This window comes from Oceaniglobus ichthyenteri (assembly GCF_003057885.1).
In the GTDB taxonomy this organism is placed as follows: domain Bacteria; phylum Pseudomonadota; class Alphaproteobacteria; order Rhodobacterales; family Rhodobacteraceae; genus Oceaniglobus; species Oceaniglobus ichthyenteri.
In genome coordinates this window covers 1-57,671 of record NZ_QAGK01000013.1, presented here as the reverse complement: position 1 = coordinate 57,671, position 57,671 = coordinate 1, and the positions used below count along the sequence as shown (strand labels likewise).

The window sequence follows — 57,671 nt, the reverse complement described above, 5'->3', positions numbered from 1 at the left end:
GGATGAACCCACCGCCTCGCTCACCTCCAGCGAAACGGACCGCCTGTTCACCATCCTGCGCCGTCTGCGTGACAGCGGCACCAGTCTGGTCTTCGTCAGTCACAAACTGGAAGAGGTGCAGGAAATCTGCGACCGCGTCACCGTGTTGCGCGACGGGGCCAATGCCTGTGACAGCCAACCGATGCAAGGCGTGGGCCGACAAGATCTGGTGCGCATGATGATTGGCCGCGCCGAAGGCACCGCCAGTTGGCGCGCCAGCGATACATCCACCCACCCCGAGGTGTTGGGCCTGTCCGATGTGTCCACCACGCTGGGCCACAAGGGCATCAACCTGTCGGTGCGCAAGGGCGAGGTTGTCGGGCTGTACGGCCTTGTCGGGGCCGGGCGCACCGAACTGGCCAAGGCGATCATGGGCAAATTCGCGCTGACCGGGGGCACCGTGGCAATCAACGGTGCGCCCGTAACCATCCCCAATGTCGCCGCCGCAATCCACGATCATGGCCTTGGCTATATCAGCGAAGATCGCAAGAATGAGGGCCTGATCCTGCAACATTCGGTGCTGTCCAACGTTGGCGTACCGATCTGGCGCAAATTGGCCGGGCGGTTTGGCACCCTGTTTGATCGTGACATCCGCAAGGCCGCCCTGCCCTATCTGCAAAAGCTTGAGGTCAAAACCCCCAGCCTGTCACAAACCGTTGCCAACCTGTCGGGCGGAAACCAACAAAAAATCAGCGTTGCCAAATGGTTGGCCGCCGGTGTTCAGTTTCTGATCGTCGATGAACCCTCCGTCGGGATTGATATCAAGACCAAGGCATATCTGCACGAATTGTTGCGCGATCTGGCCGATCAGGGCACGGCAATTCTGGTCATTTCCAGCGATATGCCCGAAATGATCGCCCTGGCCGACCGGATCGCGGTGATGGATGACTACCGGATCATGGGCGAAATCGCCAATACCGGCAAATACGATGAAATTGCCCCGGCCATCATGGCCCTGATCCACGATTCCGTCGCCCCCGCCGCATGATCCGATCCGACAAAAAACGCAACATTAACCAATGATTCCTTGCCTCACCCGACGTAACACATAAACTAAATTCATAAGCGCGGCAGCCGATTAACATGACCGCGACATCCAACGGAGGACACTATGAATACCAAGACCACACTTTTCGCGACTGCCTCGGCGATTGCCGTTCTGGGCCTTTTGCCTGCCATGGCGGCGGCAGAAACCAAACTGAAATGGGCCCATGTCTATGAGTCGAGCGAACCGTATCACACCTGCGCCGTGGCCGCGAACGATCTGCTGATGGACGCCACCGAAGGGCGCTATGGCATCGAAGTGTTCCCCGCCTCGTCGCTGGGTAAAGAGGTGGATATCAACGAGGGCCTCGGGTTTGGCACCGTCGATATTATCTATACAGGTCAGTTGTTTGCAGGCCGCTCCTATGGCCCGATCGCGATTGGCGGCGCGCCGTTCATGTTCCGTGATTACGATCACTGGGATAAATTCCGCAACTCCGATCTGTTTACCGAAATGTCGCAAGCCTATACCGATGCCACCGATCACCGCATCACCGCGATGACGTATTATGGCGCGCGCCATGTGTCGTCGAACAAACCGATTCTGACGCCCGAAGATATGAAAGGCGTCAAAATCCGGGTGCCGAACGCCCCGCTTTACATGATGTTCCCCGAAGCGGTTGATGCAAACCCTGCCCCCATCGCCTTTGCCGAGGTATATCTGGCGCTGCAACAGGGCACCGTGGACGCACAGGAAAACCCCCTGCCCACGATTCAGGCGAAAAAGTTCTATGAGGTACAAAGCGATATCAACCTCACCGGGCATATCACCGATGCGTTGCTGACCATCGTTGGCGGCCCCGCCTGGAATTCCATGGACGAGGCCGATCAACAGGCCCTGACCCAGGTCACCAAAGACACCGCTGTTTGCGCCACCGATGCCATCATCAAGGCCGAAGGCGAATTGGCCGAATGGTTCCGCGGTGAAGGCGTGCAAGTCAACGAAGTTGACCGTGGCCCGTTCATCGAAGCGGTGAAAAAGCTGCACAATGGCGACATGGCAACCTGGGATCAGGAAACCTATGATCGGCTGCAAGCCATCCAATAAGCCAACCGCAGGCGGGCCATCCGCCCGCCTGCACCCCTGCCCCCAAAGGAAATGCCATGGCCAGACACGATTCGTCTGAACCCGAAGTGACGGCGCCCATCACCCTGGAAGAAGAACAAATCGACCTGTCCGACCAGACATGGGATGATGCGATCGTTCTGATCCTGTTCTGGGTGCTGGCGTTTGTCGTTTTTCTTCAGTTCTTTACCCGCTACATCCTGAATGATTCCATCGCCTGGACAGAAGAAATCGCAAGGTTTCTGTTGATCGGCGTCACCTTCATCGGCTCGATCATGGCGACCCGAAAACAAAGCCATATCGCGGTTGAATTTTTGTATCGCTGGATTCCGCGCACCGGGCGGCGCATCGCCCAGGCGGTGATCGATATCACAACCACCGGATTTTTCATCATGCTGGCGGTGTTCAGCGCGCAAATCGCCGGGCGCACCCGACAGATGATGGTGTCTCTCGATATTCCAAAATCGACGATCTATTGGATCGTGACCGCCGCGTTTGTCTGTATGGCCCTGTATTCCGCCTGGAACACATGGCGGCATCTGCGCAGTGGCACCAGCAAATTGATCGATCCTGAATTACACGCGGATCAAATCCGCGCCATCGACTAGGAGCGCCCGCTTTGGATATTATCTGGCTTTTCGTAATGCTGGCCGGCATGTTGGTTTTCGGCATTCCCGTGGCCGTCGCCCTGGCCGGGTCTTCGGCAATTTTTCTCATTTTCAATGGCACACCGCCGCCAATGGTGGTGGCGCACCGGATGATCAACGGCGTTGACAGTTTTCCGTTGCTTGCCGTGCCGTTTTTCATTCTGGCCGGCAATCTGATGAACACCGCGGGCATCACCGAACGCATCTTTAACTTTGCCTTGGCCATGGTTGGCTGGATGAAGGGCGGATTGGGCCATGTGAACGTTGGCGCCTCGGTTATTTTTGCCGGCATGTCGGGCGCGGCTGTGGCCGATGCCGGCGGGCTTGGCGCGATTGAAATCAAGGCGATGCGCGATGCCAAATACGACGCGAAATTCGCCGTCGGTATCACCGCCGCCTCCTCCACCATCGGGCCGATCATTCCGCCATCCCTGCCGATGGTGATTTACGGCGTTGTTGCCGGGGCCAGCATTGGCCAATTGTTCGTTGCCGGGTTCATTCCCGGCCTGATGATGGCGCTGTCGCTGATGATCATGATTGCAATCATGGCCCGGCGCAAAGGGTTCGGGCGCGATCAGACCTTTTATTGGTCGGTTCTGTGGTCGACGTTTCAGCGCGCGTTCCTGTCGCTGCTGACCCCGGTGATCATCGTTGGCGGCATCCTGTCGGGCGCCTTTACCCCGACCGAGGCTGCCGTGGCCGCCTGTGCCTGGGCGCTGTTTCTCGGGCTTGTGGTGTACCGCACGCTCACCCTGCCCCGGTTCCTGCGGGTCAGCTTTGACACAATCGAAACCACCGCCGTGGTGCTGTTGGTTGTGGGTGCTGCGGCGATTTTCGCCTGGATCCTCACATCAAACCGGGTGCCCGAACAGTTTGCCGCCGGCCTGTTGGCCGTGTCAGACCGGCCTTGGGTAATCCTGATCCTGATGAACCTGATCCTGCTGGCGGTTGGCTGTTTCATGGAAACCGTCGCGGCAATCACCATCATGGTGCCGGTCCTGTTGCCCATCGCCGTGACGCTGGGCATTGATCCGGTGCATTTCGGGGTGATCATGGTGCTGAACCTGATGTTGGGGCTGTTGACGCCGCCCGTTGGCATGGTTCTGTATGTTCTGGCGCGGGTTGCAAAAATTCCGTTTGAACAATGTGTTGTCGGCACCGCACCATTTCTTATTCCCTTGGTCATCGTGCTGTTGCTGGTCACCTTCATTCCCGGCATCACCATGTGGTTGCCCACCCTGATTTACCGTTAGAGGTTCCATGTCCGTATCCGTTGAAAACCTGGCCACGTTTTGCCACTCTGTCTTGCTGGCTGTGGGGGCCGATGCCGCCACGGCCCGCGATTGCACCGCCTCGATCCTGCATGGCACGACACACGGCGTTGACAGCCACGGCGTGCGCCTGCTGCCCCATTACGCCAAGGCCTTGCAGGGCGGGCGCCTGAACAAGACACCGCAGGTGTCCTTCACCCGCACCCGCGCCGGATCGGGCATGTTGGATGGCGACAACGCCCAAGGCGCGCGCGCCACCTATGCGGCGATGGATCACGCCTGCGATCTGGCGGCCGAGGCCGGTGTGGGGGCCGTTGGCATAACCAATTCTTCACATTTCGGCCCGGCGGGTGCCTATGCCATGCGCGCCGTCGAACGGGGCATGCTGGCCCTTGTCACCTGCAACTCCGACAGTTTCGTGCGTCTGCATGACGGGGCTGAACGGTTTCACGGCACCAACCCCCTGTCCATCGCCTGCCCGACGTCGGGCGATCCCTGGCTGCTTGATATGGCGACAAGCGCCGTCCCCTATAACCGGGTCGAGCTTTACCGCTCCACCGGCACCCCATTGCCGCAAGGCGTGGCATCCGATGAAAATGGTGTGGATACGATTGATCCACACCTGGTCGAAATGCTTGCCCCCCTCGGCGGCGCATTCGGGTTCAAAGGCGCAGGGTTGGGGGGCGTTGCCGAGATTTTGTCAGCCGTACTGACCGGCATGAAACTGTCACCCGATATTGCCCCGATGGGTGGCCCTGATTTTTCTACTCCGCGGGGCTTGGGGGCGTTTGTGATTGCCCTTGATCCACGCGCGTTTGCGGGGGCCGAATTGGTGCAGGCCGGGATCACCCGGTATCTTGACCTGCTGCGCAATTCCCCTGCCCGGCCTGACACTCGGGTCATGGCGCCGGGTGATCGGGAATGGGATGTCGCGCGGGAACGGCGGGCGAATGGGATTACCCTTGATCCGGTGACAGCCGCCGCATTTGCCGAGCTTTCGGAAACGTTGAACGTTCCTTTGCAAACTTGAGTTTTGTTCACAGCTGTGAACCTTGCGATTGGGTGGGGTTCACAGCTGTGAACCGTTAAACCGGCGCACGGTTTAGTAACGCTTTGATCATCGATGAACAGGTGAATGCCCCCTCTTCGGCCCGGCGGGTCAGATGGCGCAGATAGCCCCCCGGCGATTTGATCGACCCGATCCGTTCCAACATTGCTGCGATGACGATTGAGGCCTGTTCCGCGCCCATGACGCGGGTTGCGTCGGCCCAGGCGGTGGCGGACACGCCCATCATCGGATACACCCCATCCGCCGCGGCAATCAGATCATACCAACGCCGGATCGTGCGGTTTCCAAATACTGCAATCTGCGGACAGGCGCGCAGCACAAGGGCGAGAGGCAGAGCCGGGGATTCAGATTGATCCTGCTGCTGCGATTTCTTTTCCTCCAAGCAAGAGTCAGAAACAAATATATCTTTATCTGACCTCTGATGGTGCTGCTCATTCTGGATGGCTTTGGTGTCCATTTCCGATGTTTCGGGAGTCAGTACTGTGCGAATTTCGGCCAGCGTGGCGGACAGTTGCGCCGCGATCTGTTGCAAATGTTCTGAGGTCAGACGCCGCCGCATCGCGCGGGCGGTGAGGGCGGCCAGATCGGTGGCCTGATCCCACAGGGCAAGGGCGGGGCGCACGCTGTGGCCATAGGTGATCAGGGCCGACAGATCGCGGCGCATCAGGCTGATGGATTGGCGCAGGCGGGCCAGTTCCTGTTCTGCGGTGCGCGCCTGTTCGGCATGGGCGCAGATTTCATCGTGGCGGTGCAACAGTGGCGACAAATCAAACCCGAACGCCTGCGCCCCATCGCCATGGCGGCGCGCAAAGCGTTTGCCATTGGGGCTGTCGCGCCGGGTGATCAGACCGGCGCGCACAAGGCCCGTCAACCGCCGCCGCATGGTGGAACAGGGCATGCCATTCAGCCGCTCGCAAATTGATGCATTCGACGGAAACACCACGATGTCGCGGGAGGACAAGGCGCGGTGCGGATAAAACGACAGCAACACCTGCAGCACCGCAAGTTCGCGATCACTGACGCCCAGACCGGTGCGCGCGGTGGTGACATCGCGCAACAATTCCCATTTGTCGACCGAGGTTTCGGGCGGGGCAGGGCGGGCGCTGACGATGGACAAGCCGATATCGGCCACCGTTCCGCGAAACGGTGTGATTGGAATGTAAGTCATGATTTTTCATCACGCCAGACAACAAAAGTTCGGCCCGCGAATCACTAAGGACTTGCGATAGAGCGGCCCCGGCATTACCTTGAAGATGCTAGGCAACAAGGGTCTCGTGGGGCGGTCGCCTTGCGGGACCTTTTTTCTGTGTTCGGCTTGTGCCTTTCCTTGTTGGTTGCGGTTACGTCTTGTTCTGCTGTTGCCAGCGGGTGTGCAAATCGGCGATCACATCGTCGGCCTGTTGTTCTAGCCAATCGGCAAACGGCCCCGACGCCAGATCAAGCCGCAGACCGGCATCGGTTTTGCGCAATTTCCCAACAGATAGCCCGCCGGATTTAAGGCTTCGTTGTACCACCGTACGGTCGGGGTTGGATTTGCGCGGGGCAGGGGGCGTTGTGGCGGCCAGAACCGCATCGAACGCCGCGACCGAGGCATCGGTTTCGGGCGCGTCGGGATGTTCGATCACATGCATCGCCTGATCGGTGTGGGTTTCGCTGGCGATTTCGATCAGCCGCGCCATCGGGGTGGCGGCGGATTCGATCTGATTGGCCAGGGTTTCCCAGCGGGGGCGGCCGACGCCATGGGCGGGGCCGATGGCGCGCACCAATTCGGGGGTGACCCGCGCCACGATGGCAAGGGCCATGGAAACCGATGATTTGGTCACGGTCAGAACCTCGGCGATCTGGGTTTGGGTGCCGAACCCGGCATCAAGCAATTGTTGGGCAAACAACGCCTTTTCGATAAAGCTGAGATCGCGCCGAGCCATGTTTTCGGACAGTTGCGCGCGCACGGCGGCATCATCATCCATCGCGGCGACAAGGGCGCGCACCTTGGTGACGGTTTTTGACGTGCGAATCGCCTCAAGCCGCCGCCGCCCGTAAATCAACAGATAGCGGTCGGGGCTATCGGGATTGCGGCGCACCAGAATCGGCACGGTTTGCCCGTTGGCATCAATCGCATCGCGCAGATCGTCCACATCATCACGGTTCAGACGGTCGGCGATGCGGGTGTCATCAATCAGGCCTGGATCAAGTTCCCACACATGGTGGCCATCGACGGCCGTGCGCGCCGAGCGCAGGGCGCGGTTGCTGGGCATCATCGCGCCGGGTGTGGGCGCAGGCCCGGCCGAGGCCAGACCATCCAGCATCGAAAGACGTTTCTTGCGACTGTCGCTCATGTGCGCCCCCATGTTTTTTGGATCAGCGCCGCGATTTCATCATTCACGGCGTTCAGGGATTCAATTGCCCGGTCATAGGTGGTGCGGGTAAAGGCGCCGCGCTCGACCTCGTACAGGGTTTGTTTTGTCAGCCCGGCATCGGAAATCGCGGTGGATTTCAACATCGGCGCATTCAGCACCTTGTCGCCGTACATGGTGCGCAAAAACGCGGTGATCCGGTTTTGCGGCGCATCGGTGGGCTCCACCCGGGTCAGCAAATAGCGCATCCAGTCATGGGACATATCCGCGCCGGAATCGGCGATCACATCCATCAGATCGGCGGTCATGCGCAAGAACTGGCTCATCGACATCACATCGAGCATTTCGGGGTGAATCGTGACCAGAACGCCGGTGGCCGCCGACAGGGCCGACATGGTGAGAAAGCCCAGTTGCGGCGGACAATCCAGCACGACAACATCGTAATTGTCTTCGACCTGGGCAATCGCATCGCGAATCCGGAAGAAAAACAGCCCGGCCTGATTCTCGGCCAGGGCGCGGGGGGTTTCGTGTTCGAACTCCATCAATTCCAGGTTTCCGGGAATCAGATCGAGGCCGGGAATATAGGTGGGGCGGATCACATCCGCGATCGGGCAGGGCGAATCGTATCGGATGGCATCATAGAGCGTGCCGCCATCGGGCAGATCCAGTTCCGGCTGCACCCCGTGCAAGGCGGTATAGCTGGCCTGTGGATCAAGATCGATGCCCAGAACGCGATATCCTTTCAGGGCCAGACGTTGCGCCAGATGGGCGGCGGTGGTGGTTTTGCCCGACCCGCCCTTGAAATTCATCACGCCGATCACCTGAAGGCGATCACCGTCGCGCCGCCCCGGCAGATAATCGCCGGGCTTGCGCGCGGTTTTCTCTAACAATTGGCGCAACTCGTTGATATCATGCACGGAATAGGCGCGCCGATTGCCCGGCGTGGTGGCGGGCACCGGGCCGCGCCCCTCAAGATGCAGCTTGCGCAGGTAACTGTCATTCACGCCCAAAAGCGCCGCCGCCTCACCGCTGGTAAAGGTGCGCATGGCTTTTGACGCATCGGGGGGGAACAGGCTTTCGCGTTGGGCGTGCAATTGCGCGGCCAGCCATTCGGCATGTTGCCGGATCACGGCGTTCAGGTTTTCGGGGTCGCGCATTGCGTCCATGGTATCTGCCCTCTGCTCCGGCCCGTCTTTTGCAAACGTAGTCACGGTTTTACGCGTGTCCCCGCGCCTTTCCGTGACTATTGCGCCAGACGGGCGAGTCGCGCAACCGTTTATTGTATAATTTGGCGCATCGGCGGCAGATGTTGATTTTCGAAGGGCAAAGTAATACCTTGTGACAACCAATCCTTACCGAGGTGAGCCATGAGCGCAACCCTGACAACCAAAGGCCAGGTGACCATCCCCAAGGCGGTGCGTGACCTGTTGGGCCTGACACCGGGCAGCAAGGTCGACTTTGTGCGCAATGCGGCGGGCGATGTGGTGTTGAAACCGGCCGATACCACCGTGCCCCACAGCCGGTTCGCACAGTTTCGCGGCCATGCGGGCCAGGGGATGAGCACCGATGACATCATGGCCCTGACCCGGGGCGATGGGTGACGCTGGTTGATACCAATGTGTTGCTGGATGTGGTGACCGATGATCCGGTCTTTGCGCCGTGGTCATTGGCCCAGCTTGAGGCGGCGGCGCTGGTCGGGCCGCTGATCATCAATGGGGTGATCTATGCGGAACTGTCGGTGCGCTATGCCAGCAAAGAGCGGTTGGACGCGTTCATCACCGGCGCCGGGCTGAAAATCGCGCCGATCCCCGAGGCGGCGCTGTTTCTGGCGGGCAAGGTGTTTGCGCAATACCGCCGGGCAGGAGGCGCAAAAACCGGGGTGTTGCCCGATTTCTTTATCGGCGCCCATGCGGCCGTGGGGCGATATCCGATCCTGACCCGGGATACGGGGCGCTATCGCAGTTATTTTCCGACCGTTACCTTGGTCACACCGCAACCGGGGCAAATGCACCGGGATTGATCCTGATCAAGACCCTGCGCCATAATGCCCCCTAGGGTGATCGCAAATGCCCGCCAACGTTGGAGACCCCCGTGGATCGCAAGAATCAAATCAACATCTGGTATGTCCTGATTGCCATCATGGGCATCGTTTTCATCCGCGATCTGTGGATTCAAAGTCAGACGATCGAGGCGATCCCCTATAGCCAGTTTGAAACCTATCTCGATCAGGGGGTGATCGACACGGTGGTGATCGGCAGCCGCACGATCAACGGCACATTCACCACCGCGCAGGATGGCAAGACCGGGTTTGTCACCACCCCGGTGACGCCGAATCTGGCCGACCGGCTGAATGACACGGGCGTGACCTATTCGGGGGCGGTGGAAAACACATGGTTCAGCACGCTGTTGTCATGGGTTCTGCCCGCGCTGCTGTTTGTCGGCATCTGGATTTTCGCAATCCGCAAGATGGGCGGCGGTCAGGGCATGGGCGGCATGATGTCAATCGGCAAAAGCAAGGCCAAGGTCTATGTTGAAAGCGACACAAAGGTGACCTTTGCCGATGTGGCGGGCGTGGACGAAGCCAAGGAAGAATTGCAGGAGGTCATCGATTTTCTGAAAAGCCCGAAAGAATACGGCAGCCTTGGCGCGCGGATGCCCAAGGGGATTTTGCTGGTTGGCCCGCCGGGCACCGGCAAAACCCTGTTGGCGCGGGCGGTTGCGGGCGAAGCGGGGGTGCCGTTTTATTCGATATCGGGGTCGGAATTTGTTGAAATGTTCGTGGGCGTTGGTGCGGCACGGGTGCGCGATTTGTTTGAACAGGCGCGCAAGGCGGCACCGGCGATCATTTTCATTGATGAACTTGATGCCCTGGGCCGTGCCCGTGGTGCGGGAACCATGCAGGGCGGCAATGACGAACGCGAACAGACGCTGAACCAGCTTTTGTCGGAACTTGACGGGTTTGATCCCAGCGAAGGCGTTGTGCTGCTTTCGGCAACAAACCGGCCTGAAATCCTTGATCCGGCGCTGTTGCGGGCGGGGCGGTTTGACCGGCAGGTGTTGGTGGATCGCCCCGACCGGGCCGGGCGGGCGCAGATTTTGAAAGTGCACATGAAAAAGATCGTGCTGGCCGAGGGAATCGGGCTGGATGATATCGCCGCCCTGACCACCGGATTTTCCGGCGCGGATCTGGCCAATCTGGTGAACGAGGCCGCCCTGTTGGCGACGCGGCGGCGCGGCAAGGTGGTGACGATGGCCGATTTCACCCATGCCATCGAACGCATCGTCGCCGGGCTGGAAAAACGCAACCGGCTGATCAATCCGCGCGAACGCCGGATCGTGGCGTTTCACGAAATGGGCCATGCGTTGGTTTCCATGGCGTTGCCGGGGGTGAATACGGTGCACAAGGTGTCGATCATCCCGCGCGGCATCGGCGCGTTGGGATACACGATTCAGCGCCCCACCGAAGACCGGTTTTTGATGACGGAAACCGAATTGCGCGACAAGATCGCGGTGCTGATGGGCGGGCGCGCGGCGGAAACATTGATTTTTGGCCATCTGTCCACCGGGGCGGCCGACGATCTGGCGCGCGCCACTGATATCGCCCGATCAATGGTGGCGCGGTATGGAATGGATGAACATCTGGGCAGTGTCAGTTACGATTCGGGCAAATCCAGCTTTCTGGGCGATCAGCCACAGGGATATTTTGAACGCACCTATAGCGAGGCAACCGCCGAGGCGATGGATGAGGCCGTGCGCGATGTGTTGCGCGAAGTTTCGGCGCGGGCTCTGGAAATTCTGACCGACAACCGCGATATTCTGGAACACTCCGCCACCCGCCTGTTAGAGGTGGAAACGCTGGACGAGGCCGCGCTGCGCGATTTGACCAAGGGTATGCGCGGGGCTGTGACAGACCAACAAGAGGACAAGACGGATGAGTGATGATCCCTACAGCGTTCTGGGCGTGGCCAGGGACGCATCGCAGGCCGATATCAAAAAGGCCTATCGCAAACTGGCCAAATCCCTGCACCCCGATCTGAACCCCGGCGACAAGACGAAACAGGCGCAATTTCAGGCCGTCACCGCCGCCAATGACATTATCGGCGATCCTGAAACGCGCAAACGTTTTGACGCCGGTGAAATCGATGCCACCGGACAGGAACGCCCGCAGCGGCAATATTACCGCGATCATGCGGGGGCCGACCCACAGGGGCGGTATGAATCCAGCGCCGGCTATGGCGATTTTGAGGATCTGTCGGATGTGTTTTCCGATATTTTCGGCGCCCGCGCACAGGCCAGAACCGGGCGCGCCCAAGGGTTTGCGGCACGCGGCGGCGATGTGCGCTATCATCTTGAGGTGGCGTTCATGGATGCGGTGCAGGGGGCCAAGCGCGCTGTGCCTTTGCCCGACGGCAGCGCGATCGATCTAACGATTCCGGCGGGCGTGCGCGATGGGCAAACCCTGCGCCTGCGTGGCAAGGGGCAGCCGGGCATCGGCGGCGGCCCGGCGGGCGATGCCTATGTCGAAATTGGCGTCACGGCGCACAAATTGTTCACCCGCGACGGCAACGATATCGAAGTCGAAGTGCCGATTTCCTTTGACGAGGCGGTATTGGGCGGCAAAATCGAAGTGCCCACCGTATCGGGCAAGGTTTCGATGGGCGTGCCCAGGGGCGCGTCATCGGGCCAGCGGTTGCGCCTGAAGGGCAGGGGGGTAAGCCCGGCCAAGGGCACGCCGGGGGATCAATATGTGCGGCTGAAAATTGTCACGCCCGCCACGATTGACCCTGAAATGGAGGCGATTGCCCAACGCTGGCGCGACCATGTCACAGAAGATCCGCGTGCCAAACTCTGGAGGGATGCATGATGCTGAATGAACGCGATGTCGTGGCCACGGTGCACCGTGTTGAATTGCATGAATTGCGGTTGTGGGTGCGCGAAGGCTGGGTAAAACCCGCCGACCGGGGCGGTGAGCCGATGTTTGACGAACTGGATGTGGCACGGATCAGGCTGGTGTGTGATTTGCGCACCGAAATGTCGCTGCCGGATGATGCGGTGCCTGTGGTGCTGTCACTGCTGGATCAGATCCACGGGTTGCGGCGCGAATTGCGCGGCCTGACCCGCGCGGTGGACAGTCAGCCCGACGCCACCCGACAGGCGATTGCCGCCGCGTTTCGTGCAGACCTGTCAGAGCCGGGATAGGGCGTGGGGAAATCCCGTGGATTTACGGGATTTCCCTTGATCATGGTCGGGGGTGTTATTGGGCCTCTTGCGCCTCGCAATTTTGCAGGCTGCCCTCTGTCATTTCGTTTTCCAATGTGGCGGTGTCGCCCTTGCTCCACCAGATATCCGCGCCCGAAGCATAGCGCGCGCCCGAGCCTGACACGACGTTGACGAAAATCCGGGTTTCGCCGTCGATGGGCAGAATCGCCAGGGAATTGGCGCCCGAGTTGACATATTGCACCGTAAAGCTTTCGCCGCCCTCACAGGCATAGGTCTGGCCGCTTACGCTGTCGAGTGCGCCCAAAGGCAGCGACAGGGACAGATCCGCCGCAGCGGCGGTTGCGCCGCCACACAGGGCAAGCGTGAAAAGAATGGTACGCATCACATGATCTCCTTAAGTGATATGCCGTGTTAGGGGCGGGCGCGTGAATACGCCAGTGGATGATGTCATCCGCGCCCCATCAAACCGCTCAACCCTTGCTGGGCGATTTGGTTCCGCTTGACGTGGGGTTGAAGCGGTGCGCGCCCGGGCATAGGTCTGATTCACCCCATAAGGGTGGCGATGACCCTTTTCACCAGGCGCGGGGGTTAACCGCTGTTAATGACGCCGATGCGCGCAGGGTGTAAGCTGGCGCCGGATTTTGCGGTTTTTCCGGGCCGCGGATGGAACGAAGGATAAAACACCCCATGGCTCAGTCGAAAAAGAAACGTAACGTGACATCGCAAAAGGCCCAAACGCCGCGTGCGGTGTCGGGTGTGGCCCCCGTGACCAACGCGCCACAGCCCCGGATTGACCCGGCATCCGAGCCTGTTCCACCGGAACTGGGCCTGCAGTGTGGGCCGGTTCTGCCGGATCGGTTCAGTGCGCAAAACATGGATCGCGCGTTCAAGGCACAGATGGCCCGCGCGACCATGGGTGTCACGCCCTATGGGTTGGCGGCGTCGTTCTTTAACTGGTGGATACATCTGGCCGGATCGCCGGGCAAACAGATGCAACTGATGGAAAAGGCCGCGCACAAGGCCGCGCGCCTGATGGCCGTGGCCAGCCAGACGCCGGGCAACACCGATGCCGAACCCTGTATCGTGCCGCTGAAACACGACAAACGGTTCGAGGCCGAAGAATGGCAACAGTGGCCCTTCAACCTGATTTATCAGAATTTCCTGCTGTCCCAGCAATGGTGGTACAATGCCACCAACGATATTGACGGCCTGTCGCGCCGCGAGGAACAGACCGTATCGTTTATCGCGCGGCAAATGCTGGATATGGTATCGCCTGCCAATTCGCTGTTCACCAACCCCGAAGTCATTGCCAAGACCCGCGCCGAAGGCGGTGCCAATCTGGTACGGGGCCTGCAGAACATGATCGAAGACTGGAAGCGCACCGCATCGGGCGCGCCACCCGTGGGGGCGGAAAATTATCTGCCCGGGCGCGATGTTGCGGTGACGCCGGGCAAGGTGGTGCATCGCACCCATCTGTTTGAACTGATCCAGTATGCGCCGCAAACCGATACTGTCACATCCGAGCCGATCCTGATCACCCCCGCCTGGATCATGAAATATTACATTCTTGATCTGTCGCCGCATAATTCGCTGGTGCGCTATCTGGTGGAACAGGGATTTAGCGTGTTCATGATGTCATGGCGTAACCCGGATGCGGATGATCGCGATCTGGGCATGGGCGATTATATCGATGCGGTGGGTGACGCACTGAACGCAATCAACGATATCGTGCCCGATCAAAAGGTGCATGGCATCGGCTATTGTCTGGGGGGTACGCTGTTGTCGGCCAAGGCGGCGCAGATGGCGCGCGATCACGATGACCGGTTGAAAACCATGTCGCTTCTGGCGACCCAGATCGATTTCAAGGAACCGGGTGAATTGCAACTGTTCACCACCGAAAGCGAAGTGTCGTATCTGGAACACATGATGTGGGATCAGGGGTTTCTGGACACCAAACAGATGGCGGGCGCGTTTCAATTGCTGCGCTCGACCGATCTGATCTGGTCGCGTTATGTGCATGAATACCTGATGGGCGGGCGGCAAGGTATGTTTGACCTGATGGCGTGGAATTCCGACGCCACGCGCATGCCTTACCGGATGCACAGCGAATATTTGCGCAGCATGTATTTGAACAACGAACTGTCCCAGGGGCAATACCGGGTACATGGCAAACCTGTGGCGATCACCGATATCGACGCGCCAATGTTTTGCGTATCAACCACCGGCGATCACGTCGCACCGTGGCAATCGGTGTACAAGATGCACCTGCTTAGCGATACGGATGTCACATTCGTTCTCACCTCGGGGGGGCATAACGCGGGTATCGTCAGCGAACCGGGCCATAGGGGGCGCACCTTTCAGATGACAACCACCCTGAACGAGGATAATTATGTCGCCCCCGAAGCGTGGCGCACCCAGGTGCCAGTACAGGATGGATCGTGGTGGCCCGAACTGGTGACATGGCTGAACAGCCATTCCAGCGGCACCGCCAAACCCCCGGCCATGGGCAACCCGAACGCCCCGGTCAGCCCGGCCAGCGATGCGCCCGGCACTTATGTCTTTCAACGCTGATACCGGGACTGAAACGGATATGACACCTGAAAACCTGGTTGTGACGTTCAACGCCGGATCGTCAAGTTTGCGCTGTGGCGTGTTTCGTCTGGCCGAAGACGGGCCATTGCAGATTCGCAATTTCCACATTCGCGGGCTGCCGGGTGCCATGGTTCTGACCGTGCGCAACATGACCGAAGGCACCCGGACCGAAACCGATCTGGGCGCACCGCACAGCCCCGAAACCGCCCACCCCGAAGCGTTGGCGCATATGTTGGAGCGTCTGGATCGCTTGGGCGATATCGGCACGATTGCGGCGTTTTCGCACCGGATTGTGCATGGCGGGCCAGAATACGGCGCGCCGGTTCTGATCACCGATGCGGTTCTGGAGGGGTTGAAAAAACTGCAACCCCTCGCGCCCAGCCATCAGCCCCACAACCTGCGCCCGATCCGCAAGGTGGCCCAGCATTACCCCGGCATCCCGCAAATCGCCTGTTTTGACACGGCGTTTCACCGCAATCAGCCACGGGTGGCACAGATTTTCGGCCTGCCGCGGGATCTGACCGAAAAGGGCGTGTTGCGATACGGGTTTCACGGGCTGTCCTATGATTACATCGCCCACAAACTGGAACGTTCGTATCCCGATCTGGCGCAAAAGCGGATCATCGTGGCGCAATTGGGCAATGGTGTCAGCATGTGCGCGATCAATCAGGGGCGCAGTGTGGCCACCACCATGGGCCTGACCGCGCTGGACGGATTGCCAATGGGGCAACGGTGTGGCGCGCTGGACCCCGGGGTGGTTTTGCATCTGATCATGGAAGGCGGATACGACCCGGCCGCGCTGCGCGATATGCTGTATCAGCAATCGGGCCTGTTGGGTGTGTCGGGGATGACCGGCGAAATGAACGATCTGTTGGCCAGTGACCGCCCCGAGGCCGCCGAGGCGGTTGATTTCTTTGTCTATCACTGCGGGCGCATGTTTGGATCATTGGCCGCGGCGATGGGCGGGGTTGATGGCGTGGTGCTGACCGGGGGCATGGGCGAACACATTCCCGCCCTGCGCAAACGGTTGATCGACACGCTGGCATGGATGGGCGCCACGCTGGATGACACCGCCAACGCGGCAGGCGGGCCATATCTGACCACGCCCGACAGCCGTTTGCCGGTGCTGATGCTGCCCACGGATGAAGAGCGGGTTCTGGCGCGCCGCGCCTATGGCGTGCTGAGCAGCAGGTGACCCTGTTCAGGCAACTCCGGAATCAGACCGGTGTTGCCTTGGAGGGTTTTGTGGATTGTTTGGTGTATTCCATCGTGTCTTCGGCAGCGCCAATTTCATTGCTGACAACGGTGCCGGTGCATTGGGTCCACATTTCGGCGCAGCATTTGGCATCTTCGGCCAGACGCTCCATCGATTTGGCCTGCCATTGGGTGATTTCCTTCATCGCCTGTGCCGGATCATTGTCAGCGCAGATCCTGCGCCCGGCTTCGATCATCGAACGGGTTGCTTCCTCGCGGCGCTGAAACCACGCGGATGAGAATTTTTCGAACTCGTCCAACACTTTTTCCTGCGCCTGCATCATGTGCTTTACCTGTGGCGCAATAAAAAGCGGGTTCGCGGTGAACACACCCTGCGCCGCATTCAGGGCGTCTTCTTCCTGTTCAGGGGTCCGTTTCTTCTGAGTCGCCATTGTCGCGTTCTCCATCCAGAAATTGGTTATGTTCGCAGTATCGCACAACCACAGGTGATTCGCATTGATCCGGGTCAATGCGCCCCTTTGTTTAGCATCCTTTCGCGCCGGTCAGTGCGGATTGTTTTTGGGGGCGGTGAACCAAAAGGTCGTTTGCCCGCCTTCGGGACTGTCAAAGCCGATTTCGCCGCCGGTCTGTTCAACGATCTGTTTGGTAATGCTCAGGCCCAGGCCGGTGCCGCTGCGACGGCGGGTTGATGAGGGCGCGGCCTGGGCAAAGGGTTTGAAAAGATCATCGTGAAACGCCTTGGGGATGGTTTGGCCGTCGTTGGTGACCGAAACCCGGATCGCACTGCCGATATCTTCGGTCACAATTTCGATCACGCTGCCTTCGGTAGCGAATTTTGCCGCGTTCGACAGCAGGTTCGCCATCACCTGTTGAAACCTTTTCGGGTCGGCATAGGCGCGCAGGGCCCGGTCGGGTGTGTGCACCACAAACCGGACCCCGAACTTGTCTGCATACGACAGGCTGGCCATCACCGCCTCGTCAATCAGCGGAACGATGGGTTGCGAAAACAGATGAACCCGCATCTGCTGGGCCGAGAATTTTTCGAAATCCAGAACGTCGTTGATCAGAGCATGCAGGCGTTCGCCGTTCTGTTCGGCAATATACAACAGGCGCTGTGCCTCGTCCGAGAACGGTTCGGCATCCATTGATGACAAAAGCGTAAGCGACCCCAGAATCGACGTCAGCGGGGTGCGCAATTCGTGGCTGACGGTTGAAACGAATTCGCTTTTCAGCTCGCTCAACCGGCGGCGTTCGGTCACGTCGATGATTTGCTTGATCACCTGGTCGGGGCGGTTTTCATCATCGCGGATCATGGTCACCGCCAATAATCCCCACATGATGGCCCCGTTTGACCGGAAATACCGCTTTTCAAGTTGATAGCACGAAATCTCACCGGCTTTCAGGCGTTCGAACTGGGCCAGATCAGAGGCAAGATCTTCGGGGTGGGTGAGGGTCTGAAAATCGGTTTTCAGCAGGTCTTCCTCAGAATAGCCGAAGGCCGCGCAAATCGCCGGATTTACCTCCAGGAAACGACCATCGGGGGTGACGATCGCCATTCCGATGGCCGCGCCTTCGAATGTCGATCTGAACCTTTCCACACTGCGGCGCAGGGCGGTTTCAACCGATTTACGGTCGGTGATATCGGACATCGCCCCGTTTATGCGGATGACGGTGCCGGATGCGTCGCGCTCGGCGATGGAAATATCGCTGCGGATCCAACGCCAGCGCAATCCGTCCCGTGACAATAGCCGATAATCGCAACTGACGCGCCCCGCCTCTCCGGCAAGGCAGCGATACATCGGCGCCAGCGCGGTTTCCAGATCGTCAGGATGAACCCGGCCCCGCCATTCATTGCGCATATCGACCGGTTCGGACTGTTCCAGTTCCAGAATCGCGCGCCATTGGTCGCACACGATGATCGTATCGGTGACACGGTTATATTCGAAAACGGCGATTCCGGCGCCGATGATTGCGTCGTTTGTCCGCTTCATCTGATTGCGCGCCAATTTTTCGGCACTTGCGTCCAGCGTAATATCGCGCAGCACCAGCGCGTGTTGCAATCCGCGCTCGGAATCGGTCCAGGCGGTTACATTGGCGGCCAAAAGCATGGTGTCACCATCGCGGGTGCGCCCGGTCATGCCTTTGATGACCGTGTCGATCGCGGGCGGCACGATTTGCGCCTGCAGCCACTCCAATGACGCATCGGGCAGGATTTCGCGCGTTGCGCGGCCCACAAGCTGCCCATGGGGATAGGCGAACAGATGTTCTGTCGCCTGATTGCATTCAAGGATCCTGCCGTCGGCGCCCACAATCATCAGCGGAACCTGCATCCGTTTGAACGCGTCGATGATTGGCGATTTTTCCATGGCTCGTCCGGTTTCGGCGCGGTTCACGCTGGCGTCGGTTTGTCCCGCTCTGGCAGTGCCGCGCAGGGGCGGATGGGTGCGCGTGCTGCTCATGACAGGGCCTTGGCCACGGCGTTCAGACGCGATTCAATGTCGTTGGCGTCGAACGGTTTGATCACATAATCGTTGGCCCCGGCCTCATAGGCCTGATCCATGTATTTTCTGTCGTTCATTGCGGTCAGCATGATGATCTGACACGTGTCATATCCGGGAAGACGGCGCACCAGATCGCAAAACTCGATCCCCTCCATCACCGGCATCATGATATCAAGAAAGATACACTGAAACGGTTCCGGTGCCTCTGTAATACGCTCCAGCGCGGCGCCCGCGCTCGGGGCTGCAACGATATCGGGATATCCCGAATTGATCACCAACATGCTCAGCACCTCAAGCGCGAAAGGTTCATCGTCTACGGCAAGAATTCTCATGTTTTACTCATATCGGATCGTTGGCTTGCCGGTCTGATGGCAAGGCCGCGCGCCATTGGTGGCGGTCTTGATGATCCGATTACCCCGGGTTATGGCTCGTCTTGTCAGGATGAGCATGTCAGCGAAAATCCGGTCATTCAACCCCAAGTTGTTGCAAATAAGATAATGCTCGCAGGAATTGTGCATTGGACCTTTTGGTTCACGAAAGATATTGTCAGGTTGTTTTGGGTGCCGGGCCTGTCCCGAATGTGCGGCGGGGTTTTTCAACCCAATCGCAGGGCAATGATCCGGCGCACCGGAATGACACAATTTCAGGACAGGCGCCTGAGGCAAAACAGCGACGAATATCGTCATTTCGCAGCATAACACCTGCGAAACGTAATGGAGGCGCAATGTGGCAGCCCACGGATTCAGCGCGACAGCGACAGATTTGGCGGCAGGTGTGGGGCCATCGCCGGGCGAAATCCGATTCTGTCGTGCGACATGATCCGTTGGGCCAAACGGCGGATGCACGGTTGCCATTGCGGAAATTTTCCAGGCTCTCGGTTTTCATGGTTGCCGGTCTTGCATTTGCGGGCTGCGAAATCTCGTTTCGTGATCCGGGCGCTTTGCAGACGGCCTTTGACCAAGAACCGTTCATTCAACAGCGCCTTGACGAGGCATGGATCACGGTGCCCGGTGCGCGGATGGTTCTGGGCCGGGCGGTCGGGCCGGTTGCAGAGCAACGTATCCTGTTGCCCAACAAGACATCGCTGCGCGGAGACAACATCGTGTTGTTGAAAATTCACGGCACCTCTTTGAACACGGCGGGGCGGTTTTTGCCGGTAAAATTCCTCAAGAGTCAGGATGCCGATCTGTTTCCGTTCACCGACATCGAGGGTCTGACATTTTTCAGCAAGACCGATGATCTGGGCACGCTGAACTGGGCCGAATGGTCAAACGATGCCGGTCTGACCTGTGTGTTGGCGCTGCGCAGGCTTGACAGTGGCAGCCGGGTCATTCCGGGCAAACGATCGGCCATGGATATGGTGGTGCGCAATTGCATTCACGGAACCGCCGAAGACGCCCTGACGCCGGCCCGCGCCACGCAGGTTGGTTTTGCCGCGCCACAGGGGCGTCCGGGCGGCGCGCCTGACATGTTGTCGCCGCTTGCCGGTCCGTTGCCATGACAGCTTTATCGGCCAGATCGCGCATGGGCCTTTCCGTGCTGGTGCTGCTCTGGTTGCTGCTGCTGGCGCCGATCCTGTTTCTGGCATCGGTTCCCACGTCGGTCACGATTCAGGGTCTGCTTTCGCTGGTGACGCTTGGTTTGTTGATCGTGCTGAAACCTTTCGTGCAGATCAGCCTGCCAACCCGGTTTGCGATGCTGGCCGTGGCAAGCTTTTTCACCCTGCGCTATTGGCTTTGGCGTCTGACCGATACCCTGCCTTCGCCGGATGAGCCGGTTTCCTTTGTGGCGGCTGTCGTGCTGTTTGGCGCGGAAACCTTTACCGTGGTGCTGTTTTTCCTGACCGCACTGGTGACCGCCGATCCGACCGATCCCAAGCCGCCCGCGCGCGTGCGGCTAAAGGATGTGCCGCGGGTTGATATCCTGGTGCCGTCCTATAACGAACCGCCCGAATTGCTGGCCGTGACCCTGGCCGCCGCCAAACAGATCAATTACCCGGCCGACAAGATGACCGTCGTTTTGTGCGATGACGGCGGCACCGATCAGCGGTGCAACCATACCAACCCCGAAATCGCGCGGGAATCACAGGCGCGGCGCGTCCGGCTGCAACAGCTGTGCCGTGATCTTGATGTTGTCTATGTCACCCGCGCCCGCAACGAGAGCGCGAAAGCCGGCAATCTGAATGCCGCGCTGAAAAACCTGACCGGCGAGTTGTTTCTTGTGCTGGACGCCGACCATGTTCCCAGCCGCGATTTTCTGGCGCGCACGGTGGGGTATTTCGTTGAGAACCCGCGCCTGTTTCTGGTGCAGACGCCGCATTTTTTCATCAACCGTGATCCGATCGAACGCAATCTTGGCCTGCCCGAAACCTGCCCCTCGGAAAACGAGATGTTCTATTCCACCATTCACCGGGGTCTTGACCGGCTGGGGGGTGCGTTTTTCTGCGGCTCGGCCGCGTTGTTGCGCCGCCGGGCGGTGGACGAGGTGGGCGGCATTTCCGGCGAAACCATCACCGAAGATGCGGAAACCGCGCTTGATATCCATGCGCGGGGTTGGGAAAGCAAATATCTGGATCAGGCGATGATCGGCGGATTGCAGCCCGAAACCTTTGCCTCGTTCATTCAGCAGCGGGGCCGGTGGGCCACGGGCATGATTCAGATGTTGCTGTTGAAAAACCCGATCTTCCGCTCGGGCCTCTCGCTCACGCAACGGCTGTGTTATCTGAACTCGATGAGTTTCTGGCTGTTTCCGCTGATTCGCATGATTTTTCTGATCAGCCCGTTGTTTTACATCTTTTTCGGGCTGGAAATCTTTGTTGTCTCCTCGCCCGAGGTGCTGGTTTATATCCTGCCTTATCTGTTGATCGGGTTTCTGGTTCAGAATGCGCTGTTTGCCAATGTACGGTGGCCGCAGATTTCCGAGGTTTATGAAATCGCGCAAACGCCGTATTTGTTGCGCGCGATCCTTGGCACGGTTTTGCGGCCCCGCGCCGCGTCGTTCAAAGTCACGGTAAAGGAAGACGAGCTGGACCACGCGTTCCTGTCGCCGATCTTTGTGCCGCTGCTGGCGCTTGTCGTCTTGATGGGTGTCGGGCTGATTGTGGGGGGATATCGCTGGATTGCGTTTCCCGGTGACCGGACCGTGGTTCAGATTGTCGGGGCGTGGAACCTCTATAACTTCCTGTTGTGCGCTTTTGCGCTGCGTTCGGTGTTTGAACGCCCGGTGCGCCCCGAACAGCCGCGCACCGGGGTATCTGTCGGCGCGACCCTGAATTTGACGGGCGATGGAAAAATGCCAACCGCCCTGCCCGCCACGATCATCGCCGCGGGCGCGAAATCCATCACCCTGCGGTTTGAAAACGAGGTGCGCGATGCGGATGGCAAGACCGCGTTGCACAAGATCACCGAAGGCAGCATCGCCGATCTGATCCCGGTGCTGCCGAACGCGCCCGAACTTGAACGCGCGCTGGCGGTCACCATCACCGCCGTTCACAGCGGGGTGGGGGGGATGACCGTCACCCTTGATGTGGCCCCCGAAGACATGATCGCGGCCAGCCGCCTGACCGCTTTCGTGACCTATGGCGATTCCGCGCGCTGGATATATTTCCGCAAGGTTCTGTCAAAACGCCGGGGGCTGGTGTCGGGGTTGTTGTTCGTGTTTCGCAAAAGCATCCTGTCGCTGCCTGTAAGCGTCATTGATTTTCTGAACGAACCGGCCCGGCGCAAGGCATTGGCGGCACCAGCAGGCGCGCCGGTTCTGATTCCGGATCCGGCGGCGGGTGTCACGGTGCTGCCCACAGCGCCGCCCGACGACGCCGATGATCCGGACGAAGAAGAATATCTCGAAGTCGGGGGGAACGCGCGATGACCCGGTGGAAAACCTGTTTTGCAGCGGCCCTGTTGGCGGCATTCGTTCCCCTGAATTGGGGGGCGGCGCAACAGATCATTCTTGAAGGCGTCGATGAGATACAAGAGCCGAACCGCGAGCGGGTCGTGCCCCCTGTCGCGCCCGAAACATCGCGCGCCATGCATGATATCGTGCCGACGCCAAACCCCGATCTGGCCCCGCCCGCCACCCTGACGATGCCGCTGAGGGCAAAGCGCCCGCAGATCGAGGCGACCGACCGGTTTCGCATGCAGGGCCAGTACGGGCGCGCCGAGTTCTATTTGTTCCTGCCCGCCGATGTGGGGGCGTCAACATTTCAACTGACCACCAAAAGCGCGATCAACGTTCTGCCGGAACGATCCTCGATCGAGGTTTTCGTGAACGACACCTCGGTTGGCACCATTGTACCGGACCATTTTGAACAGAACGGGATTGATACACTGGATGTCCCGGCGGGCCTTCTGGCGGCGGGGCGCAACACCATCGTTCTGGCCGCGCGTCAGGTTCACCGGGTGTTTTGCGGGCCCGAAGCGGCATTCAGCCTGTGGACCGATATTGTTCTGGCCGACAGCGGCATCACCATCGACAGTGCCGATCTGGAAACCGACACAATGGGATTTTTCGCGGCCACATCGGCCCAGTTGGCGCGCGGCGATCCTTTTTCGATCCACATCTCTGGCGCCAGCTTTCCGTTGTCCGAAGCGGCGGCGATCATCGCCCGCGTCGAAGACATTTTTGGCGGCACCCCGCCGGAAATCAGGTTTGAGGATTATTATAGCGTTTCGTCCCAGCCGCCACAGTTGGCACGGGTGACCGCGCTGCCCCCGGATATGGATCTTCCCGGTGGGCCGGCGTTTTACCGCGGTGGCGACGGTGCGATCGTGCTTTTGACAAACAGCGGTGATTATACCGATGTGGGGCGTGTTCTGCTGGGCGTTCTGAAGGATCAGGATAAAAGCGCGGGCGCGCCGCTGCTGAACCCTGGCGCCCTGACCACGCTTGCGGATCTTGGCGTGCCGCTGATCGAGGGGCAGGGGCGGTATTTTCAGGCGCCCGTGTCGTTCCGCCTGCCTCGCGATTGGCTGCTGCTTGCCTCGCAACAGGCCGAGCTGTTTCTGGATTACCAGTTTGACACGCAGCTTCCCACAGGTTCGCTTTTGCTGGTCAAGATCAACAATACCACGATTCGCCTTCTGCCCCTGGACGAGGTGGCGCAATCGGGGCGGCCCCTGCGCACCCTGCGCGTGCCGTTTGACGCCAATCTGTTGCAGCCGGGGGTGAACCGCCTGACCTTTGAGGCGCTGATTCCCGGTGATCCGCCCGATCAGGCCTGTGTTCTGCGAGATGCGCCGATCTTTCAGGTTTTCGGAACCACCGCGCTGTCTGTGCCGCGCTCGCCCAGCATGTCATTGCCCGGAATAAGTGAGGTTCTTGCCGTTCTGGGGCCAGATTCGATAAGGATAAGCGAGGCGGCGCGCGCCACCGTGCCCCTTGGCATCCTGCCCCAGATTGGTGCCGTGTATGCCAATGAGCCCCCCGCCGATGAGGCCGGGACCGACCGATCACGTTATGAGCTGACGGTGGGGGTGCCTGGCGATCTGTCGCGGCTTGCCGGTGATGTGGTGGATGGCCACAATTCCGATCTGCAATCGGTTCTGCTGTCCACGGCGCGTGAACCGGTCCGCGATCTTGATCTTTGGCAGGGCGTCGATAAACGCCCGTGGTGGCATGCATTTTACGATCTTGAACAGGCCGCGGCGCTGCCGTCACGGGTGATTGGCGGTCTGGCCGACATGTGGCGCGGCCCCGAGCAGGATCTCAGGACGTGGTTGGCGGGGCATTCCGCCGATGCGATGCTGATTCAGCCCGACATGTCCAACCCCGAGAGTATCTGGCTGATCCTGCGGTCGCGCACCGATCCGGTCAGGATCGTGTCGTCTCTGGCCGCCACCCATCAGGAATTTGACGGCCCCCATGGACAGGTGGCGCTGTATTCGCCCGAAAACGGCTGGATCAGCTGGACCTCGCCGGATCGGCCATTATCGTTGAACGAATCGCTGACTTTGGGCAATATTCGCGCCGTTGTGGGAAATTACGTCACGCTAACTCCGGCGCAATACATCCTTCCGCTATTTTTATTAATCTTTTGTTCTGCAATGGTTGGTATCGGAATTGCCATCCTGTCACGACGGAGGAAAAGATGAAGCGGCGAACCATGATGGCGGGCCTTGGGGCCTTGGGGGCCGCGGCAACATTGCGCGGTGTGCCGGCCTTTGCGCAGGCTGCCGATCTGGAAATTAACCTGCAAGATGTCTGGCAGGCCTGGCAAGCCGTTCATCTGGATGCCTCAGGGCGGGTCGTGGACAGTATCCAGCAAAACGCCAGCCATTCCGAAGGCCAGGGATACGGCATGTTGCTGGCCGTGACGGCAGGTGATCGGCGCGCGTTCGAGCGGATGGAAACCTGGACAAGGGTCAATCTGGCGGTGCGCAATGATAACCTGTTGGCCTGGCGTTGGCTGCCCGATGCCCCGGTGCAGGTGCCCGATATCAACAACGCAAGCGACGGTGATCTTTTCCGCGCCTGGGCGTTATTGAAAGCGTCGCGCAAATTTTCGGTGCCCGAATACCGCGAGACGGCACAACGGATTGTCATGGATCTGGTCGAAACCTGTATCGTCGAGCGGCCCGGCACCGGTGCGATGTCGCTGATGCTGCCGGCCGCGCAGGGGTTTCGCACGCCCACCGGGTTCATATTCAACCCGTGCTATTCCATGCCTTTGGCAATGACCGAACTTGCAACCGCTTTTGATGTGGCCCCCCTTGCCCGTGCGGCGCGCGGGGCGGTTGATCTGGTCGGAAATCTGGCGCGTGACGGTGTGGTGCCCGATTGGGTCGAGGTTGTCGGAAACGATGTCCGCCCGGCGCAGGATTTCTCGTTCAATGCGGGATACGAAGCGATGCGGATTCCCTTGTTTCTGATCTGGTCGGGGTTGAAACAACATCCCGCCGTCATCCGCTATGCCGAGGCACAGGCGCGCGCCCCCAAAGGCAGTGCCGCCACCGTCATCGACCGGAAAACCGGCCAGATATTGGAAACCGGAACACAGGCCGGATACCGGGCTGTGGCCGCCCTGTCGTTGTGCACGGCGCGCAACACGGTCGGGTCGGCCCTGCCGCCGTTTGTATCCGAGGCAAGCTATTATCCTGCAACGTTGCAGGTGATGGCGATGATTGCACAGGCTCATGGCGCGCCCATGTGTTTTCCGCTATGATTCGCCTTGCCAGATTCATTATCGCGCTGACGCTGGCGCACACCCTCGCTTTTGGGTCAGCATGGGCGCAGACCCCGACAGAAAGCGATCTGATGGCCCTGCGCTTTTACATCGGCGAGGGCAACGATCAGGCGGTGCAATCGGAAATCCGCCGCTTGCAGCTGAGTTATCCGGATTGGACGCCGCCCGATAACCTGAACGAAATTCAGCGTGACGTTCCGGGCAGAAGCGTTGACAAGATTTATGCGCTGATCGCGGCCGATGATTTTGACGGCGCGCGGGCAGAAATCGAAAGCACCCGCCAGGCCTATCCCGATTGGTTCCCGTCAGAAGAGCTGTTGCAGACCCTTTCGGTGGCCGAGGGGCAAAGCCGCTTCATCCGGGCGGTGGACGCCGCCGATGCCGATGCCGCAATCCGCATTGCCCGCGCCAACCCGGCGTTGTTACGCTGCGAACGGATCAACAATGCCTGGCTGCTGGCCGAACAATACCGGATCATGGGGCAGGACAGCTCGGCCGTTGGGGTTTATCGCAGCATATTGCGCAGCTGCACCTCCAGTGACGACCTGATCGCGACGCTGGAAAAATCGGCCGCCGTTGTCGATCTGAACACGCTATCCGAACTGGCGGATCTGGCGCGCGACCGTGCGCCGGATGCCACCGAACAGGTGACGATTGTTGAAAACCGCCTGCGCGCCGGGCTGAAAGCGGGACCGACCCGGTCGACAGATCAAACCGTCACCAAGGATAAGGAGCTTGATCCGACACTGGCGATGGTGAAAAGCCCGCGCCCGACCCCGCGCCCCGAGGAACTTGATACGTCGCCCACCCCAACGGTGCAACGCCGCCCGTCCGGGGCACCCGCACCCAAGGCCCCAAGCGGTGGCGCCAGCCTGAGTCAGGCCGAGCGCGCGGCAGCGCGGGGCGATTGGAACGGGTGCCTGGCCGTGACCGCCAATGGGCAAAGCGGCGCGATCCTGTCACAGCGCGGATGGTGCGCATTGAACGCCGGGCGCCAGATGCAGGCATTGAATGATTTCCAAAGGGCGGCGAAAATTGGCACAAGCGCCAGTGCAAGGCGCGATGCGGCCTATGGCATGGCCCTTGCAATGTTGCAGTTGAACATGGTCGATCAGGCCGCAAACGTTGCCGCCACCACCCATTTCGACAAAAAGCAACGATTGGAAATCGAGGGGCAAATCCTGGACAAGCGCGGCGTGTTTGCCTTTGATCGCAAGGATTATCGTCAGGCCATCGCTTATTTCAACGAACTTGAGCGGCTGACCGGCCGCATGCGGCGCGATCTGGCCCTGTTGCGGGGCTATGCCTATCTTAATTCCGGTCAACGGGCCGCCGCCGTGGCCGAATTTCAACGCCTGCACGATCAGATGGCGACACCCGCATCACGGCGCGCCCTGTCAGAAGCCCTGAGATGATGTGAGCGTTTGCCCGACCTGAACGCCGGATCACGCCTTGGGGTGGGTGTGCCAGATTGACAGATCCACCAGCATTTCGCCAAAGTCGGGTTCGGTTTCCGGCCCCTGAAGGGTCAGAACATGCAGGCTTTGAAAATCGGCAAAGATCTGTTCGCGTTCGGCCTGTGTGAAATCGCGGTCCGACCGTGAAAAGGCGCCAATGCTTTTTGAGCCATGTTCAGATGTCGCCATGACCGTCCAGTAATTCAGACCAAATTCGGCCGCCTTGATGAACACGCCGTGCTCATCAAGTTTTTCCAGCTCTGACCATGGGGCAATACCGTCATGGGTGAACCCCCATTTCACGGCGGGGTCTTTCATGACGATTCCCATCTGGGAATAATAGGTCATCCAGCCCTCGTCATAGGTCTGGAACAGATATTTCGGCGTTGCGAAAACGACTTGAAAAGCCGCGGCAAAGCCATCCGGGCTTTGTGTTTGCAGCCGCGTCAGCAACGATCGGAACTGATCCGTCAGTTTCATACCAAACACCGATCACTTGGTGGTCGAATTAACACGCGCATCCAGCCCCCCCTGAGATCCGCCACGGACGTCAAAGAATACCTCATCCCTTGCGTGAGGTCGATACGGATTTTATCGGACGGTTCAGATTGGCCGCGGGGACCAGATAAAACCATATGTCCAGTGCCAGATAACATTCACTGGTTTTGTCGATGATGTTCCGCATCGCCTCCCAATCCTCTTGCCCACCGCAAGATACCACTCAATCATGCGTTTTGTGAGGCTGAAGATCGATAGCTTTCCACACGGCCCGTGTCAAATATTTGCTTGTCGGCGTACCGGTGCGGCGCTGTCGGACACGGGGTTCGCACCCGCCGCATGAAGTGCCGGCATCGACAGAATCGCATAGGACCGCCCATCGTGTTTGTTTCGGTATTTCTCACCCAGTTGGGTGACATCATAGCCAAGCTTGCCCAAAGACCGGCGAAAACCGGGCACGGTCAGGGTAACCAGTTGGTCAGATCCCTGGCGAATCGCAAGTTCGACCAATCCGCGCACCACAAGGGCAAGACAGGTCTGCCTGTCATCGGCCGACGCGATCTGGTCAGACAGGACCAGGCGCGTACATTCCGATGCATTGGCAAACGATTGTGAGCGCGGCAAAAGATCCGCAGGAATCCCGTCGATCCTGCCGTCGGCGGCATCGCGAAGCATGCATCCATGGCTGCCCCATGTATCGCAGAATCGCATCACCCGTGCGCCCCCGACCAACCGCCCATTCAACGTGACCACGGAATAGGCGGCGGTGGGATTGTCGTATTGATCCATCTCGACCGTGTCGTTATGCGGAATGTTCCAGGCCAGGGTGTCGACGAAAAAGCGCTTGCGCAGCGCCAGGAAGTCATAGAACGCTGACCCATGCAAATGCATATCGGACAGGTCGAAGGTGATTCCGGTGATCGTGTTTTTCATTTGATTTGCCCACGTTGACTAAAGCTTAAAAGGCGCGCGATCTTTGCGCGGTCAAACTCCCGCTATGGGAGAGTACGTGGCATTAATGTGTCGAAATAGCGGTTAAATCCAGCCATATTCCTTTGCGCGGCCAACGGCTTGGGTGTTGGTGCGTGCATCAAGTTTGTTTCGCGCATTCGAAAGGCGCAGCTTTACCGCGCTTTCGCTGATGCTCAGAAGATGCGCGATTTCCTTCAGCTTCATGCCCGATGCGAGCATTTCAAGAACCTCGATTTCGGCCTTGGTCAGACCGGGGGCCTGTTGCAGCGCGCGGTGAAGTTCGCCCACCGCCAGTTTCAGCGTGTCCAGTTCGTGATCTTCGAATTCACGATCAGGGCGCGAGAATGACCCGAAAGAGCGCAGGCCCGGCGTGGCGTCATCCATGACACTGACCGCCGCACCATAGCGCAGCCCCAGAGAGGCGGCCGTTTCCAGCACCTTACGTTCGTCACTGTAGGATATTTCGCTCCAACGGGTCTGACCCGAGTTGTCATAGATCCAGCGAATGACAGGATCAAAGATCATCAGCCCGTCTTTGGTGTAAATCTCGATCCATTTCTGGGGCAGGGAATTGCGTTCATATTCAGGGAATGCAAACCCGACGCGCAAGGCAAGGTGATAGCCAGCGATGGCCATCCCATCGAAATCATAGTCAACCAGCAGATTTTCTACCGCTTTCATAGTGGTCTTGACCTTGCCTTTACATTTTTAAATTATATTTTTCATATAGATACAATGTCCAAAAATTCAGGCCCCTCGTGCGCAAATTGCCTTGGGAACCTGAGATGACACATTTACGAAAAAATTCAGTCAAAAATGGGTGTTTTCGTGCATCGGGGCCTATCATCCCGCCCCGCGCCTGTGCAAGCGCCACGATGTCTGGTGAAACCGGTTTGCGGGTGTGTCATTCCGCCCCGTGCCCCATGTCAGATCGAAATGCGTTTCAGCGGTCCGCGCCCTGCTTTCTCAGAAGCGCGAAGTTGGGCAAGTGCGGTTGCGTTTGTGATGGCGCGGCCGGCACGTTGTGCGCGCTGTTCTTCGGGGCGCACCGGCCCGCCAACAGAAATGCCCAACCGCCCCGCGCCCCCAGGTGCAAAAACCGGCGTTCGGCGCGCGATATCCTGTTCTATGGCATTCTCCATTGTGGCGTGATCGGGATGATCGGCGGTTTGCGTAACAATCAGAAGGTGGCCATCGGCGCTAAAGCTCATCATTGTTTTTTTAGTGCTGAACCAAACGCTTGTGGCATTGGCCAGATCGACAAAAAATTCGGAAAGGTCCGGCAAGGGCTGTTCATCGCTGATCTGATCACACGCCCCTGAATAAACAGTGAACACGTCAAGTTTGGCGGCTTCCTTGCGCGTGACTCTCGTTAAATAATTCACCAGCACCCATTGTTCGACAAGATTGACCGATTTGCCCAAACGCGGATTGCGCATGACATCCGACACAAGCCGAGTCTGCACCTGTGGCGATCCGGGCGCAACCATCCCTTTTTGCGCCAGTCGCAGCCGTTCTTGCAGTTCTTCGATATCAAAAGGTTTGGTGGCATAATCCGTGGCCCCGGCGCGATAGGCATCGCCCATGTTCTTAAGGTCGCGCATCGCCGTCAGCATCACGATCGGCGTCGTTTGATAGGCGCCGATGGCGCGCACCTGACGACAAAGTTCGATGCCGTTCATTTCCGGCATGTTGATGTCGACCAGCAAACAATCAAAACCCGGATCGTCGCTCAGAATGGACAGGGCCGCCGTGGCCGACTCTGCGGTTCTGACCTGATTGAAACCACTTCGGGCGGCAATAAGCGGCAGCAGTTCAAGGATGAAAGGATCATCGTCAACCGCAAGAATCCGCATGCATGGCGCCGCCGCCGGGGCCGATGTTTCGGTGTCTGACACGCAGGGGCGAGGCCGGGCGCTGTTGTCAACGCCAGCCCCAGGCAGCCCGACAACGAAGCGAACGGCGGTCAGGCCAAACACCGCTCCCGCTCCAACCAGAATATAACTTGCCAGCCCCACCCACAGGGACGCGCCCAGCGACATTGCCACCGCGAATGCGCCCACACTCGCGGCAAAAGCGATGATGATATATCCGACGACCATGGATTTTCCGCCAAACCAAGTTTTACTCAACCTAAAGATGATTGCGGGGGTTGCAACACCTTCTGTTCAGTATGCGCACCTTGGATGGCGCGCACGCCACGGTGTTTTCAGCGCGGCGGCATGGCGGCCCGGTGAGGGGTGAGGCCACTGCAAAACCCGCGCCCAACGATGAAACACCCCTACAACCCACTGGTTATAAACGCTTAATCCCTCTTTTAGAATTACTCAAAGCAATGGCTTGACAGGAGAGATAAATATTTACTAAATTTTTATAACTTGAGGCAGATCGATTCCGTGGGGAAATATATGGCAGGCGTCACTCTGAAATCGGTTCGTAAGGATTACGGCGCGGTCAATGCGATTCCTGAATTGGATCTGACGATCGGAGACGGCGAATTTTGCGTGTTTGTCGGGCCGTCGGGCTGTGGCAAATCCACCTTGCTGCGCACCATTGCGGGCCTTGAGGACTTGTCGTCGGGCCAGATCGTGATTGGCGATACCGATGTCAGCCACCGCCACCCCGGTGAGCGGGGCGTGGCGATGGTGTTTCAGAATTACGCGCTGTATCCGCATATGAATGTGCGCCAGAACATGGGGTATGCCCTGAAATTGGCGCGCGAGCCCAAGGCGATGATCGCCGACAAAGTGGCGCGCGCTGCCGAAACCCTGGGGTTGGTTGATTATCTTGAACGCAAGCCTGCGGAACTGTCGGGCGGGCAACGCCAACGGGTCGCCATTGGCCGGGCCATCGTGCGCAACCCCAAGGTTTTTCTGTTTGATGAACCGCTGTCCAACCTTGATGCCGAATTGCGCACGCGGATGCGGCTGGAATTGTCGGATCTGCACAAAACCCTGGGCACGACGATGATCTATGTCACCCATGATCAGGTCGAGGCGATGACCCTGGCCGACAAAATCGTGGTGCTGCGCGCGGGCAAGATTGAACAGGTGGGCACACCTTTGGAGTTATATGATAATCCCGCCAACCGGTTTGTGGCCGGGTTTATCGGCTCACCGGCGATGAATTTCATGTCGGCGACCCAGGGCGATGGCGGTCTGATCCTGGATGATCTGAACGGTGCGCACCTGACATTCGGGGCCGGGGTGGCGGCGGGCAAACCGGTGACGGTGGGCATTCGCCCCGAACATCTGGACCTGTCGCCAGAGGGCGCGCCGCTGACCTTGCGCTCGGTCGAGCAATTGGGCGGCGTCACCTATGGCTATGCGATCCTGCCGTCGGGGGGCGAATTTTGCGTCGATCTGAAGGGGCGGCGCGATGTGCGGGCGGGTGACACCGTGCATCTGAACATACCACAACAGCGGTCCTTTGTGTTCGACCCGGAAACCGGGCGGCGGCTGCAATAACAAACCACAGGACAACGAAAGGGAGGATACCATGTTAAAATCACTGAAAACCACAGGTGCCATTCTGGCGCTGGCGGCGGGGCTTGGCGCCGGAATGGCAGGGGCCGAAACCCTGCGCGTGTATTTCAACGCCGGCCATGGCTATGACACCTATATGGATGCCATCGCCCAGTTCGAGGCCGATAATCCCGGCTGGACCGTGCAGTTTGAAAAATACCAATGGCCCGATCTGCGCACCAAGATCGTGGCAGATTTCGCCGCCAACAATCCCCCCGATCTGTTGGCCACGCCGGGCGGCTGGATTCCCGAATTTGCCCATCAGGATCTTTTGCTGTCGATCGATGACTACGCCGCGCGCGACACCGACACGTTCGATTATCCGGGCGATTGGTTTGACAATGCGGTGGCCAAAAACACCATCGACGGCAAGAATTACGGCGTACAGATCCATCACACCTGCGCCACGCTGGTTTATAACAAGGACATGTTGGCCGAGGCCGGATATGACGCCCCTCCCGCCACCTGGGAGGAATTTCGCGAAGTCGCCGCCGCCACGACAAAACCCGGCGTGTTCGGTTTTGCCCCCAATTCGGCGTTCATTTATTACTGGCCATGGGTGTTTCAGGCCGGTGGTGACTATTTCAACACCGAAACCGGCAAGGTCGGGTTGGATTCCGAAGCAACCATCAGCGCGCTTGAATTTCTGTCGGGCCTGATTCACGAAGACCGCTCGGCACCGGTGCCGGTGGCGGGGGCCGATTATGAGGGGCCGCAAAGGTTGTTCACTTCGGGGCGGGCGGCGATGATCATAACCGGGCCATGGGATATCAACCCCATTCGCACCGGCAACCCCGATCTGAACTGGGCGGTTGCGCCATCGCTGACCGGTGAGGTGCAATCAACCGTGCAGGGCGGCGTTGGTCTGGCGATTCCAAAGGATGCCAAACATCCCGAAATGGCATGGGAGCTGATCAAGGCATTGACCGATGTCGAGGTCGAGGTGGAAACATCGCTGCGCTATTCCATGACCATGCCGCGCAAATCCTGGCTGGCCGATCAGCGGGTACAGGATGACGCGCTGCTGGGGCAATTCGGCACCTGTTTGCCCTATTCGCAAGATGTGCAATTGCCCCTGACCCTGACCGGCAAATTTGATCCGGCGGTAGATACGATCATTCAAACCGCCTTTGAAGAGGTGTTGTATGGTCGCGCCGATGCGGCAGAAACCCTCAAGGCGGCGGCCGATGAAGCCAACGCCATCATCGACGCAAAATAATCATCCCCGGCCCCCATTTCCGGGGGCCGGACCGCCCAGCAGGAGAGTGTCATGACCTATAAACAGCGCCGCGCCCTGACGGCCTATGCCTTTCTGCTGCCTGCGATCCTGTATTTTCTGGTGTTCTTTTTCTGGCCCATCGCGATTGAATTCTGGGCGAGCCTGCGCAGCGGTCAGCCGTTGATCGGCGAATCCGAATTTGCCGGGCTGAAAAATTATATCTACATTTTCAAAGACCGCCTGGCGATCAAGGCGATGGGCGCAACCCTGATCTATGCGGTCGGGTCAACCGTGTTCACCCTGTTGATTGCGCTGGTATTGGCGTCGATCCTGGCCGGGCCGCTGAAGGCGCGCAATACGATCCGCGCGATCCTGTTCTTTCCTTATATCGTGTCGTTCGTGATTTCGGCGCTGATGTGGAAATCGATCCTTGATCCCTATACCGGGCTTCTGAATGCCGCGCTGTTGAAACTGGGCCTGCCACAGCAATATTGGCTGACCGATCCCGATGCGGCGATCTGGGTTTTGGTGGCCGTGTCGGTGTGGAAGGATATCGGTTATGCCGTGCTGATCTATATCGCCGCGATTCAGGGGATTCCGAACCATCTGTACCAGGCGGCCGAATTGGACGGGGCCAAGCGGCGGCATTTGTTTCGCGATATTACCCTGCCCCTGCTGATGCCCACCACGCTGTTTCTGGCGGTGATTGTGATGATTGCCTCGATGCAGGAAATGGCGCTGCCGTATCTGATGACCGGGGGTGGGCCGGCCAATGCCACCCGGCTGTATTCGCTGCATGTGTTTGACACTGCCTTTCAGGGGCTGAACATCGGCTATGCCTCGGCGCTGTCTTTTGTGATGTTCCTGGTGATCCTGTTCATCACCTGGGCGCAGTTCAAACTTCTCAACCGTGACATCCGGCACACCTAAGGACATTTCATGGCACACCGTACCTCTTATCCCTTGTCTGCGCGCCTTTGGATTTATCCCTTGATGGGGGTGTTTGTTCTGCTGGCGATGCTGCCATTTCTTTATATGGTGTCGCTGTCACTGCAAAGCGACGCCGAGATGTTTTCGGGGCAGGTGGTGGTTATTCCCGAAACCCTGCAATTCACCAATTACATCACGATCTGGGAAAAGGCGCCGTTTGCGCGGTTCATCCTGAATTCGTTTTTTGTGGCCGGGGTGATTGCCCTGTTGCATGTGATATTCGATCCGATGATCGGCTATGTCTTTGCCAAGATGGAATTTCCGGGCAAGCGGTTCATGTTTGTCGCCCTGCTGTCGACGCTGATGATCCCGTTTTTCGTGCGCCTGATCCCGCTTTATGTGATGACGGCGCAATGGGGGTTGCTGAATACCTATACCGGGTTGATCCTGCCTTTCGCGATGAGTGCGTTTGGCATTTTCCTGATGCGCCAATTCATTCTGCCGATCCCTGACGATCTGATCGCGGCGGCGCGGCTGGACGGGGCGGGCGAGGTGCGGATTTTCATTGATATCGTGCTGCCCCAGCTTGGCCCGGCAATTGCCACCGTTGCCCTGTTGACCTTTGTGTTTCAGTTCAATGAATTTATCTGGCCGCTGGTGGTGGTTTCCAGCGAAAACATGCGCCCGATCACCACCGGCCTGACCCTGTTCAATCAGGAGTTTTTCACCCAGTGGAATCTCACGGCGGTGGGGGGGATGCTTTTGTTCCTGCCGTGTTTCCTGCTGTATCTCTTTGCCCAGAGGTATTTCGTACAAAGTGCCATGCTTTCGGGCATGAAATAAGAATAGGACTGTAACCATGAGCAGCAGCAGCAAACCGAATGTTTTGGTGTTTTTCACCGATCAGCAGCGTTGGGACAGCGTGGGGATGCATGGCAACGGATTGGATGTGACCCCCAATTTCGACCGGCTGGCGCGGGCGGGGCGGTTTGTGCCCAATTCGTTCACCGCGCAACCGGTCTGTGGGCCGGCCCGGTCGATGTTTCAAACCGGCAAATACCCCACGACAACCGGGTGTTTTCGCAATGATATTCCGCTGCCTGCCGGAGAAAAGACCCTGGCGCATCATTTCGGCGCGGCCGGGTATCACACCGCCTATATCGGCAAATGGCATCTGGCGTCTCAAGAGCCAGTGCCGCGCGATCAACAGGGCGGATATGATTATTGGCTGGGGGCCAATATTTTGGAATTTACCTCGTTCGCCTATCAAACCCGGTTGTTTGATCGGGATGGCGAACCCCATGATTTGCCCGGTTACCGGGTCGATGCCCTGACCGATGCGGCGATCCGGCATCTGGCCGAACCGCGCGACGATCCGTTCTTCATGTTCCTGTCGTTTCTTGAGCCGCACCATCAAAACCAGGATGACAGCTATCCCGCCCCCGTCGGATATGAAGAGCGTTTGGCCAAACGCGCCACGGTTTATCCCCCCGATCTTGATACGCTGAAGGGCAATGCCAAACAGCATTACCATGGATACATGGGCATGATCGCCCGCCTGGATGAGGCATTGGGCCGGATCGTCGATGCGCTGATTTCGCTCGGTCAGTTGGACAATACGATCATCCTGTTCACCTCGGATCATGGGTGCCATTTCAGAACCCGTAACGCCGAATACAAACGCTCGTGTCACGAGGCCTCGATCCGGGTGCCAACCCTGTTTCACGGCCCCGGTTTCAACGATGGCACGGCGATATCGCGCATCTGTTCGCTGGTCGATCTGCCGCCGACATTGCTCCACGCGGCAGGCATTGAGGTGCCGGATGATATGCAGGGCACATCGCTGTTGGCCGAAAAATCCGGCCCCGACGATATGTTCGTTCAGATCAGCGAAAGTCAGGTCGCCCGCGCCCTGCGCCATGGCAAATGGAAATACTGTATCTCTGCCGATCATCTTGATCCGTTCGCCCATGCGGGCAGTGACCGGTATCGTGAATCCGAACTCTATGATCTTGAGGCCGATCCGGGTGAGTTGAACAATCTGATCGCTGTCCCATCACACAGCGACACTCGCGCCATGTTGGCCAAACGGTTGGTTGAACGCATGGTCGAGGCGGGCGAAACCGCGCCCCGGATCGACCCGGCGAAACCGCCGCAACAGGCGCTCTGATGGCGACGCTGAAAGAAATATCGCAACTGACCGGCGTGGCCGGATCGACGATTTCGCGGGTTCTGAACCGCGATCCCAGTCTGTCGATCTCTGATGAAAAACGCGCCCTGGTGATCGAAGCGGCGGAAAAGCTGCAATATGTCACGCCCCGGCAACGGCGCGGCGGGGCGAACGATGATCCGTTGCGCATCCGCCGGCCGCGCGGTTTGGTATCTTTGGTTTTGGTGCATTTCCTGACCAGCGCACAAGAAATGTCGCGCCCGTTCTATTTGGGTCTGCGCCAGGGGATCGAGGCGCGCTGCGAGGCTTATGGCATCAATATCGTGCGGGTTCTGGAACAGGAGTTTGACCCCGCCTCATTGTTGCGGGGCCGCGATTCAGGCATCCTGTCGATTGGTCCGCTGGCACAAGACATGGTCGATGCGATTGAGGAACACGCCGTGCCCTTGGTTCTGGTGCATCCTGCCGAACCACCGACGCCCATGGATCTGGCCTATGTCGATATCACGGCGGCCTCGGTCATGCTGTGTGACTGGCTTTTGGGGCGGGGCGTGGTGCGCCCGGCGCTGGTGGGTCTGGCCAGTGCCAATGATGCCCGCCTGACCGGATACCGGCAGGTGATGGAGCGGGCAGGCGGGTTTGACCCCGATTATACGATCTATGAAACCGGCAATGGCGAAACCCTGATTGATGATCTGTTTGCCCGGCTTGAACAGCTTGGCAAACCGTTGCCCGATGCGTTGATCGTGCAAAAGGATCACATCGCGGTCGAGGTGTATCAGGCGTTGCAACAGCGCGGCCTGCGCATCCCCGAAGATATTTCCGTGGCCGGGTTCAACGACAGCGCCGTGGCCGGTGTGCTGCGCCCGAAACTGACCACGATCCGTCTGGATGCCGGTGAAATCGGCGCCGCAGCGGTTGATCTGTTGATGGAGCGTCTGGCCGGGCGCACCACCGCCAAACACGTACAGATTCAGCCGGTCGTGACCGTGCGCGCCAGCACCCTTTAATCCCTCCCCATTCCTTGCGCTATGGAGTCTATCATGCCGCATTCTGCCTTGTTCTGTGAAAACTGGTCCTTTCTGCCGGGGTTTGACCCGGCCTGGACCACCGCGCGCCAAACCGGCACGCCCGTGGCTTTGCCCCATAATGCCGTTGATCTGCCGTTCGATTATTTCGATGAGAAATGTTATCAACAGGCGTTCACCTATCAAACCACGCTAGAGTGGCAAAAGCGGTTCGCCGGGCGCGAAATCTGGCTGCGCTTTGATGGGGCCATGGCCAATGCCCAGGTCTATTTGAACGGCACCCATCTGGGCGGCCATCCCGATGGATACACCCCGTTTCGCATCCGCCTGACCGATCATCTGAGCGACGGTGAAAACCTGATCACTGTCATGGTGGACGGCAGCGAAAACCCCGATATTCCGCCCTTTGGCGGGCAGATTGATTATCTGACCTATGCCGGGATTTACCGCGAGGTGTGGCTGGAACAGGCCGATCCGGTGTCGATCGATAATGTAAAAATCGAAACGCCCGATCCTTTGGCCGCTGAAAAAACCGTGCATCTGCGCTGTCTGCTGGCCAATCCCCAAGGTGGGGCCGTGTCTGGCACCTGTAAGGTTGTGTTGCACGATGGCGCGGGCACACAGATTGCCACGGCTGAAACCGAATTGGATGATCAGGGCGCGGCGCTGGAATTTGACGGTCTGGCGGGGCTGACCCTGTGGTCGCTCGACACGCCCACGCTGTACCGCGCCACGATCACGATCACTGGCGAAGGCTTCACCGATACCCGCACCGAAAGCTTCGGCTTTCGCGCCGCGGAATTTACCCCCGACGGGTTTTTCCTGAACGGCGAGCGGGTGAAACTGATCGGGCTGAACCGGCATCAATCCTTTCCCTATGTCGGCTATGCCATGGGCCGCGAAGCGCAAGAGCGTGACGCCGAAATCGTCAAACACGATCTGGGCTGCAACATCGTGCGCACATCCCATTATCCCCAAAGCAAATGGTTTATCGAACACTGCGACCGGATCGGCCTGTTGGTGCTGGAGGAGATTCCCGGCTGGCAACATATCGGCGGTGAAGCGTGGAAGGATGAGGCAGTCAAAAACGTGCGCCGGATGATCGAGAGGGATTGGAACCATCCGTCGATCATCATGTGGGGGGTGCGGATCAACGAATCCGTTGATGACGATGCGTTTTACGCCCGCACCAACGCCCTGGCCCACGAACTTGACACCACCCGCCAGACGGGGGGCATTCGCAAACATATGCACAGTACCCTGCTTGAGGATGTCTATACGTTCAACGATTTCGTGCTGGGTGATTTTGAACGCCCGCTGGCCAATATCGCGCGGCGCGGATTGCGCCAGCGCGAAGAGGTGACAGGCCTGTCACACCCCGTGCCCTACCTCATCACCGAATATAACGGCCATATGTTCCCGACCAAGATCATCGATAACGAACTGCGGCAGATGGAGCATGTGACCCGCCATCTTGAGGTGCTGGATTATGCCCACGGTGATCCGGGGATTTCCGGCTGTATCGGCTGGTGCATGTTTGATTATAACACCCATGCCGATTTCGGCTCGGGGGATCGGGTGTGTCACCACGGCGTGCTGAGCATGTTTCGCGAACCGAAATTCGCCGCCCATGCCTATTCCAGCCAACGTGACCCAAGCGAAAAGGTGGTGATGGAGCCTGTCACCCACTGGGCGCGGGGCGAGCGCAACATCGGCGGGGTGTTTCCGTTGATGATCCTGACCAACTGCGATCTGGTGCGCATGATCCTGCCCGACGGGCAAAGCGTCGATATCCGCCCCGACAGCGAGGGATTTCCCCATCTGCCCCACCCCCCGGCGATCCTGCGCCTTGGCGATGTGGATGAAAATATCATCGGCAAATGGGGCATGTCCTGGCCCGATGTGACGTTTGAGGGGTTTGTGGGCGATACCCGTGTCGCGACCCGCAAATTCAGCGGCGCACCGGTGCTGACCCGTCTTGCGGTGACACCGGATCGCGAAAGCTTTGGCGCGGATCGCCAGGAAATGCGCGTTGCCCTGCGCGCGCTGGATCAACTGGGCAATGTCACGCCCTTTGTCGATCTGCCCGTGACCATCGCGGTTGCGGGCGCGGCGTCCCTGCTTGGCCCCGATCAGATCACCCTGCGCGGGGGCAGCGCGGGGTTCTGGCTGCGCTCGACTGGCACGCCGGGGGATGTGCGTGTCACCGTCTCATCGCCCCGGTTTGATCCGGTGGTGATCAACCTGACCACAACCGCCCCCGAGAAGGAGGAGATGCAATGACCCTGCCGAACCCGACAAAATTCTATATCGACGGGGCCTGGGTTGACGCCACGGACCGCGAAAAGATCAACGTTACCAACCCGGCCAATGGTGAAACCATCGCCACCCTCGCCCTGGCCACGGCTGACGATGTGAATGCCGCCGTTGCCGCCGCGCGCCGCGCCCTGCCGGGGCTGCGGGCCACCGACATGGCCCAGCGGCGCGCCATGCTGCACCGCATCCGCGCCGCCTATGCGGCCCGGATTGACGATATGGGTCAGGCGATCATGCAAGAACTGGGCGCGCCGATCGATCTGGCGCGCGCCGGTCAGGCGGCGGGTGTTCTGGGCAAGATCGACGCCTTTATCGACGCCTGCGATGAGGTGGTTCTGTCCGAACCCCTGGCCAATGGCGATCTGGTGCTGCGCCAGCCCGCCGGGGTCGCTGCCCTGATCACGCCCTGGAATTGGCCGTTGCATCAGATCATGCTGAAACTCGGCGCGGCTCTGGCCGCCGGTTGCCCGATGATCCTGAAACCCAGCGAGGTGACACCGATCTGCGCCACGATCCTGGCCGAGGTGATGCACGCCGCCGATCTGCCCGCCGGGGCCTTCAACATGATTCACGGCGATGGGGCAGGGGCAGGTGCCACCCTGACTGCCCATCCCGGTGTCGATGTGATTTCCTTTACCGGATCGACCGCGGCGGGGGGCCGGATCGCCCGCACCGCCGCCGAGGGGATCAAACGCTGTGCGCTGGAACTGGGCGGCAAATCGGCCTGTGTGATCTTTGCCGATGCCGATCTGGACGCTGCCCTGACCAGTACCCTGCGCAAAGCGTTCAACAATTCCGGGCAAAACTGCAACGCCCCGACCCGTTTGTTGATTGAACGCAGCGCGTATGACGATGCGGTGACGGTCGCCGCGCGTTTGGCCGCGGATTGGACCATCGGCTGGCCCGATCAGCCCGGTGCGCATATCGGCCCCGTCGCCAATGCCCGCCAACACGCCCATATTCGCGCAATGATAAAAAGCGGTCTGAACACCGGCGCGCGGCTGGTGGCGGGGGGCCTGGATGTGCCACCCGAATTTGCCAATGGCTGTTTCGTCGCGCCCACGATCCTGGCCGATGTGACCAACGACATGGAGGTGGCCCGCACCGAGATTTTCGGCCCCGTGGTGGTGATGATCCCGTTTGACGACGAAACCGACGCCCTGAGCATCGCCAATGACAGCGATTATGGCCTGGCCGCGTTTGTCCACACCGCCGACCGGGACCGCGCCCACCGAATGATCCGCGATCTTGAGGCGGGCATGGTATTGGTCAACGGTTCAGACATTTCACCAGGCAGCCCATTTGGCGGCGTCAAAGCCTCGGGGATTGGCCGCGAGGGCGGTATTTTCGGGATTGAAGAGTTCATGGAAATCAAACTGGTCGCGGGCGCCCCCTAACCCCCGCGGGGGTGAAAACAGCGGGGCGGTGCGGAGAATGGCAAATTTTCCGGGCCGTGACTGCACTTTATAATCAGGGTTATGTTAACTCCCCCTGGCCAAAAGCCAAGAACAGGCAGATTATGTGCTGTCGTCCTGTAAAACAAAATGGTCGGGGCCGACTTCGATCATTTTGCTTGGGGCTGGTTGCCAATCCAGCGGGCGGATCACGCTGGGCAGTTCCTCTTCGATCAGGCCGGTGCGGATGCGGCGCTGTGACGGGTCGGGCACCGGCACGGCGGCGATCAGTTTTTTGGTGTAATCATGCACCGGGCGGTTCAACACCTCGGACCGGGGGCCGATTTCAACGATCCGCCCCGACAGCATCACCGCCACCCGGTGACTGACCCGTTCCACGATGGAAATGTCGTGACTGATAAACAAATAGGCCAGCCCCATTTCGCGCTGCAGATCCAACATCAGATTCACCACCTGCGCCTTGATCGATGCATCCAGCGCCGACACCGATTCATCGGCGACAATCAAGCGGGGGTTCAGGGCAAGCGAGCGGGCGATGCAAATTCTTTGCCGCTGGCCGCCGGAAAACTCATGGGGATAACGCAGCACATGATCGCGCGACAGCCCGACCAATTCCAACAGGCGCACCACCTCATCCTCAACCGCCGCGCCGGATTTTAACCCATGCACGCGAATCGGCTCACCAATGGCGGCGCCCACGGTTTTGCGCGGGTTCAGTGACCCATAGGGATCTTGGAAAATGATCTGCATCCGGCGGCGCAGGGCGCGCAATTCGGATTTGTTGCTGTCGGCCAGATCGCGCCCTTCAAACAGGATATTGCCCGCGCGCGGCTGTTCCAGTTGCAGGATCGACCGGCCCGTGGTGGATTTGCCACAGCCCGATTCCCCGACCAGGGACAGTGTTTCGCCCTCTCGAATATCAAACGATATATCCTCAACCGCATGAACCCGCTTTTTCACCCGGCCGAAGACCCCGCCGCGAATGTCAAATCGGGTGACAAGCCCTTGCACGGCCAAGATTTCTTTGCCCCGCTGGTCGTCCTCGGGGCCGGGTTCGGGTTCGGGCGGGGTGGTGGTGAGATCGGGAAAGCGGCGCGGTGTGGCCGTATCGCCCAACGCGCCCAGTTTCGGCACGGCGGCGAGCAGGCGGCGGGTGTAATCGTGGCGCGGATTTGCAAACACCTGTTCCACCGGGCCGCTTTCCACGCCATCGCCCTTTAACATCACTTCGACCCGGTCGGCGATTTCGGCGACCACGCCCATGTCATGGGTGATAAACATCACCGCCATGCCATATTCGGTCTGCAATTCGCGGATCAGGCCCAGGATTTGCGCCTGAATCGTCACATCCAGCGCGGTTGTGGGTTCATCCGCGATCAACAGTTTCGGGCGGCACGCCATCGCCATGGCGATCATCACCCGTTGGCGTTGACCGCCCGAAAACGTGTGCGGGTGTTCATCAATCCGGCGCGCCGCATCGGGGATGCGCACCAGATCAAACAGGCGCAGCGCCTCGGCCCGCGCGGCGGCATAATCCATATCGCGGTGGCGGCGCAGCGCCTCGATCAGTTGAAATCCGGTGGTCAGAACCGGGTTCAGCGATGTCATGGGCTCTTGAAAAATCATCCCGATTTCACCGCCGCGCACATTGCGCATCTCGGGTTCGGGCAGCGCGGTTAATTCACGCCCCGACAGGGAAATCCGCCCCTCAATCCGCGATTGGCGTTCGGGCAACAGCCGCATGATCGACAGCGCCGTGACCGATTTGCCCGAGCCGGATTCGCCCACCACCGCCACGGTTTCGCCCGCATCAATGGTAAAGCTGAAATCGCGCACGACACTGTTCCACGCTTCCCCACTGCGAAACGATACGGTCAGGTTTTCAACGTTCAGCACTGGCGCGCTCATCCTGCGTCCTTCAATCGGGGGTCAATCGCATCGCGCAGCCCGTCACCCAGCATGTTCAGGGCAAACACCACCAACAGGATCGCCATCGACGGAAAGAACGCCAACCAAAAACTGTCCAATATATTCTCAAACCCTTCGCGGATCATCCCGCCCCAGGTGGGGGTGGGCGGCGAAACCCCAAGGCCGATAAAGGCCAACGATGCCTCAACCCGAATGGCCGTGGCCAGCCAGAGCGACCCCATAACCAGAATTTCAGGCAGGATATTGGGCACGATATGGCCCAGCATCAGCCGCACATCGGAAAACCCCAATGCACGCCCGGCCGAGAGATATTCGCGCTGTTTCACCGAAATGGTCGGCGCGCGGGCAATCCGGGCAAAGGGCGGAATTGCCGTCAGTGCAATGGCAATGGCCAGGTTCGTGACCGATGGCCCCAACATCGCCACCACGATCAACCCCAAAATCAGCGCCGGAAAGGCCAGCAGAACATCCATGATCTGCATGATGATAATATCGAGGATACCGCCGTAATACCCCGCAATCACCCCAATGGCCGACCCGATAATCAGCGCGCCAGTGATCGCCAACAGCCCAATCACCAGCGATATCCGCGCGCCATACATGATGCGCGACAGGATATCGCGGCCAAATTGATCGGTGCCAAACCAATGATCCGCCGAGGGCGGTTTCAGCCGGTTCAGGATGTTTTGGTCAATCGGGTCATAGGGCGCCAGCCACGGCGCAAACACCGCCACAAACACCACAAAGCCAAACAGGCCCAGCCCGATCCACGATGTTTTATTAGTGTTAAAGGCCGAATAAAGCCCCGCGCCCATGGCCCGGAATGTCTGGCGCAGGTATGCGCCGCGTTGGACATGGCTGTTCATGAATACTGAATCCTTGGATCAATCAGGCCATAAACCAGATCGGTAAGCAGGTTCACCAGAACAACGATCAAGGTGTAGATCACCATCATCCCCTGCAACATCGTATAATCACGCTGGTTCAGCGCGCCGACGATCAGTTTGCCCAATCCGGGGCGGTTGAACACGATTTCGGTCAGCACCGAATTGCCGATCAAAATCCCCAGATAGAGGCCCACAACCGTCACCACGGGAATAAGCGCGTTGCGCAGACAGTGCCGCCAGATGATGACGTTAAACACCAACCCTTTGGCATGGGCGGTACGCACGTAATCCTGATTCAGCACCTCCAACATGGCCGACCGGGCGACGCGGGTGATATAGGCCGACATGATCAGCCCCAGATTGATCGCGGGCAGCGCCAGATCGCGCGCGCGATCGGCCAATGTATCGCCCTGCCCCGACGACATCACCGGAAACCAGCGCAGGGTGATGGCAAACATCAACAACAGCAAGATCGCCGAGACAAAGGCCGGCAAAGACAGACCCAAAAGTGATGCGATGCGGATGATATAATCGGGCACTTCGTTGCGCCGCACCGCCGACCACACGCCCAGCGGTATCCCCACCACCGCGCCCAGGATCAATGACACGACGGTCAGTTCAATCGTGGCGGGCAACACCTTGAGGATTTCTTCGACCACGGGCCGCCCTGATACCATGGAAACGCCCCAATCGCCCACCAACGCCCCGCCCAAAAACCGCAGATATTGGGTAAACAACGGATCGTTCAGGCCAAGGCGGTCGCGCATGGCGTCAATCGCGGCCTGACTGGCCTGATCGCCCAGAATCACCAGCGCCGGATCGCCGGGCAACACCCGCACGATAAAGAACACGATGGTCAGCACGCCAAACAGCGTGATGACCGAGAACGCCAACCGTTTGACGAAGAACGCTGTCATGCGCCCTTCGCCCTGTTACGGGTCGGCATCATTCTGCAAAACCTGCCAGTTCGGTCACAGGCGGGCTAAGGTTCAGGGACCCCATGACCTCAACCCCGAGATCAAGGTTGTCATTCCAGGCCCAGAGTTGCAGGTTTTGATAGATCGGAATGGCACAGACCTCTTCCATGATCTTTTGCTGGGCGGTGGCCCAATATTCATCCTGCTTGGCCGGGTCGGTTTCACCGCGTGCCGCCTCAATTTCCGCATCGGCCACGGCGCAATGGCTGAAATTGGTCACAGCGCCCGGCGTGCCGACGATGCTGTTGGAATGATAAAACTGTGTCAGGTACGTATCGGCCACCGGAAAACGCGCCGCCGAATATTGGGTGACCTGACTGGCATCATCGCGGATCATCTGATGGAACGTGGCATGTTCGACCAGCTCCAGTTCCAGGTTGATACCGGCATCGCGCAGCAGCGATTGCAACACTTCCATCGTGGTCAACATGCCCGGCAGGCTGGTTTGCACCGATGTCAGGGTAACGCCATCGGGATGCCCGGCCTCGGCCAGCAATGCCTTGGCCTTTTCAATCGAAAACTCATAGCTCGGCACATCGGCGGTAAACCCCTGATACCCTTCGGGCACCGGAGAGGGCGATGAAATGGTCACGTCTTCGCCGCGAAACTGCACCATCGCATCGCGGTTGACCGCATGGGCGATGGCGCGGCGCACCCGCACATCATCCAGCGGCGGCATGGTCATGTTCAAATGAATCGTGGTCATTTCACCGGGCTGCATCTTGATGATCTTGGTGCCGTCCACCTTTTGAATCCGCTCCACCCAGGTTTGATCCTGACGGCCATAGATCATGTCGATCTCACCGGCCTGAAATGCCAGATCGCGCGAGGCATCGGATGGGATATAGCGATAGAAAATTTCCTTGATCTTCGGCTCACCGCGGAAATATTCGGGATTGGCGATCAGTTTCACATATTGCTGTGGCTGATATTCGGCAAACATGAACGGGCCGGTGCCCACCGGTTGGCTTTGAAAATCGTCGCCCAAGGCCTCGACCGCGTCCTGACACACGATATTGCCGCCGTGATAGGGCACCAGCTTGCCCAGGAAACTGGCCTCGGCATCGGTCAGCTTGATCGTGACTTCGTAATCGCCGGTGGCCTCGATCGATTCGATCACGTTGTAATCATTGGCAAAAGACGATGTATCGGGGTTTGACGCCCGGTTCAGCGAAAACACCACATCCTGCGCGTCAAGTTGACCATAATCGCCGTGGCATTGCACATCATCGCGCAGGGTAAATACCCAGGTCAGCCCATCGTCCGAGGTTGTCCAGCTTTTGGCGATATCGGGTTCGATGAACTCTGGGCTGGCGCGGCCCGGTTGGATGCGCACCAACCCGTTAAACATCCAATGAAGCAGCCCCTTGTCGGGGGTCGAGGTGGCCACATGGGGGTCAATCGCCCCGGCATCGGCGCTGGCCATGCCCACATTCAGGGTGGTTCCGGCGGCATGGGCCCCCGTGGCGGCGGCCAAGGCCAACGCGCTGAGCGCAAACAATCGTGTTCTCATATCTCTCCCCTTTTTATTATATTTTATAGCGTGTCTTCCAGTCGGCAATTCACCAGCAATTCCGCCACGCTGGCGGTGTTTGGCAATGCGATCAGCGTCGCGATCAGTTCGGCCAGATCGCCGGGCGCGATCATTTCATCGCGGGTCACCTTGGTGACATCCGCCGTCAGATCGGTGCCCACAAAACTGGGGCAGACGGCAGTGGCACGCACGCCGTGATCCCACCCCACCCGGCGGCTGGCATGGCTGAGCGCCATCATCGCGAATTTCGTCGCGCCATAGGCAATGTTGTCGTTGCGCACCCGTTTGCCCGACAGCGATGACAGGTTGATGATCCGGCCCGCGCCGCTGTCTTTCAGATACGGCAGACAGGCACGGGTCAAAAACAGCGGGCCTTTGAAATTGATCGCCCACAGGGCATCCAGATCGGCCTCGTCGCCCTGTTCGATGGAAAAAGTGTTAGACGTGCCGGCATTGTTGACCAGGCCATCAATGCGGCCAAATCGTTGCGCCGTTGTTTCAACCCAGGCGGTATGGCTGTCTCGGTTCACCGCATCGTAATGGGCACACAACAGCCGCGGCCCGGCCAGATGGTGCAGCTCTTGCTCCAACGCGGCGACATCGCGCGCGCCTGCGCTGACGCTATAGCCGCGCTGATGAAGCAGTTCGGTCACAGCGCGGCCAATGCCGCGATTTGCGCCCGACACCATGATGATACGACCCTTCGGATCAAGCATAGTTTACGTCCTCTTCCCTGTTAGAAAACCGCGAAATATCAAACTGTGTCAAGGAAACTGTTGGATTTTTTCCCATTAACATCTGTGCCACCAACGGCCCGATCAGCGGCACAAGGGCAAAGCCATGGCCACTAAACCCAAAGGCATGGATCACGCCGGGCATTGTTTTACTGGGCCCAATCACCGGCAGCGCGTCTTGTGACCACCCCTCGATCCCCGCCCAACTGCGGATGATTCGCGCCGGGGCAAGGGCGGGAAACAGATGCGCCGCCGTGGCCAGATTGGCCGCAACCCGGCGTTGCAAAGGGCGGGCCATGCGCGCGGACGCGTCAACATTGCCCTGATACGCACCGCCAATCACCACGGTGCCGTTTGCCATCTGTTTCAGCGACAGCTTGCGCCCCTCGCTGCCGATCACGCCATTCACAAAGCTGGGCAATGGTGCCGTGACCGACATTTGCAATCCGCGCGGTTCAACCGGCACCGGTTCGCCCAGCTGCGCCGCAATTTGCCCACCCCAGGCACCGGCGGCATTGACCACGGCATTTGCCCGAACGCCCCCGGTGTCGGTTTGCACGGTGATCCCGCCGCCATCGCGCGCCAATCCGCGCACGGGCCGGTTTTGGCAAATCGTCACCCCGGCGCGCTGTGCCGCAGCGCGATAGGCGCGCAGGGTCGCCAGCGGATCGGCAAAGCCATCATCGGCCACCAAAAGCGCCCCCAGACAATGGCGCGCCACCCCCGGTTCGCGCGCAAACAGCGCGGCGCGGTCCAACATCACCTCATGGGTGAAGCCCAGATCGCGGGTCAGCGCGGCGCGTTTTTCAAGCGCGGCAAGGGCGGCGTCATCCTCGGCCACGCGCAGTTGGCCCGAGGCGAAAAACCCCACCCCCTGCCCCAGATCCTGTGCCAGCCCCGCCCAAAGCGGCAGCGCCGCGCGCACCAGCGCAATTTCCGCCGGATGCCGGTTCAGGCTGCGCACACCCCCCGCGCTGGCGCTTGAGGCATGGCGCCCGACGCCTTCGCCCTCAAAAACCGTCACCCGTTGCCCGCCCCGCGCCACCGCCAGCGCAATCGACAGCCCGATCAGCCCGCCGCCCACAACCGCAACATCGGTGGTGGGCGCGGCGCTCATTCCTGCTCCAGCGTCAGGTAATCGGCCAACAACACCGGTTTCAGCGGTGGGCGCACCCGCAACGCCCCCACCGGGGTGTCCGTATCCCGCGCCACCCATTCGGCCAGGATCGGGCCGCAAATCCGCCCCTGACACGGCCCCATGCCACAGCGCGTGGCCACCTTGGCGCGGTTTGGCCCGCTTGCCCCCGCCGCAATGGCGGCGCGCACCGTGCCCACGCGCACCCCTTCGCAGCGGCACAAAACCGTGTCGTCATCGACCAATGCCAACGGATCGCGGGCAGGCCAAAGCGCGGCCACCAGCGCGCGCGCCGGGGCCAGCCGCGCGGCGGTTTGCGCCAATGCACGGGCGGCGGGCGCATCGTGGCGGTCAGGGGCCAGGGCGCGCACCACATCATGGGCGGCCCGTGCGCCGCGCACCCCGGCCAGCCGCGCGCCGCCGATCCCGGCGCCATCGCCCGCCACCCAGACCGGCGCGCCCTCCATCCGGCCCAGATCATCACACACCGGCACCAGACAGCGCGCGGCATTGTCCCAACGGTGCGCCAGCCCCAAAAGCTGTGTCACCTGCGTGTTTGGAATAACCCCGTCATGCACCCCCAACCAGGTGCACGGGATTTGCTGCCGCCTCCGGTCACTGTCAAAGGCAACCGCCTCAATCCGGTCGCCGCCCACGGCGCGCAGGTTGGCAATGTCGCGATATACCGGCACCTTGGCGCGCATCCGGCCCAGCAACAGCCGCGCGCCTTGGGCCACCAGCCCCGGATCGCCGAAAACCGCCCGCGCCATGGCCCCGAAAGGCACCGATGGAACCGCCCCATCGAACGCCAGCACCGCGCGCAGATCGGCCCCCGCCGCCAGCAATTGTTGCAGCACCAACAACAGCAATGGCCCCTGTCCCATCAACACCACCGGGCCGTCGGGCACCGCGCCGCCCTGTTTCAGGGCAATCTGCATCGCCCCGGCATTGATCACGCCCGGCAATGTCCAACCGGGAAACGGCACCGCCCGTTCGCGCGCACCCGTGGCCACGATCAGGGCGCGCGCCTGACCCTCGCGCAACCCGCCGTTGGCACGGTCCAGCCAGACAAGCGCGCCATCGCCGTTCGCATCAATCAGATCGCAGGCCGGATGAAACACCGCACCCGCCGCCTGTGCCGCGCCAATCGCCTCCATCGCGCCGCCATAGGACGCGCCCAAAAGCCGCGCCAGCGCCCGATCGCGGGTCACATCCCCTGCCGCGCGCCAGATTTGTCCGCCCGGCGCGCCCTGATCATCCAGCACGATGGTGGACAGGCCCGCGCCCGCAGCAACCGTTGCCGCCGCCAGCCCCGCAGGCCCGGCGCCCAAGATTGCCACATCAACCCGTTCCATCATGGCCCCCGGTTTTAACGATCATCCCGTCGCGCACCAGAACCATACAGGCCTGTTCGCCCGCGCGCCCGTCGATGTCTGCAAGACAGCCAAAACACACCCCCATCAGGCATAACGGCGCGCGCGGGCTGCCGCCCGGCGCATCGGCGCAAAACCCGCCCCGCCCCGCCGCCAGCAGCGCCAAAGCCACGCTGTCGCCCGCATGGGCGGCCAGCGGTGCGCCATCGACGGTGATCGTCACCGTGGGGCGTTTGGATATCCGGCGCATCGTGCTCATGCTGCGGCCCCTTTCAGGCGGGTCTGGTTAAGCTCGGGCCAGGTATCGGTCAGGCGATCCGTGGCAATCGCATCGGCCACATCGCGGGCATGCACGGCGGCCAGGGTGACGCCGCTGTGACAGGTCACAAGATAGGCACCCGGGTGGGTTTCAGATTGGGCATAAACCGGCAGACCATCGGGCGACATCACCCGCAGCGCGCCCCATTGGCGCACGATCCGCGCATCGGCCAGATGGGGAAACATCCGCACTGCCCGCGCCACCATGGCCCGCGCCGCCATGGGCGTTGTGCCCCGATCATATCCCACATCTTCCTTGGTATCGCCCATCATTACCGTGCCTTGGGTGGTTTGGCGCACCGTGTGACAGGCCAGATCCAAAAACCGCTCCATCCGCTGTGTCACCAAAATCTGCCCCCGTTGCGGGCGCAGATGCGCCGACAACCCCAAGGGCGCACCCAAGGCATCGCTGGCCAGACCGGCGGCAATCACCACGCGCGTGGCCTCATAGGTGCCGGTTTCGCTGTGCAGGGTAAAACCCCGCGCTGTGGGTTCAATCCGGTGAATATGGGCGCGGATGATCGCCCGTTGCGTGGCCCGGCGCAGGGCGGCATGGGTGGCCAACGGATCGGCATGGCCATCCTCGGCGCAAAAGGTGCCGCCGCGCACCTCGGGGCCAAGGGCGGGGATCATCGCGCGCAGGCTGTCGCCATCCATCAATTCGGTGTTCAGGGCCGCGCGTTGATTGTGCAACCGGGCCAACGTATCGGTCTGGGTGGCAAATTCACCGTCACTCAGCGCGATTTTCAACCCGCCCGAGCGACGGTAGGCCGGATCATGCCCCGTGGCCTCGGCCAATTCGGCCTGAAACGCGGGCCACAGGGCGACCGAGCGGCGCGTGAGATCGGCGTAAACCGGCGCCTCGATCCCTTTGCCCTGCACCCAGACCAAACCGAAATTCCCCGCCGAGGCGTGAAAATCATCCCCGCCCGCATCAAACAGCGCCACTTGCGCGCCGTGACGGGTGAGGCCAAGTGCCAAAGCACTGCCCACAAGGCCCGCGCCGATAATCGCAATATCCGCGCCCCGGCTCATCCGTGCAAGCTTAGCCCGGCATCGGGGCCGGTGCCATCCCAACGGTCAAACCGGAACGCCGCCACCGGGTGCGCCGGATCACGGCCCAACACCAGATCGCCCGCCAGCGCGCCCGTGACCGGACCAATGCCAAAACCATGGCCCGAAAACCCCGCCGCAATGGTAAGATTGGCAATATCGGGATGCCGGTCAATCACCGGCAGGGCATCGGGCGTCAGATCCAACAGCCCGCCCCAAATGGCGTTCACCGTGGCGTTTGCGGTGTCGGGCATGATTTTGGCGGCGCGGGTCAGGGTGGCGGTGACGCTGGCCAGGGTTGGGCGCACCACCGGGCGGTTGCCCTGCTCTGCCAACACGCCGCCGGGTTCTGCCCCGCTGGTGAATCGCAACTGGCCTGATACCTCTTGGCGCAGGGCAAAATCGGCATTGGCCACCCCGATCACAAACGGAAACCGCGCCGTGACGGGTTGGGTTTGCACCACCGTCACGATCGGATGGCGCAGCGGAATCACTGGCCCAAGCGGTGCAAGCAGGGTGTTCACCTGTATTCCCGCCGCCAGCAGGACCGCGCCGGGGGTGATGCGGCGTTTGTCGGTCAAAACGGCGGTGATCCGGCCATGTTCGGTTTCAAACGCCTGCGCCCGTTCGCCCCATGCGGTGCGCGCACCGTGGCGCAGGGCGGCATCGATAAACCCGCGCACGGTGGCCACAGGATCGGCATGGCCATCGGTGGGGCAGAACGAGGCCCCCAAAATATCGGGTGACAGACCGGGCGCCATATCGCGCAGATCGTCAGGCGTTAACAGCCACAGATCCAGCCCGGCGCGCCGTTGATCGGCCACAAGGGCGCGAATGGTTGCCAATTCGGGTTCGGTTCTGGCCAGACGCAGATTGCCGCCCTGTCGGTAATGGGTCGGCGCGCCCAACCGCGCCTCTAACCCCGACCACTCGGCCACCGCCGCGCGCGCCAAGGGCAGTTCGGCCGGGTCACGCCCCGATTGGCGCACGCCCGCCAATGTCCACCCCGATGCCATCGCCGCCGGGGCGTAAGCATCGATGATGTCCACCCGATGTCCCGCCTCGGCCAAGGTCAGGGCGGCAACCGCCCCGGTGATTCCCGCGCCGATGATCAGGACATCAGGCGCGCTCATGGCGAAAACCGCGACAGGGCAAAGGGCGAGATATCGACAATCGGCCGGCGCCCGGTGGCCAGTTCGCCCACCACCCGGCCCACGCCCGGCCCAATGCCAAACCCATGGCCCGACATGCCCGTGGCCGCCCACAACCCCGCCCAACCGGGGATTTCATCGATGATTGGCAATTCATCGGGGGTTACATCAATCATTCCGGCCCAGACACCGGCAATCTGGATGTTACCAAGCCCCGGATGCAGCCGTTTGGCGGTTTCCAACATATCGCGGGCCAAGGCGCGGTTTGGCGCCGGGTCCAGAACGCGGGTGCGTTCAAACGGGGTGATTTGATCCAATTGCCAACGCCCATGGCCCAGATCGCCGAAAAATTCGCGCCCGGCGCGCAGTTGAATGGTGTTCCAGCGTGATTTCAGCACCGGCAGATAGGCGGCGAAATGGCGAAACGCCGCTGGCACCAGATCAAACCGCGATGCATTGGTGCGCCCGATGGTATAGCCGCCATCGCTGCGCCGGCGCACCGACGCGGGTGGTGCGCCCAATCCGCCGGGGTGAATTTGCGGCCCCGGCGTGGTGCGCAGCGCGGTGGATCGGATCGCAAGCTGGGGAATGAAAATACCGATGTTTTCAAGAAATGTGCGCGACCATGCGCCGCCGCCCAAAATCACCGACTGACAGGCAATCGCGCCGCGCTCTGTCACCACATGGGACACGCGCCCGGCGCTGCGTTCGACCCCGCGCGCGGCGCAGCCCTCGATGAGTGTCGCGCCCGCCTCGCGCGCCAGACGGCCCAGGGCAGGCACGGCCAGCGCCGGTTCGGCCGTCATATCCGATGGGGTGTGGATCGCGCCGGTGAATTTCTGATCGTCCCGGCCCAAAAGTGCGGCGGTTTCCCGCGGCCCAAGGATTTTTGTATCAAGCTGGAATGGTTTCGCCTGTTCCACCCAATCACAACGTTCGGCAAATTCCGCCTCGGTCAGGGACACATAGGTGGTGCCCACCGTGCCCAGCCGGATTTCACGGGCCACGGGCGCGGCGATCTGGTTCCACTCCCGCGCGCTTTCGATCATCAGGGGCAATTCAGCCGGGTCGCGCCCCTGTTTGCGGATCCAACCCCAGTTGCGCGATGATTGCTCGGCCCCGATATAGCCCTTTTCGACCAAAACGACCGACACGCCATGGCGCGCCAGATACAGCGCTGCCGTGACCCCGACAATGCCACCGCCGATCACCACCACATCGGCGGTTTTCGGCAATGGCTGTTGGCCAGACCCCGATTGCGGGGGGGTATCGGACCGTGTTGGCATCTTTCACTCTCCGCCGGGTTGAACCGGGCAAGGGTTAATCAGCTGCGATGTAAAATCAACCCTAATACCCCCGCGCGGCATCGGCCATATCCGGGCAGGTGCCGGTTTCGGCAAAGGCGCGCAGGTTTGCGGCAATCAACCGCCCGCCGGTGGCGGCGTCGATCTGTGATGCCACATGGGGGGTGACAGTGATCGCCGGATGGGTCCAGAACGCGTGATCCTTTGGCAGGGGTTCGATGTGAAACACATCCAGCGTCGCCTGTTTGATCTGCCCCGAACCAAGTGCCGCCAACAGATCATCATCCACCAGATGCCCGCCGCGTGCACAGTTGATGACACAGGCACCTTTGGGCAGTTTGCCAAACAGATCGGCATTCAGAATGCCCGCCGTGCTGTCGGTCAGGGGCAACAGATTGACCAGAATTTCACACTCGGGCAGGAATTTCTCCAACCCGTCTGCGCCGGAAAATGTTTCGACCCCGTCGATGGTTTTGGGCGATTTCGACCAACCGCGCGTGGCAAAGCCAAGCCCGGCCAGGGTTTTCGCCGCTGCCGCGCCCAGATTGCCCAGCCCCATCACCCCGATGGTGCGGTTCGGGGCCACGGGCACGACGATGGCGTGCCAATCATTTTCGGCCTGCGCGCGCAATTGGCGGGGCATGTCACGGTGATGGCGCAACACATGCAGCGCCACGTATTCGCGCATCCGCTGGGTCAGATCATCGCCCACGGTGCGGATGATCGGCACGTCTTTGGGCAATTCGGGATCGGCCAGCACATGATCAATGCCCGCGCCAATCGACACGATCACCTCAAGGTTGGGAAACCGCGCCATATCGCCGGGGCGGGGCCGCCAGACAACAGCGTGGCGCACGGCGGCGGGATCGGTGATGTCGTCAAGGGCGGCAATATCCCAACCGGGCAAAAGACCTTGCAACATTTCAACCCACCATGTGGTTTTCTCTTCAAGAGGAAGGTAGACAGCGACAGTCATTGGTGATCCTTTGCACAGTGTAATCGTGGGAATGGCGATGAATTTCAAACAACTCGAAGCGTTCTACTGGCTGAGCCAGATTCAGAACTATCGCAAGACCGCCGAACGGCTGAGCCTGACTCAGCCTGCAGTATCGGCCCGGATCCGAGGGTTGGAGGAACATCTGGGGAAAACCCTGATCGACCGGGATGCGCCGGATTTCCGGCTGACCGATCAGGGGGTGGAAGTGGCGGAATTCGCGCTGAATTTCCTGAACCTGCAAGAGGCGATGACCGCCCGCCTGCAAGACAAGAAAAAGCGCCGCGTGTCGATTGGATTGGCCGGAATGGCGACAATCACCTGGGGCCCGATCCTGCGGGAACGGCTGGCCACACAACACCCCGATCTGTTGCTTGATGTCTATTCGGGGTCGGATCTGCAACTGGCCAAATTCGTCGAGGCGGGCACGCTGGACATTGCATTCACCGCCAGCGGTGATCGGGTGGCGCGCCCCGGATTCGCCGTGATCTATGATGTGGGCTGGGTGGCGCGCCCCGATGTGATTGCCGGGCAAACCCTGCCGATGACGCCGGAAACCTTGCGCGATCTGCCCTTGGTTCTGTATCCGAAATCTTCGCCACTGTTCAATCCGGTGGCCGAATATGTCGACGAAATGTCGACCCGCGCCGCGCCGCGCCATTATGGCAATTCGCTGGCCACCATCTGTGAAATGGTGCGTCTGGGATACGGTGCGTCGGCCCTGGCGCTGTCGGCGCTGGACGGTGACATTGCCGCCGGGCATCTGGTGGAAATTCCGGTCACCGAAGACATTGCGCCGCTGAACGTGGCCTGCACCTATGCCAACCGTGCCCGCCGCAAACAGGTTGCGACGGTCATGGAAATGGCCCACCAGGTGGCACAGGAATGGTGCACGGCCCATCAACGCTACAGCTCCTTTGCCGATCTAGGCTGACTTGTCCTGAACCATTTTCGTGGCTCCTGACATTTGGCCCAGATGGGTGCCATCGGTGATTTTCGCCTCGGAAATGCGGCCCCGTTCGGTGCGGGTTTCGCCCTCGGCCAAAACGGCGTCCAGGTCTTCGGGGGCGATGAACAACACGCCCGAATCGTCGGCCAACACCGCATAGCCCGGCAAAACCGCCGCGCCGCCAATGCACACCGGCACGTTGAACCCGCCGCCGGAATTGTACAGCCGCGTTGTCACCGGCGATGCGCCGCGCGACCACATGGCAAAATCCTGTTCTTCGATTTCCAGGGTGTCGGTGTGCGGGCCATCGACACAGCCCCCCTCAAGCCCCATCATCGCCGCCATCCGGGTGACGCCACCGCCCCAACAGGCGTATTTCGTATCGCCCAGCCGATCAACGGCCATGAAATAGCCCGGCCCGACCTCGCTCAGGCAATGGTGCAACAGGGTGGAATCCAGACCCGGAATCGCCAGAGTGCACACCGTTCCCGTCACCACCTTGCCGCGCAGCACCGGCTGAATCGCCGGGGCGGCAAAGCCGAAGTGATAGAAATGGCCGATGGTCGCGGTTTCCAGCTTTGCCAGACGGTCAAGCTTTGACTGCTCGATCTTTTCGGGCATCGGATTGGTTTTATAGATCAGGTTTGACATATCGGTTCATTGCTTTCCAAGGACAAGATCAGGAAGAAAGGTGGAGACCGCCGGCACATAGGTCAGCAGGATCAGCACCGCGATCAGCGGCACCAGCATCGGCAGCACCGCCAGGGTGACTTTTTCAAACGGCACCCGCCCCACTTCGGAGACGATATAAAGACCGATCCCCATCGGCGGCGTGGCAATGCCGATCAACAGGCCAAGCTGAATGATGATGCCAAAATGCACCCGGTCGATGCCATAGGCATCAATCAGCGGCAAAAGCGTGGGCACCAGGATCAGTTTGGCAGGCACGCCTTCGACAACGCAGCCCACCAGAATGATGAACACCAGCAACAGACCCAGAAACACATTGCGGTTTTCGGTCAGCGCGAATGTCCAGGCGGCCAGTTTTTGTGGCGTCTGGTCAATTGCCAACAGCCAACCCATGGCGATGGAAAACGCGATGATGATCATGATCACCGATGTCACCATGGCCGTGTCCGACAGCGCCAGCATGAAACCTTTCCAGGTCAGTTCCTTGTACCACAGCCCCAAAAGGATACAGTAAAGACAGGCCAGAACCCCCGCTTCGGTCGCGGTGACAAAGCCGAACATGATTGACCCAAGGATGATCGCCGGGGCCATCAGCGCCGCGAAACCGTGTTGCGCGGTGTGTGTCACCTCTTTTACCGTGGCGCGTTTCTGGGTTGGAAAATCCTGAAACCCGGCGATGACGCGCACATAGATCATCAGCGATGCGCCCACCAACAGGCCCGGAAGAAGCCCGGCCAGAAACATCCGCTCGATGCTTTGCTGGGCCAGAAAGGCATAGATCACCAGCCCGATCGAGGGCGGAATAAGCGGCCCGATCACCGATGAGGCCACCGTGATCGCGGCGGCAAAGGCGGGTTTATACCCCGCCTCGCGCATCGCCTTGATTTCAATCGCGCCAAGGCCCGCACAATCGGCC

Annotated in this window: 52 protein-coding genes (1 of these 52 running past the window's edge); 27 read left to right on the top strand and 25 right to left on the bottom strand. The window is 60.1% G+C overall.

The window, feature by feature from the left end:
• The 5 genes from C8265_RS16500 to C8265_RS16480 form a co-directional block, all read left to right on the top strand.
• Window positions 1–1,027, top strand: the 3' portion of a protein-coding gene (locus C8265_RS16500; protein WP_108485131.1) for a sugar ABC transporter ATP-binding protein. The gene continues 503 nt to the left of window position 1, outside the view; 1,027 of the gene's 1,530 nt are visible here — the last part of the coding sequence; its start codon lies beyond the left edge, outside the window; the stop codon is at window positions 1,025–1,027.
• Window positions 1,028–1,150: 123 nt separating this feature from the next.
• Entirely contained in the window at window positions 1,151–2,131 is a 981-nt protein-coding gene (locus C8265_RS16495; protein WP_108485130.1) for a sialic acid TRAP transporter substrate-binding protein SiaP, read from the top strand.
• 56 nt (window positions 2,132–2,187) lie between these two features.
• A complete protein-coding gene (locus tag C8265_RS16490; protein WP_108485129.1) occupies window positions 2,188–2,757 on the top strand; it encodes a TRAP transporter small permease in 570 nt (189 codons plus the stop codon).
• Between the two features lie 11 nt (window positions 2,758–2,768).
• Entirely contained in the window at window positions 2,769–4,049 is a 1,281-nt protein-coding gene (locus tag C8265_RS16485) for a TRAP transporter large permease (protein WP_164512362.1), read from the top strand.
• Window positions 4,050–4,056: 7 nt separating this feature from the next.
• On the top strand, window positions 4,057–5,097 hold the full coding sequence (locus tag C8265_RS16480) for an Ldh family oxidoreductase (RefSeq protein ID WP_108485128.1): 1,041 nt from the start codon (window positions 4,057–4,059) through the stop codon (window positions 5,095–5,097).
• Window positions 5,098–5,152: 55 nt separating this feature from the next.
• On the opposite strand, the gene repC is transcribed toward C8265_RS16480, so the two are convergent.
• From repC to repA, 3 genes are all read right to left on the bottom strand, one after another.
• On the bottom strand, window positions 5,153–6,304 hold the full coding sequence (repC, locus tag C8265_RS16475; protein WP_108485127.1) for a plasmid replication protein RepC: 1,152 nt from the start codon (window positions 6,302–6,304) through the stop codon (window positions 5,153–5,155).
• Window positions 6,305–6,476: 172 nt separating this feature from the next.
• Complete coding sequence (gene repB / locus C8265_RS16470) at window positions 6,477–7,472, bottom strand: plasmid partitioning protein RepB (RefSeq protein ID WP_108485159.1); 996 nt, start codon at window positions 7,470–7,472, stop codon at window positions 6,477–6,479.
• Window positions 7,469–8,656, bottom strand: coding sequence for a plasmid partitioning protein RepA (gene repA / locus C8265_RS16465; protein WP_108485126.1), 1,188 nt, complete (start codon window positions 8,654–8,656; stop codon window positions 7,469–7,471). The genes repB and repA overlap by 4 nt, the downstream gene beginning before the upstream one ends.
• Before the next feature lie 201 nt (window positions 8,657–8,857).
• On the opposite strand from repA, the gene C8265_RS16460 reads away from it, so the two are divergent.
• The 5 genes from C8265_RS16460 to C8265_RS16440 all read left to right on the top strand — a co-directional run bounded on the left by C8265_RS16460 (window position 8,858) and on the right by C8265_RS16440 (window position 12,689).
• Window positions 8,858–9,091: an AbrB/MazE/SpoVT family DNA-binding domain-containing protein gene (locus tag C8265_RS16460; RefSeq protein ID WP_108485125.1), complete on the top strand. Its 234-nt coding sequence runs from the start codon at window positions 8,858–8,860 to the stop codon at window positions 9,089–9,091.
• Window positions 9,088–9,510 carry a type II toxin-antitoxin system VapC family toxin gene (locus C8265_RS16455; protein ID WP_108485124.1) on the top strand — a complete coding sequence of 141 codons (423 nt, stop codon included), beginning with the start codon at window positions 9,088–9,090 and terminating at the stop codon, window positions 9,508–9,510. The genes C8265_RS16460 and C8265_RS16455 overlap by 4 nt, the downstream gene beginning before the upstream one ends.
• Before the next feature lie 71 nt (window positions 9,511–9,581).
• On the top strand, window positions 9,582–11,429 hold the full coding sequence (gene ftsH, locus C8265_RS16450) for an ATP-dependent zinc metalloprotease FtsH (RefSeq protein WP_108485123.1): 1,848 nt from the start codon (window positions 9,582–9,584) through the stop codon (window positions 11,427–11,429).
• Complete coding sequence (locus C8265_RS16445; RefSeq protein WP_108485122.1) at window positions 11,422–12,354, top strand: DnaJ C-terminal domain-containing protein; 933 nt, start codon at window positions 11,422–11,424, stop codon at window positions 12,352–12,354. Before ftsH ends, C8265_RS16445 begins: the two co-directional genes overlap by 8 nt.
• The gene (locus C8265_RS16440; protein WP_108485121.1) at window positions 12,351–12,689 is read left to right on the top strand and encodes a chaperone modulator CbpM; all 339 of its coding nucleotides are present in this window, start codon (window positions 12,351–12,353) and stop codon (window positions 12,687–12,689) included. The genes C8265_RS16445 and C8265_RS16440 overlap by 4 nt, the downstream gene beginning before the upstream one ends.
• A 55-nt stretch (window positions 12,690–12,744) precedes the next feature.
• On the opposite strand, the gene C8265_RS16435 is transcribed toward C8265_RS16440, so the two are convergent.
• Window positions 12,745–13,092, bottom strand: coding sequence for an MliC family protein (locus C8265_RS16435; RefSeq protein WP_108485120.1), 348 nt, complete (start codon window positions 13,090–13,092; stop codon window positions 12,745–12,747).
• 305 nt (window positions 13,093–13,397) lie between these two features.
• Between C8265_RS16435 and C8265_RS16425 the strand changes: the two genes are divergently transcribed.
• Both C8265_RS16425 and C8265_RS16420 read left to right on the top strand, forming a co-directional pair.
• On the top strand, window positions 13,398–15,281 hold the full coding sequence (locus C8265_RS16425) for a PHA/PHB synthase family protein (protein WP_108485118.1): 1,884 nt from the start codon (window positions 13,398–13,400) through the stop codon (window positions 15,279–15,281).
• A 19-nt stretch (window positions 15,282–15,300) separates the two neighbouring features.
• Window positions 15,301–16,497, top strand: coding sequence for an acetate/propionate family kinase (locus tag C8265_RS16420; RefSeq protein ID WP_108485117.1), 1,197 nt, complete (start codon window positions 15,301–15,303; stop codon window positions 16,495–16,497).
• Between the two features lie 22 nt (window positions 16,498–16,519).
• Here the strand turns inward: C8265_RS16420 and C8265_RS16415 are convergent, their stop codons facing one another.
• From C8265_RS16415 to C8265_RS16405, 3 genes are all read right to left on the bottom strand, one after another.
• The gene (locus C8265_RS16415) at window positions 16,520–16,948 is read right to left on the bottom strand and encodes a hypothetical protein (RefSeq protein WP_126623186.1); all 429 of its coding nucleotides are present in this window, start codon (window positions 16,946–16,948) and stop codon (window positions 16,520–16,522) included.
• 111 nt (window positions 16,949–17,059) lie between these two features.
• Window positions 17,060–18,976 (bottom strand): sensor histidine kinase, encoded by a 1,917-nt coding sequence (locus C8265_RS16410; protein ID WP_108485115.1) that lies wholly within the window; start codon window positions 18,974–18,976, stop codon window positions 17,060–17,062.
• Window positions 18,973–19,350, bottom strand: a complete 378-nt coding sequence (locus tag C8265_RS16405; RefSeq protein WP_108485114.1) for a response regulator — start codon at window positions 19,348–19,350, stop codon at window positions 18,973–18,975. Before C8265_RS16405 ends, C8265_RS16410 begins: the two co-directional genes overlap by 4 nt.
• A 36-nt stretch (window positions 19,351–19,386) precedes the next feature.
• Here C8265_RS16405 and C8265_RS16400 point away from each other — a divergent pair, with 36 nt between their 5' ends.
• From C8265_RS16400 to C8265_RS16375, 6 genes are read left to right on the top strand one after another with little or no spacing between them, the layout of a single operon-like run.
• Window positions 19,387–19,716 (top strand): hypothetical protein, encoded by a 330-nt coding sequence (locus tag C8265_RS16400; protein ID WP_108485113.1) that lies wholly within the window; start codon window positions 19,387–19,389, stop codon window positions 19,714–19,716.
• 26 nt (window positions 19,717–19,742) lie between these two features.
• Window positions 19,743–20,519 (top strand): hypothetical protein, encoded by a 777-nt coding sequence (locus C8265_RS16395; protein ID WP_108485112.1) that lies wholly within the window; start codon window positions 19,743–19,745, stop codon window positions 20,517–20,519.
• Complete coding sequence (gene bcsA / locus C8265_RS16390; RefSeq protein WP_240611120.1) at window positions 20,516–22,885, top strand: UDP-forming cellulose synthase catalytic subunit; 2,370 nt, start codon at window positions 20,516–20,518, stop codon at window positions 22,883–22,885. The genes C8265_RS16395 and bcsA overlap by 4 nt, the downstream gene beginning before the upstream one ends.
• Window positions 22,882–25,107, top strand: coding sequence for a cellulose biosynthesis cyclic di-GMP-binding regulatory protein BcsB (locus tag C8265_RS16385; protein ID WP_108485111.1), 2,226 nt, complete (start codon window positions 22,882–22,884; stop codon window positions 25,105–25,107). The genes bcsA and C8265_RS16385 overlap by 4 nt, the downstream gene beginning before the upstream one ends.
• Window positions 25,104–26,177, top strand: coding sequence for a family 8 glycosyl hydrolase (locus tag C8265_RS16380; RefSeq protein WP_108485110.1), 1,074 nt, complete (start codon window positions 25,104–25,106; stop codon window positions 26,175–26,177). The genes C8265_RS16385 and C8265_RS16380 overlap by 4 nt, the downstream gene beginning before the upstream one ends.
• Window positions 26,162–27,613 (top strand): tetratricopeptide repeat protein, encoded by a 1,452-nt coding sequence (locus C8265_RS16375; protein WP_240611119.1) that lies wholly within the window; start codon window positions 26,162–26,164, stop codon window positions 27,611–27,613. Before C8265_RS16380 ends, C8265_RS16375 begins: the two co-directional genes overlap by 16 nt.
• A 30-nt stretch (window positions 27,614–27,643) precedes the next feature.
• On the opposite strand, the gene C8265_RS16370 is transcribed toward C8265_RS16375, so the two are convergent.
• The 4 genes from C8265_RS16370 to C8265_RS16355 form a co-directional block, all read right to left on the bottom strand.
• The gene (locus tag C8265_RS16370; RefSeq protein ID WP_108485108.1) at window positions 27,644–28,135 is read right to left on the bottom strand and encodes an autoinducer binding domain-containing protein; all 492 of its coding nucleotides are present in this window, start codon (window positions 28,133–28,135) and stop codon (window positions 27,644–27,646) included.
• Between the two features lie 294 nt (window positions 28,136–28,429).
• The gene (locus C8265_RS16365; RefSeq protein WP_108485107.1) at window positions 28,430–29,086 is read right to left on the bottom strand and encodes an acyl-homoserine-lactone synthase; all 657 of its coding nucleotides are present in this window, start codon (window positions 29,084–29,086) and stop codon (window positions 28,430–28,432) included.
• Window positions 29,087–29,188: 102 nt separating this feature from the next.
• A complete protein-coding gene (locus tag C8265_RS16360) occupies window positions 29,189–29,806 on the bottom strand; it encodes a helix-turn-helix transcriptional regulator (RefSeq protein ID WP_108485106.1) in 618 nt (205 codons plus the stop codon).
• A 245-nt stretch (window positions 29,807–30,051) separates the two neighbouring features.
• Window positions 30,052–31,257, bottom strand: coding sequence for a response regulator (locus C8265_RS16355; protein ID WP_126623185.1), 1,206 nt, complete (start codon window positions 31,255–31,257; stop codon window positions 30,052–30,054).
• A gap of 276 nt (window positions 31,258–31,533) precedes the next feature.
• Here C8265_RS16355 and C8265_RS16350 point away from each other — a divergent pair, with 276 nt between their 5' ends.
• From C8265_RS16350 to C8265_RS16315, 8 genes are read left to right on the top strand one after another with little or no spacing between them, the layout of a single operon-like run.
• The gene (locus C8265_RS16350; RefSeq protein ID WP_108485104.1) at window positions 31,534–32,592 is read left to right on the top strand and encodes an ABC transporter ATP-binding protein; all 1,059 of its coding nucleotides are present in this window, start codon (window positions 31,534–31,536) and stop codon (window positions 32,590–32,592) included.
• Window positions 32,593–32,623: 31 nt separating this feature from the next.
• Window positions 32,624–33,868, top strand: coding sequence for an ABC transporter substrate-binding protein (locus C8265_RS16345; protein ID WP_108485103.1), 1,245 nt, complete (start codon window positions 32,624–32,626; stop codon window positions 33,866–33,868).
• A gap of 51 nt (window positions 33,869–33,919) precedes the next feature.
• Entirely contained in the window at window positions 33,920–34,798 is an 879-nt protein-coding gene (locus tag C8265_RS16340; protein WP_108485102.1) for a carbohydrate ABC transporter permease, read from the top strand.
• 9 nt (window positions 34,799–34,807) lie between these two features.
• Window positions 34,808–35,641 carry a carbohydrate ABC transporter permease gene (locus C8265_RS16335; protein ID WP_108485101.1) on the top strand — a complete coding sequence of 278 codons (834 nt, stop codon included), beginning with the start codon at window positions 34,808–34,810 and terminating at the stop codon, window positions 35,639–35,641.
• 16 nt (window positions 35,642–35,657) lie between these two features.
• A complete protein-coding gene (locus C8265_RS16330; protein ID WP_108485100.1) occupies window positions 35,658–36,968 on the top strand; it encodes a sulfatase family protein in 1,311 nt (436 codons plus the stop codon).
• Window positions 36,968–37,978 carry a LacI family DNA-binding transcriptional regulator gene (locus C8265_RS16325; protein WP_108485099.1) on the top strand — a complete coding sequence of 337 codons (1,011 nt, stop codon included), beginning with the start codon at window positions 36,968–36,970 and terminating at the stop codon, window positions 37,976–37,978. Before C8265_RS16330 ends, C8265_RS16325 begins: the two co-directional genes overlap by 1 nt.
• A 33-nt stretch (window positions 37,979–38,011) precedes the next feature.
• Window positions 38,012–40,279 (top strand): glycoside hydrolase family 2 protein, encoded by a 2,268-nt coding sequence (locus C8265_RS16320; RefSeq protein ID WP_108485098.1) that lies wholly within the window; start codon window positions 38,012–38,014, stop codon window positions 40,277–40,279.
• Window positions 40,276–41,709, top strand: coding sequence for an aldehyde dehydrogenase family protein (locus C8265_RS16315; protein ID WP_108485097.1), 1,434 nt, complete (start codon window positions 40,276–40,278; stop codon window positions 41,707–41,709). The genes C8265_RS16320 and C8265_RS16315 overlap by 4 nt, the downstream gene beginning before the upstream one ends.
• Before the next feature lie 120 nt (window positions 41,710–41,829).
• On the opposite strand, the gene C8265_RS16310 is transcribed toward C8265_RS16315, so the two are convergent.
• The 12 genes from C8265_RS16310 to C8265_RS16255 form a co-directional block, all read right to left on the bottom strand.
• A complete protein-coding gene (locus tag C8265_RS16310) occupies window positions 41,830–43,635 on the bottom strand; it encodes an ABC transporter ATP-binding protein (RefSeq protein ID WP_108485096.1) in 1,806 nt (601 codons plus the stop codon).
• Window positions 43,632–44,522: an ABC transporter permease gene (locus C8265_RS16305; protein ID WP_240611118.1), complete on the bottom strand. Its 891-nt coding sequence runs from the start codon at window positions 44,520–44,522 to the stop codon at window positions 43,632–43,634. Before C8265_RS16305 ends, C8265_RS16310 begins: the two co-directional genes overlap by 4 nt.
• Entirely contained in the window at window positions 44,519–45,460 is a 942-nt protein-coding gene (locus C8265_RS16300) for an ABC transporter permease (RefSeq protein ID WP_108485095.1), read from the bottom strand. Before C8265_RS16300 ends, C8265_RS16305 begins: the two co-directional genes overlap by 4 nt.
• Before the next feature lie 28 nt (window positions 45,461–45,488).
• The gene (locus C8265_RS16295) at window positions 45,489–47,033 is read right to left on the bottom strand and encodes an ABC transporter substrate-binding protein (protein WP_108485094.1); all 1,545 of its coding nucleotides are present in this window, start codon (window positions 47,031–47,033) and stop codon (window positions 45,489–45,491) included.
• 23 nt (window positions 47,034–47,056) lie between these two features.
• Window positions 47,057–47,770 (bottom strand): SDR family NAD(P)-dependent oxidoreductase, encoded by a 714-nt coding sequence (locus C8265_RS16290; protein WP_108485093.1) that lies wholly within the window; start codon window positions 47,768–47,770, stop codon window positions 47,057–47,059.
• Window positions 47,763–48,905: an NAD(P)/FAD-dependent oxidoreductase gene (locus C8265_RS16285; RefSeq protein ID WP_164512361.1), complete on the bottom strand. Its 1,143-nt coding sequence runs from the start codon at window positions 48,903–48,905 to the stop codon at window positions 47,763–47,765. Before C8265_RS16285 ends, C8265_RS16290 begins: the two co-directional genes overlap by 8 nt.
• A complete protein-coding gene (locus C8265_RS16280) occupies window positions 48,902–50,278 on the bottom strand; it encodes an FAD/NAD(P)-dependent oxidoreductase (RefSeq protein ID WP_164512360.1) in 1,377 nt (458 codons plus the stop codon). Before C8265_RS16280 ends, C8265_RS16285 begins: the two co-directional genes overlap by 4 nt.
• A complete protein-coding gene (locus C8265_RS16275) occupies window positions 50,265–50,555 on the bottom strand; it encodes a (2Fe-2S)-binding protein (protein ID WP_108485090.1) in 291 nt (96 codons plus the stop codon). Before C8265_RS16275 ends, C8265_RS16280 begins: the two co-directional genes overlap by 14 nt.
• Window positions 50,552–51,649 (bottom strand): NAD(P)/FAD-dependent oxidoreductase, encoded by a 1,098-nt coding sequence (locus C8265_RS16270; RefSeq protein WP_108485089.1) that lies wholly within the window; start codon window positions 51,647–51,649, stop codon window positions 50,552–50,554. Before C8265_RS16270 ends, C8265_RS16275 begins: the two co-directional genes overlap by 4 nt.
• On the bottom strand, window positions 51,646–52,800 hold the full coding sequence (locus C8265_RS16265) for an NAD(P)/FAD-dependent oxidoreductase (RefSeq protein WP_108485088.1): 1,155 nt from the start codon (window positions 52,798–52,800) through the stop codon (window positions 51,646–51,648). Before C8265_RS16265 ends, C8265_RS16270 begins: the two co-directional genes overlap by 4 nt.
• Window positions 52,797–54,104 carry an NAD(P)/FAD-dependent oxidoreductase gene (locus tag C8265_RS16260; protein WP_108485087.1) on the bottom strand — a complete coding sequence of 436 codons (1,308 nt, stop codon included), beginning with the start codon at window positions 54,102–54,104 and terminating at the stop codon, window positions 52,797–52,799. The genes C8265_RS16265 and C8265_RS16260 overlap by 4 nt, the downstream gene beginning before the upstream one ends.
• Before the next feature lie 61 nt (window positions 54,105–54,165).
• Window positions 54,166–55,098 (bottom strand): 2-hydroxyacid dehydrogenase, encoded by a 933-nt coding sequence (locus C8265_RS16255; RefSeq protein ID WP_108485086.1) that lies wholly within the window; start codon window positions 55,096–55,098, stop codon window positions 54,166–54,168.
• 37 nt (window positions 55,099–55,135) lie between these two features.
• On the opposite strand from C8265_RS16255, the gene C8265_RS16250 reads away from it, so the two are divergent.
• Window positions 55,136–56,050: a LysR family transcriptional regulator gene (locus C8265_RS16250; protein WP_108485156.1), complete on the top strand. Its 915-nt coding sequence runs from the start codon at window positions 55,136–55,138 to the stop codon at window positions 56,048–56,050.
• On the opposite strand, the gene C8265_RS16245 is transcribed toward C8265_RS16250, so the two are convergent.
• Both C8265_RS16245 and C8265_RS16240 read right to left on the bottom strand, forming a co-directional pair.
• Window positions 56,042–56,716 (bottom strand): RraA family protein, encoded by a 675-nt coding sequence (locus C8265_RS16245; RefSeq protein ID WP_108485085.1) that lies wholly within the window; start codon window positions 56,714–56,716, stop codon window positions 56,042–56,044. The two genes, C8265_RS16250 and C8265_RS16245, sit on opposite strands and share 9 nt — an antisense overlap.
• Before the next feature lie 6 nt (window positions 56,717–56,722).
• The coding region (locus C8265_RS16240) for a TRAP transporter large permease (RefSeq protein ID WP_108485084.1) at window positions 56,723–57,671 on the bottom strand (949 nt) is incomplete at its 5' end.

Bases quoted from the DNA above. Each gene is read 5' to 3' on its own strand.
- C8265_RS16310 (WP_108485096.1), bottom strand. From the start codon at position 43,635: ATGAGCGCGCCAGTGCTGAACGTTGAAAACCTGACCGTATCGTTTCGC.
- C8265_RS16350 (WP_108485104.1), top strand. From the start codon at position 31,534: ATGGCAGGCGTCACTCTGAAATCGGTTCGTAAGGATTACGGCGCGGTC.
- C8265_RS16480 (WP_108485128.1), top strand. From the start codon at position 4,057: ATGTCCGTATCCGTTGAAAACCTGGCCACGTTTTGCCACTCTGTCTTG.
- C8265_RS16275 (WP_108485090.1), bottom strand. From the start codon at position 50,555: ATGAGCACGATGCGCCGGATATCCAAACGCCCCACGGTGACGATCACC.
- C8265_RS16270 (WP_108485089.1), bottom strand. From the start codon at position 51,649: ATGAGCCGGGGCGCGGATATTGCGATTATCGGCGCGGGCCTTGTGGGC.
- C8265_RS16320 (WP_108485098.1), top strand. From the start codon at position 38,012: ATGCCGCATTCTGCCTTGTTCTGTGAAAACTGGTCCTTTCTGCCGGGG.
- C8265_RS16260 (WP_108485087.1), bottom strand. From the start codon at position 54,104: ATGCCAACACGGTCCGATACCCCCCCGCAATCGGGGTCTGGCCAACAG.
- C8265_RS16330 (WP_108485100.1), top strand. From the start codon at position 35,658: ATGAGCAGCAGCAGCAAACCGAATGTTTTGGTGTTTTTCACCGATCAG.
- C8265_RS16285 (WP_164512361.1), bottom strand. From the start codon at position 48,905: ATGAGCGCCGCGCCCACCACCGATGTTGCGGTTGTGGGCGGCGGGCTG.
- C8265_RS16315 (WP_108485097.1), top strand. From the start codon at position 40,276: ATGACCCTGCCGAACCCGACAAAATTCTATATCGACGGGGCCTGGGTT.
- C8265_RS16280 (WP_164512360.1), bottom strand. From the start codon at position 50,278: ATGGAACGGGTTGATGTGGCAATCTTGGGCGCCGGGCCTGCGGGGCTG.
- C8265_RS16250 (WP_108485156.1), top strand. From the start codon at position 55,136: ATGAATTTCAAACAACTCGAAGCGTTCTACTGGCTGAGCCAGATTCAG.
- C8265_RS16245 (WP_108485085.1), bottom strand. From the start codon at position 56,716: ATGTCAAACCTGATCTATAAAACCAATCCGATGCCCGAAAAGATCGAG.
- C8265_RS16405 (WP_108485114.1), bottom strand. From the start codon at position 19,350: ATGAGAATTCTTGCCGTAGACGATGAACCTTTCGCGCTTGAGGTGCTG.
- C8265_RS16415 (WP_126623186.1), bottom strand. From the start codon at position 16,948: ATGGCGACTCAGAAGAAACGGACCCCTGAACAGGAAGAAGACGCCCTG.
- repB (WP_108485159.1), bottom strand. From the start codon at position 7,472: ATGAGCGACAGTCGCAAGAAACGTCTTTCGATGCTGGATGGTCTGGCC.
- C8265_RS16265 (WP_108485088.1), bottom strand. From the start codon at position 52,800: ATGAGCGCGCCTGATGTCCTGATCATCGGCGCGGGAATCACCGGGGCG.
- C8265_RS16410 (WP_108485115.1), bottom strand. From the start codon at position 18,976: ATGAGCAGCACGCGCACCCATCCGCCCCTGCGCGGCACTGCCAGAGCG.
- C8265_RS16305 (WP_240611118.1), bottom strand. From the start codon at position 44,522: ATGAACAGCCATGTCCAACGCGGCGCATACCTGCGCCAGACATTCCGG.
- C8265_RS16460 (WP_108485125.1), top strand. From the start codon at position 8,858: ATGAGCGCAACCCTGACAACCAAAGGCCAGGTGACCATCCCCAAGGCG.
- repC (WP_108485127.1), bottom strand. From the start codon at position 6,304: ATGACTTACATTCCAATCACACCGTTTCGCGGAACGGTGGCCGATATC.
- C8265_RS16360 (WP_108485106.1), bottom strand. From the start codon at position 29,806: ATGAAAGCGGTAGAAAATCTGCTGGTTGACTATGATTTCGATGGGATG.
- C8265_RS16400 (WP_108485113.1), top strand. From the start codon at position 19,387: ATGGCAAGGCCGCGCGCCATTGGTGGCGGTCTTGATGATCCGATTACC.
- C8265_RS16435 (WP_108485120.1), bottom strand. From the start codon at position 13,092: ATGCGTACCATTCTTTTCACGCTTGCCCTGTGTGGCGGCGCAACCGCC.
- C8265_RS16335 (WP_108485101.1), top strand. From the start codon at position 34,808: ATGGCACACCGTACCTCTTATCCCTTGTCTGCGCGCCTTTGGATTTAT.
- C8265_RS16300 (WP_108485095.1), bottom strand. From the start codon at position 45,460: ATGACAGCGTTCTTCGTCAAACGGTTGGCGTTCTCGGTCATCACGCTG.
- C8265_RS16290 (WP_108485093.1), bottom strand. From the start codon at position 47,770: ATGCTTGATCCGAAGGGTCGTATCATCATGGTGTCGGGCGCAAATCGC.
- C8265_RS16380 (WP_108485110.1), top strand. From the start codon at position 25,104: ATGAAGCGGCGAACCATGATGGCGGGCCTTGGGGCCTTGGGGGCCGCG.
- C8265_RS16490 (WP_108485129.1), top strand. From the start codon at position 2,188: ATGGCCAGACACGATTCGTCTGAACCCGAAGTGACGGCGCCCATCACC.
- C8265_RS16295 (WP_108485094.1), bottom strand. From the start codon at position 47,033: ATGAGAACACGATTGTTTGCGCTCAGCGCGTTGGCCTTGGCCGCCGCC.
- C8265_RS16440 (WP_108485121.1), top strand. From the start codon at position 12,351: ATGATGCTGAATGAACGCGATGTCGTGGCCACGGTGCACCGTGTTGAA.
- C8265_RS16425 (WP_108485118.1), top strand. From the start codon at position 13,398: ATGGCTCAGTCGAAAAAGAAACGTAACGTGACATCGCAAAAGGCCCAA.
- C8265_RS16370 (WP_108485108.1), bottom strand. From the start codon at position 28,135: ATGAAACTGACGGATCAGTTCCGATCGTTGCTGACGCGGCTGCAAACA.
- C8265_RS16345 (WP_108485103.1), top strand. From the start codon at position 32,624: ATGTTAAAATCACTGAAAACCACAGGTGCCATTCTGGCGCTGGCGGCG.
- C8265_RS16365 (WP_108485107.1), bottom strand. From the start codon at position 29,086: ATGAAAAACACGATCACCGGAATCACCTTCGACCTGTCCGATATGCAT.
- bcsA (WP_240611120.1), top strand. From the start codon at position 20,516: ATGACAGCTTTATCGGCCAGATCGCGCATGGGCCTTTCCGTGCTGGTG.
- C8265_RS16495 (WP_108485130.1), top strand. From the start codon at position 1,151: ATGAATACCAAGACCACACTTTTCGCGACTGCCTCGGCGATTGCCGTT.
- C8265_RS16255 (WP_108485086.1), bottom strand. From the start codon at position 55,098: ATGACTGTCGCTGTCTACCTTCCTCTTGAAGAGAAAACCACATGGTGG.
- C8265_RS16385 (WP_108485111.1), top strand. From the start codon at position 22,882: ATGACCCGGTGGAAAACCTGTTTTGCAGCGGCCCTGTTGGCGGCATTC.
- C8265_RS16395 (WP_108485112.1), top strand. From the start codon at position 19,743: ATGTGGCAGCCCACGGATTCAGCGCGACAGCGACAGATTTGGCGGCAG.
- C8265_RS16445 (WP_108485122.1), top strand. From the start codon at position 11,422: ATGAGTGATGATCCCTACAGCGTTCTGGGCGTGGCCAGGGACGCATCG.
- repA (WP_108485126.1), bottom strand. From the start codon at position 8,656: ATGGACGCAATGCGCGACCCCGAAAACCTGAACGCCGTGATCCGGCAA.
- C8265_RS16340 (WP_108485102.1), top strand. From the start codon at position 33,920: ATGACCTATAAACAGCGCCGCGCCCTGACGGCCTATGCCTTTCTGCTG.
- C8265_RS16325 (WP_108485099.1), top strand. From the start codon at position 36,968: ATGGCGACGCTGAAAGAAATATCGCAACTGACCGGCGTGGCCGGATCG.
- C8265_RS16420 (WP_108485117.1), top strand. From the start codon at position 15,301: ATGACACCTGAAAACCTGGTTGTGACGTTCAACGCCGGATCGTCAAGT.